Annotated in this window: 63 protein-coding genes, 2 tRNA genes and 7 pseudogenes (2 of these 72 only partly in view); 34 read left to right on the top strand and 38 right to left on the bottom strand. The window is 33.6% G+C overall.

Translation table 11 applies throughout. The features are described 5' to 3' along the window. Both AAGE00_RS07240 and AAGE00_RS07235 read left to right on the top strand, forming a co-directional pair. Positions 1-533 carry the end of a monovalent cation:proton antiporter-2 (CPA2) family protein gene (locus AAGE00_RS07240; RefSeq protein ID WP_007302300.1) on the top strand. It extends 1,186 nt beyond the left edge of the window, so the window shows 533 of its 1,719 coding nt (coding positions 1,187-1,719); its start codon lies beyond the left edge, outside the window; its stop codon occupies positions 531-533. Positions 534-622: 89 nt separating this feature from the next. Next, complete coding sequence (locus AAGE00_RS07235; protein ID WP_213863873.1) at positions 623-1,783, top strand: aspartate kinase; 1,161 nt, start codon at positions 623-625, stop codon at positions 1,781-1,783. Positions 1,784-1,798: 15 nt separating this feature from the next. Here the strand turns inward: AAGE00_RS07235 and recF are convergent, their stop codons facing one another. Then, the gene (gene recF / locus AAGE00_RS07230) at positions 1,799-2,878 is read right to left on the bottom strand and encodes a DNA replication/repair protein RecF (protein ID WP_007302298.1); all 1,080 of its coding nucleotides are present in this window, start codon (positions 2,876-2,878) and stop codon (positions 1,799-1,801) included. A gap of 8 nt (positions 2,879-2,886) precedes the next feature. Beyond that, a complete protein-coding gene (bcp, locus tag AAGE00_RS07225) occupies positions 2,887-3,354 on the bottom strand; it encodes a thioredoxin-dependent thiol peroxidase (RefSeq protein WP_010403789.1) in 468 nt (155 codons plus the stop codon). 63 nt (positions 3,355-3,417) lie between these two features. Here bcp and gshB point away from each other — a divergent pair, with 63 nt between their 5' ends. Beyond that, positions 3,418-4,344, top strand: a complete 927-nt coding sequence (gshB, locus tag AAGE00_RS07220) for a glutathione synthase (RefSeq protein WP_007302296.1) — start codon at positions 3,418-3,420, stop codon at positions 4,342-4,344. On the opposite strand, the gene AAGE00_RS07215 is transcribed toward gshB, so the two are convergent. Continuing rightward, positions 4,329-5,351, bottom strand: coding sequence for a UDP-N-acetylglucosamine--N-acetylmuramyl-(pentapeptide) pyrophosphoryl-undecaprenol N-acetylglucosamine transferase (locus AAGE00_RS07215; RefSeq protein ID WP_007302295.1), 1,023 nt, complete (start codon positions 5,349-5,351; stop codon positions 4,329-4,331). The genes gshB and AAGE00_RS07215 overlap by 16 nt on opposite strands. 73 nt (positions 5,352-5,424) lie before the next feature. Here AAGE00_RS07215 and AAGE00_RS07210 point away from each other — a divergent pair, with 73 nt between their 5' ends. Then, positions 5,425-5,784: a hypothetical protein gene (locus AAGE00_RS07210; RefSeq protein ID WP_213863874.1), complete on the top strand. Its 360-nt coding sequence runs from the start codon at positions 5,425-5,427 to the stop codon at positions 5,782-5,784. Position 5,785: 1 nt separating this feature from the next. Here AAGE00_RS07210 and lpdA read toward each other — a convergent pair whose 3' ends face one another. The 6 genes from lpdA to der form a co-directional block, all read right to left on the bottom strand. Next, positions 5,786-7,171, bottom strand: coding sequence for a dihydrolipoyl dehydrogenase (gene lpdA, locus AAGE00_RS07205; protein ID WP_213863875.1), 1,386 nt, complete (start codon positions 7,169-7,171; stop codon positions 5,786-5,788). A gap of 639 nt (positions 7,172-7,810) precedes the next feature. Further along, positions 7,811-8,689, bottom strand: coding sequence for an aminoglycoside phosphotransferase family protein (locus AAGE00_RS07200; RefSeq protein WP_019078632.1), 879 nt, complete (start codon positions 8,687-8,689; stop codon positions 7,811-7,813). Beyond that, complete coding sequence (locus AAGE00_RS07195) at positions 8,677-9,168, bottom strand: disulfide bond formation protein B (RefSeq protein WP_012481943.1); 492 nt, start codon at positions 9,166-9,168, stop codon at positions 8,677-8,679. Before AAGE00_RS07195 ends, AAGE00_RS07200 begins: the two co-directional genes overlap by 13 nt. Positions 9,169-9,266: 98 nt before the next feature. Next, positions 9,267-9,860 carry a hypothetical protein gene (locus AAGE00_RS07190; RefSeq protein WP_149168763.1) on the bottom strand — a complete coding sequence of 198 codons (594 nt, stop codon included), beginning with the start codon at positions 9,858-9,860 and terminating at the stop codon, positions 9,267-9,269. A gap of 5 nt (positions 9,861-9,865) precedes the next feature. Further along, positions 9,866-10,291, bottom strand: coding sequence for a hypothetical protein (locus AAGE00_RS07185; protein WP_246111615.1), 426 nt, complete (start codon positions 10,289-10,291; stop codon positions 9,866-9,868). 132 nt (positions 10,292-10,423) lie between these two features. After that, positions 10,424-11,749 (bottom strand): ribosome biogenesis GTPase Der, encoded by a 1,326-nt coding sequence (der, locus tag AAGE00_RS07180; protein ID WP_213863876.1) that lies wholly within the window; start codon positions 11,747-11,749, stop codon positions 10,424-10,426. Between the two features lie 135 nt (positions 11,750-11,884). Between der and AAGE00_RS07175 the strand changes: the two genes are divergently transcribed. The 7 genes from AAGE00_RS07175 to AAGE00_RS07145 all read left to right on the top strand — a co-directional run bounded on the left by AAGE00_RS07175 (position 11,885) and on the right by AAGE00_RS07145 (position 17,707). Then, positions 11,885-12,499 (top strand): hypothetical protein, encoded by a 615-nt coding sequence (locus tag AAGE00_RS07175; RefSeq protein ID WP_250147210.1) that lies wholly within the window; start codon positions 11,885-11,887, stop codon positions 12,497-12,499. A 48-nt stretch (positions 12,500-12,547) separates the two neighbouring features. Further along, positions 12,548-12,709 carry a hypothetical protein gene (locus tag AAGE00_RS07170; protein WP_007302286.1) on the top strand — a complete coding sequence of 54 codons (162 nt, stop codon included), beginning with the start codon at positions 12,548-12,550 and terminating at the stop codon, positions 12,707-12,709. 124 nt (positions 12,710-12,833) lie between these two features. Then, positions 12,834-14,360 carry an acyl-CoA carboxylase subunit beta gene (locus AAGE00_RS07165; protein ID WP_213863877.1) on the top strand — a complete coding sequence of 509 codons (1,527 nt, stop codon included), beginning with the start codon at positions 12,834-12,836 and terminating at the stop codon, positions 14,358-14,360. A 750-nt stretch (positions 14,361-15,110) separates the two neighbouring features. Further along, a complete protein-coding gene (locus AAGE00_RS07160) occupies positions 15,111-15,953 on the top strand; it encodes a hypothetical protein (RefSeq protein ID WP_341815236.1) in 843 nt (280 codons plus the stop codon). An 86-nt stretch (positions 15,954-16,039) separates the two neighbouring features. Then, positions 16,040-16,999, top strand: coding sequence for an IS5 family transposase (locus AAGE00_RS07155; RefSeq protein WP_341815149.1), 960 nt, complete (start codon positions 16,040-16,042; stop codon positions 16,997-16,999). 31 nt (positions 17,000-17,030) lie between these two features. Beyond that, positions 17,031-17,387 (top strand): hypothetical protein, encoded by a 357-nt coding sequence (locus AAGE00_RS07150; protein WP_341815235.1) that lies wholly within the window; start codon positions 17,031-17,033, stop codon positions 17,385-17,387. A 65-nt stretch (positions 17,388-17,452) separates the two neighbouring features. After that, entirely contained in the window at positions 17,453-17,707 is a 255-nt protein-coding gene (locus AAGE00_RS07145; protein ID WP_019236861.1) for a hypothetical protein, read from the top strand. 538 nt (positions 17,708-18,245) lie between these two features. On the opposite strand, the gene AAGE00_RS07140 is transcribed toward AAGE00_RS07145, so the two are convergent. After that, positions 18,246-18,318: transfer RNA gene (locus tag AAGE00_RS07140), tRNA-Thr, on the bottom strand. A 28-nt stretch (positions 18,319-18,346) separates the two neighbouring features. Between AAGE00_RS07140 and AAGE00_RS07135 the strand changes: the two genes are divergently transcribed. The 3 genes from AAGE00_RS07135 to pdxH are packed head-to-tail and all read left to right on the top strand — an operon-like array spanning position 18,347 to position 19,871. Then, positions 18,347-18,481 (top strand): hypothetical protein, encoded by a 135-nt coding sequence (locus tag AAGE00_RS07135; RefSeq protein WP_284143183.1) that lies wholly within the window; start codon positions 18,347-18,349, stop codon positions 18,479-18,481. Beyond that, positions 18,447-19,262 (top strand): bifunctional DNA-formamidopyrimidine glycosylase/DNA-(apurinic or apyrimidinic site) lyase, encoded by an 816-nt coding sequence (gene mutM / locus AAGE00_RS07130; RefSeq protein ID WP_019236864.1) that lies wholly within the window; start codon positions 18,447-18,449, stop codon positions 19,260-19,262. Before AAGE00_RS07135 ends, mutM begins: the two co-directional genes overlap by 35 nt. Before the next feature lie 15 nt (positions 19,263-19,277). Further along, positions 19,278-19,871 carry a pyridoxamine 5'-phosphate oxidase gene (gene pdxH / locus AAGE00_RS07125; RefSeq protein ID WP_006014087.1) on the top strand — a complete coding sequence of 198 codons (594 nt, stop codon included), beginning with the start codon at positions 19,278-19,280 and terminating at the stop codon, positions 19,869-19,871. Positions 19,872-19,977: 106 nt separating this feature from the next. Here the strand turns inward: pdxH and AAGE00_RS07120 are convergent, their stop codons facing one another. The 4 genes from AAGE00_RS07120 to trmD form a co-directional block, all read right to left on the bottom strand. Beyond that, positions 19,978-20,775, bottom strand: a complete 798-nt coding sequence (locus AAGE00_RS07120) for a phosphoribosylformylglycinamidine synthase subunit PurQ (RefSeq protein WP_019236865.1) — start codon at positions 20,773-20,775, stop codon at positions 19,978-19,980. Beyond that, the gene (locus AAGE00_RS07115; protein ID WP_007302279.1) at positions 20,772-22,025 is read right to left on the bottom strand and encodes a PstA family ABC transporter permease; all 1,254 of its coding nucleotides are present in this window, start codon (positions 22,023-22,025) and stop codon (positions 20,772-20,774) included. Before AAGE00_RS07115 ends, AAGE00_RS07120 begins: the two co-directional genes overlap by 4 nt. A 252-nt stretch (positions 22,026-22,277) precedes the next feature. Further along, a complete protein-coding gene (gene rplS, locus AAGE00_RS07110; protein ID WP_007302278.1) occupies positions 22,278-22,655 on the bottom strand; it encodes a 50S ribosomal protein L19 in 378 nt (125 codons plus the stop codon). Then, positions 22,652-23,350, bottom strand: coding sequence for a tRNA (guanosine(37)-N1)-methyltransferase TrmD (trmD, locus tag AAGE00_RS07105; RefSeq protein WP_213863878.1), 699 nt, complete (start codon positions 23,348-23,350; stop codon positions 22,652-22,654). The genes rplS and trmD overlap by 4 nt, the downstream gene beginning before the upstream one ends. 65 nt (positions 23,351-23,415) lie before the next feature. On the opposite strand from trmD, the gene purC reads away from it, so the two are divergent. Beyond that, on the top strand, positions 23,416-24,138 hold the full coding sequence (gene purC, locus AAGE00_RS07100) for a phosphoribosylaminoimidazolesuccinocarboxamide synthase (RefSeq protein ID WP_052264678.1): 723 nt from the start codon (positions 23,416-23,418) through the stop codon (positions 24,136-24,138). On the opposite strand, the gene purM is transcribed toward purC, so the two are convergent. Further along, entirely contained in the window at positions 24,135-25,172 is a 1,038-nt protein-coding gene (purM, locus tag AAGE00_RS07095; protein ID WP_019236866.1) for a phosphoribosylformylglycinamidine cyclo-ligase, read from the bottom strand. The two genes, purC and purM, sit on opposite strands and share 4 nt — an antisense overlap. 137 nt (positions 25,173-25,309) lie before the next feature. Between purM and AAGE00_RS07090 the strand changes: the two are divergent. From AAGE00_RS07090 to virB9, 4 genes and pseudogenes are all read left to right on the top strand, one after another. After that, positions 25,310-25,582, top strand: a pseudogene (locus tag AAGE00_RS07090) (hypothetical protein); the annotation flags it as partial. Beyond that, positions 25,556-25,936 (top strand): histidine phosphotransferase family protein, encoded by a 381-nt coding sequence (locus AAGE00_RS07085; RefSeq protein WP_319803182.1) that lies wholly within the window; start codon positions 25,556-25,558, stop codon positions 25,934-25,936. The pseudogene AAGE00_RS07090 and the gene AAGE00_RS07085, both read left to right, overlap by 27 nt. A gap of 272 nt (positions 25,937-26,208) precedes the next feature. Next, a pseudogene (gene tnpA, locus AAGE00_RS07080) lies at positions 26,209-26,627 on the top strand (IS200/IS605 family transposase). Positions 26,628-26,942: 315 nt separating this feature from the next. Further along, positions 26,943-27,728, top strand: a complete 786-nt coding sequence (gene virB9 / locus AAGE00_RS07075) for a P-type conjugative transfer protein VirB9 (RefSeq protein ID WP_007302273.1) — start codon at positions 26,943-26,945, stop codon at positions 27,726-27,728. 7 nt (positions 27,729-27,735) lie between these two features. On the opposite strand, the pseudogene AAGE00_RS07070 reads toward virB9, so the two are convergent. Continuing rightward, a pseudogene (locus AAGE00_RS07070) lies at positions 27,736-28,005 on the bottom strand (ribonuclease HII); the annotation flags it as partial. Positions 28,006-28,064: 59 nt separating this feature from the next. Here AAGE00_RS07070 and AAGE00_RS07065 point away from each other — a divergent pair. Further along, positions 28,065-28,400 carry an IS630 transposase-related protein gene (locus tag AAGE00_RS07065; protein WP_341813349.1) on the top strand — a complete coding sequence of 112 codons (336 nt, stop codon included), beginning with the start codon at positions 28,065-28,067 and terminating at the stop codon, positions 28,398-28,400. Positions 28,401-28,410: 10 nt separating this feature from the next. Next, positions 28,411-28,911 carry an IS630 family transposase gene (locus AAGE00_RS07060; RefSeq protein WP_213864029.1) on the top strand — a complete coding sequence of 167 codons (501 nt, stop codon included), beginning with the start codon at positions 28,411-28,413 and terminating at the stop codon, positions 28,909-28,911. A gap of 9 nt (positions 28,912-28,920) precedes the next feature. Here AAGE00_RS07060 and AAGE00_RS07055 read toward each other — a convergent pair. Then, a pseudogene (locus tag AAGE00_RS07055) lies at positions 28,921-29,250 on the bottom strand (ribonuclease HII); the annotation flags it as partial. Positions 29,251-29,255: 5 nt separating this feature from the next. Then, a complete protein-coding gene (gene mraY / locus AAGE00_RS07050) occupies positions 29,256-30,236 on the bottom strand; it encodes a phospho-N-acetylmuramoyl-pentapeptide-transferase (RefSeq protein ID WP_341815234.1) in 981 nt (326 codons plus the stop codon). A 157-nt stretch (positions 30,237-30,393) separates the two neighbouring features. Here mraY and AAGE00_RS07045 point away from each other — a divergent pair, with 157 nt between their 5' ends. The 4 genes and pseudogenes from AAGE00_RS07045 to AAGE00_RS07030 form a co-directional block, all read left to right on the top strand. Next, a complete protein-coding gene (locus AAGE00_RS07045) occupies positions 30,394-31,383 on the top strand; it encodes a hypothetical protein (RefSeq protein ID WP_213863881.1) in 990 nt (329 codons plus the stop codon). Positions 31,384-31,443: 60 nt separating this feature from the next. Further along, positions 31,444-31,929, top strand: a complete 486-nt coding sequence (locus AAGE00_RS07040) for a DNA-3-methyladenine glycosylase (protein WP_341815373.1) — start codon at positions 31,444-31,446, stop codon at positions 31,927-31,929. Positions 31,930-32,025: 96 nt separating this feature from the next. Continuing rightward, positions 32,026-32,985 carry an IS5 family transposase gene (locus AAGE00_RS07035; RefSeq protein WP_341815149.1) on the top strand — a complete coding sequence of 320 codons (960 nt, stop codon included), beginning with the start codon at positions 32,026-32,028 and terminating at the stop codon, positions 32,983-32,985. A 36-nt stretch (positions 32,986-33,021) separates the two neighbouring features. Then, a pseudogene (locus tag AAGE00_RS07030) lies at positions 33,022-33,123 on the top strand (3-methyladenine DNA glycosylase); the annotation flags it as partial. 213 nt (positions 33,124-33,336) lie between these two features. On the opposite strand, the pseudogene AAGE00_RS07025 reads toward AAGE00_RS07030, so the two are convergent. Both AAGE00_RS07025 and AAGE00_RS07020 read right to left on the bottom strand, forming a co-directional pair. Beyond that, positions 33,337-33,564: pseudogene (locus AAGE00_RS07025) on the bottom strand (IS5/IS1182 family transposase); the annotation flags it as partial. A gap of 148 nt (positions 33,565-33,712) precedes the next feature. Next, on the bottom strand, positions 33,713-34,732 hold the full coding sequence (locus AAGE00_RS07020) for an Mrp/NBP35 family ATP-binding protein (protein WP_019236868.1): 1,020 nt from the start codon (positions 34,730-34,732) through the stop codon (positions 33,713-33,715). A 389-nt stretch (positions 34,733-35,121) separates the two neighbouring features. Between AAGE00_RS07020 and AAGE00_RS07015 the strand changes: the two genes are divergently transcribed. Next, the gene (locus AAGE00_RS07015; RefSeq protein ID WP_052264676.1) at positions 35,122-35,673 is read left to right on the top strand and encodes a hypothetical protein; all 552 of its coding nucleotides are present in this window, start codon (positions 35,122-35,124) and stop codon (positions 35,671-35,673) included. A 79-nt stretch (positions 35,674-35,752) separates the two neighbouring features. On the opposite strand, the pseudogene AAGE00_RS07010 reads toward AAGE00_RS07015, so the two are convergent. Further along, positions 35,753-36,133 (bottom strand): annotated as a pseudogene (locus AAGE00_RS07010) (IS4 family transposase); the annotation flags it as partial. Between the two features lie 509 nt (positions 36,134-36,642). Between AAGE00_RS07010 and AAGE00_RS07005 the strand changes: the two are divergent. Continuing rightward, positions 36,643-37,395 carry an ankyrin repeat domain-containing protein gene (locus tag AAGE00_RS07005; protein WP_007302265.1) on the top strand — a complete coding sequence of 251 codons (753 nt, stop codon included), beginning with the start codon at positions 36,643-36,645 and terminating at the stop codon, positions 37,393-37,395. 102 nt (positions 37,396-37,497) lie between these two features. Here AAGE00_RS07005 and tyrS read toward each other — a convergent pair whose 3' ends face one another. Together tyrS and rsfS are read right to left on the bottom strand one after the other, a co-directional pair. Beyond that, positions 37,498-38,760, bottom strand: coding sequence for a tyrosine--tRNA ligase (gene tyrS, locus AAGE00_RS07000; protein WP_012481931.1), 1,263 nt, complete (start codon positions 38,758-38,760; stop codon positions 37,498-37,500). A gap of 228 nt (positions 38,761-38,988) precedes the next feature. After that, positions 38,989-39,306, bottom strand: a complete 318-nt coding sequence (gene rsfS, locus AAGE00_RS06995) for a ribosome silencing factor (RefSeq protein ID WP_007302263.1) — start codon at positions 39,304-39,306, stop codon at positions 38,989-38,991. A gap of 128 nt (positions 39,307-39,434) precedes the next feature. On the opposite strand from rsfS, the gene AAGE00_RS06990 reads away from it, so the two are divergent. From AAGE00_RS06990 to AAGE00_RS06980, 3 genes are read left to right on the top strand one after another with little or no spacing between them, the layout of a single operon-like run. After that, entirely contained in the window at positions 39,435-40,034 is a 600-nt protein-coding gene (locus AAGE00_RS06990) for an AAA family ATPase (RefSeq protein ID WP_052264674.1), read from the top strand. Next, entirely contained in the window at positions 40,027-40,515 is a 489-nt protein-coding gene (locus tag AAGE00_RS06985) for an RNA pyrophosphohydrolase (RefSeq protein WP_007302261.1), read from the top strand. The genes AAGE00_RS06990 and AAGE00_RS06985 overlap by 8 nt, the downstream gene beginning before the upstream one ends. Next, complete coding sequence (locus AAGE00_RS06980) at positions 40,505-41,293, top strand: TatD family hydrolase (protein WP_007302260.1); 789 nt, start codon at positions 40,505-40,507, stop codon at positions 41,291-41,293. Before AAGE00_RS06985 ends, AAGE00_RS06980 begins: the two co-directional genes overlap by 11 nt. Before the next feature lie 5 nt (positions 41,294-41,298). Here AAGE00_RS06980 and mdh read toward each other — a convergent pair whose 3' ends face one another. From mdh to AAGE00_RS06945, 7 genes are read right to left on the bottom strand one after another with little or no spacing between them, the layout of a single operon-like run. Next, positions 41,299-42,243, bottom strand: coding sequence for a malate dehydrogenase (mdh, locus tag AAGE00_RS06975; RefSeq protein WP_007302259.1), 945 nt, complete (start codon positions 42,241-42,243; stop codon positions 41,299-41,301). 3 nt (positions 42,244-42,246) lie between these two features. After that, complete coding sequence (locus AAGE00_RS06970; RefSeq protein WP_007302258.1) at positions 42,247-42,822, bottom strand: NADH-quinone oxidoreductase subunit C; 576 nt, start codon at positions 42,820-42,822, stop codon at positions 42,247-42,249. Position 42,823: 1 nt separating this feature from the next. After that, entirely contained in the window at positions 42,824-43,327 is a 504-nt protein-coding gene (locus AAGE00_RS06965; protein ID WP_007302257.1) for a NuoB/complex I 20 kDa subunit family protein, read from the bottom strand. Next, a complete protein-coding gene (gene ndhC, locus AAGE00_RS06960) occupies positions 43,318-43,671 on the bottom strand; it encodes an NADH-quinone oxidoreductase subunit A (RefSeq protein ID WP_213863882.1) in 354 nt (117 codons plus the stop codon). The genes AAGE00_RS06965 and ndhC overlap by 10 nt, the downstream gene beginning before the upstream one ends. 17 nt (positions 43,672-43,688) lie before the next feature. After that, positions 43,689-44,057, bottom strand: coding sequence for an HIT domain-containing protein (locus AAGE00_RS06955; RefSeq protein ID WP_006014413.1), 369 nt, complete (start codon positions 44,055-44,057; stop codon positions 43,689-43,691). A gap of 6 nt (positions 44,058-44,063) precedes the next feature. Next, on the bottom strand, positions 44,064-44,348 hold the full coding sequence (locus AAGE00_RS06950) for a hypothetical protein (protein WP_019236871.1): 285 nt from the start codon (positions 44,346-44,348) through the stop codon (positions 44,064-44,066). A 3-nt stretch (positions 44,349-44,351) separates the two neighbouring features. Then, positions 44,352-45,086: a hypothetical protein gene (locus AAGE00_RS06945; protein WP_007302253.1), complete on the bottom strand. Its 735-nt coding sequence runs from the start codon at positions 45,084-45,086 to the stop codon at positions 44,352-44,354. Positions 45,087-45,270: 184 nt separating this feature from the next. On the opposite strand from AAGE00_RS06945, the gene AAGE00_RS06940 reads away from it, so the two are divergent. Together AAGE00_RS06940 and AAGE00_RS06935 are read left to right on the top strand one after the other, a co-directional pair. Continuing rightward, on the top strand, positions 45,271-46,647 hold the full coding sequence (locus AAGE00_RS06940; protein ID WP_019078639.1) for a UDP-N-acetylmuramoyl-tripeptide--D-alanyl-D-alanine ligase: 1,377 nt from the start codon (positions 45,271-45,273) through the stop codon (positions 46,645-46,647). Between the two features lie 48 nt (positions 46,648-46,695). Then, positions 46,696-47,646 (top strand): complex I NDUFA9 subunit family protein, encoded by a 951-nt coding sequence (locus tag AAGE00_RS06935; protein ID WP_213863883.1) that lies wholly within the window; start codon positions 46,696-46,698, stop codon positions 47,644-47,646. 8 nt (positions 47,647-47,654) lie between these two features. Here the strand turns inward: AAGE00_RS06935 and AAGE00_RS06930 are convergent. From AAGE00_RS06930 to rpmF, 4 genes are all read right to left on the bottom strand, one after another. Then, positions 47,655-47,728, bottom strand: a tRNA-Arg gene (locus AAGE00_RS06930). A 142-nt stretch (positions 47,729-47,870) separates the two neighbouring features. Beyond that, a complete protein-coding gene (locus AAGE00_RS06925; RefSeq protein ID WP_213863884.1) occupies positions 47,871-48,827 on the bottom strand; it encodes a beta-ketoacyl-ACP synthase III in 957 nt (318 codons plus the stop codon). Next, positions 48,820-49,857: a phosphate acyltransferase PlsX gene (gene plsX, locus AAGE00_RS06920; RefSeq protein WP_006014431.1), complete on the bottom strand. Its 1,038-nt coding sequence runs from the start codon at positions 49,855-49,857 to the stop codon at positions 48,820-48,822. Before plsX ends, AAGE00_RS06925 begins: the two co-directional genes overlap by 8 nt. Positions 49,858-49,865: 8 nt before the next feature. Beyond that, positions 49,866-50,048: a 50S ribosomal protein L32 gene (gene rpmF, locus AAGE00_RS06915; protein ID WP_006014434.1), complete on the bottom strand. Its 183-nt coding sequence runs from the start codon at positions 50,046-50,048 to the stop codon at positions 49,866-49,868. Positions 50,049-50,279: 231 nt separating this feature from the next. Here rpmF and AAGE00_RS06910 point away from each other — a divergent pair, with 231 nt between their 5' ends. Both AAGE00_RS06910 and AAGE00_RS06905 read left to right on the top strand, forming a co-directional pair. Next, on the top strand, positions 50,280-51,062 hold the full coding sequence (locus tag AAGE00_RS06910; protein WP_341815233.1) for an ABC transporter permease: 783 nt from the start codon (positions 50,280-50,282) through the stop codon (positions 51,060-51,062). After that, entirely contained in the window at positions 51,055-51,756 is a 702-nt protein-coding gene (locus AAGE00_RS06905; RefSeq protein WP_012481975.1) for an ABC transporter ATP-binding protein, read from the top strand. Before AAGE00_RS06910 ends, AAGE00_RS06905 begins: the two co-directional genes overlap by 8 nt. Before the next feature lie 279 nt (positions 51,757-52,035). Here the strand turns inward: AAGE00_RS06905 and ffh are convergent, their stop codons facing one another. From ffh to AAGE00_RS06885, 4 genes are all read right to left on the bottom strand, one after another. Beyond that, on the bottom strand, positions 52,036-53,379 hold the full coding sequence (gene ffh / locus AAGE00_RS06900) for a signal recognition particle protein (RefSeq protein ID WP_007302411.1): 1,344 nt from the start codon (positions 53,377-53,379) through the stop codon (positions 52,036-52,038). After that, entirely contained in the window at positions 53,364-54,923 is a 1,560-nt protein-coding gene (locus tag AAGE00_RS06895; protein ID WP_213863886.1) for a proton-conducting transporter membrane subunit, read from the bottom strand. Before AAGE00_RS06895 ends, ffh begins: the two co-directional genes overlap by 16 nt. Before the next feature lie 609 nt (positions 54,924-55,532). Next, positions 55,533-55,913, bottom strand: a complete 381-nt coding sequence (locus tag AAGE00_RS06890) for a hypothetical protein (RefSeq protein WP_213863887.1) — start codon at positions 55,911-55,913, stop codon at positions 55,533-55,535. A 69-nt stretch (positions 55,914-55,982) separates the two neighbouring features. Next, positions 55,983-57,032: the 3' end of a WPE palindromic element domain-containing protein gene (locus AAGE00_RS06885; RefSeq protein ID WP_213863888.1), read on the bottom strand. Its footprint extends 2,016 nt past the window's final position; only the last 1,050 of its 3,066 coding nucleotides appear in the window; the start codon falls outside the window, past its right edge; the stop codon is at positions 55,983-55,985.

The following is a 57,032-nucleotide window of genomic DNA, read 5'->3' as shown; positions in this document are numbered from 1 at the left end:
ATGAAGCAATCGAAACAGACACACAAGATCTTTATAACCACGTAATAGTTGCCGGGTTTGGTAGAGTGGGATATATGGTAACGAAAATGCTTACTGCAGAGCATTTAAGTTATGTTGTTGTAGATATTCAATCAAAAATAGTGAAAGAAGGAAAAAATGACAGTTTCCCTATATATCTTGGAGATGCTACAAGATATGAAATTTTAAAATCAGTAGGAATAGAAAGAGCTCAAGCTCTTGTGGTTTCAATAAAGAACGAAGTCACTATAAAGAAAATAGTTTCTCTAGTTGCAACAAACTTCCCACATGTAAATATTATAATACGTTTACCAGATTTGAATAATGTGGAGGTTTATAAAGATCTAGGCGCTAGTAAAATTATTCCCGAGACGTCTGAGATTGGATTGCAGCTAGGTGGAGCAGCATTAAGCTTAAGTGGAATTAGCGAAAGCGGAGTTACATCTTTAAAAGGTAAATTTAGAAAAGGCAACTACAGTATGTTAAAAGACCTTGGTAGTGATAAAGATGAATAATCCTCTATCACTTTAATTAGTGATCAGAAAAACACATTTAATTAAGCAACTATACTCTCTAGAAAGGTGAAATTGACCTTATTGTAACTATGAACAAAATAATAATAAAAAAATTTGGTGGTACTTCGCTAACTGACTTAAATCGAGTTGCAAATCTAATAAAAAACGATATTGAAAAAGGTTATAATGTAATTGCTGTTGTATCTGCTGCTGCAGGATTCACTGACCAAATGGCTTTTCAAGCCAGGCAAATTTCAAATTTAAATTGTAGACAAGAGTTATCAGAGTATGATGTCCTGCTTTCAGCAGGAGAACAAATCTCTTGCGGGTTATTAGCTATCACTCTTCTGTCTGTTGGAGTTAATGCTAAATCATGGCTCGCCTGGCAGTTACCAATTGTAACGGATAATTTTTATTCTGAGTCTAAAATAAAAAAGATAAAAATTGACCATGTAAAAAGATCTTTTGCTGAGGGTTATACTGCTGCAATCATTGCTGGTTTTCAGGGTATACACGATGATAGAATCACTACTTTTGGTAGAGGAGGATCTGATATCTCAGCAATTGCCTTTGCTGTAGTCTTTGGTATTAGGGCTTGTGAAATTTTTACTGATATTGACGGAATATATACAGCAGACCCAAAAATTGTTCCAAGGGCACGCAAGCTTAAATCTATCTCTTACAATGAAATATTGGAGATGTCGTCATCTGGTGCTAAAATATTGCATAATCGTTCAGTACAACTTGCAATGAAGCATAATATTAAGGTGCAAGTGTTATCCACTTTTGAGGAAGTAGAAGGCACTACAGTACTACACGAAAAAGATGTACTGGAAAGATACTTAATTACTGGAATAACTTATAGCACTCACGAAGCTCTTGTAACTTTTACTAACTTTGCAAATACTCTGGATACTTTAAGAGATATAGCAGGAGCAAACGTTAAAGTTGACATGATACATGGGTCAAGCTTTTTGATTTCTAAATTTGATGTTGATTTAATGACAAAGTTATTGAACAAAAATGAAAATTATGTCGTAAACAATAATATAGCTAAAATTTCAATAATTGGTATTGGTGTTATGTCTAACACTGAAGTGATGTATCGCACACTCAAGGTTTTAAGCGAAAAAAAGATAGAAATACTTGCTGTCACAATGTCCGAAATCAAGATCAGTATAGTTGTTCAAAAAAAACACGCTGAGGCTTTAATTAGAGATTTACATACCGAATATGAGCTTGATGTATGACAGCACGCTTGAAATTTATTTACTTGATAATTCAAAAAACTTGAAAGAGCAAAGATAGTTATTGAAATTATCTTGATTTACATCGGTTATCCAAGTTTGACATTGAATGCTTAACACCTCCTCCATTAACACCTTTCTGTAATCTTTATCCAGATGCGACATTATATCGTCAAGCAGAAGAAGAGGTGCTTTATTGTAATGAATACACCTTGCTTTTACACTAGATAAGATGATAGAAAGCAGTAATAGCTTTTGCTCTCCAGTAGAACAAAGATTTATTGGCATGTCCCCTTTTTGGCAAAAAACCCAAAAATTATCATTATGTACAGAAAAGGTTACTCTACCAGTTAATGAGTCTTTTTCTCTGTTTTCCTTTAGACGATTCTGAAAATATTCTGCAGTATCGTTCAAAGTTAGCTGACTGCTAAATTTCAAACTTGCCTTTGGAAAAAACTCACAAGAATGGTTATCAATTGTGTCTTGTAATATCTTTAAAACAGATGATCGCATACGTAAAATATCAATTGCATTGGTAGCCATGACGTTTTCAAGACTAGAGAGCCAACTTTCGTCCAAAATATTCTCTCTAAGCAATTTACTTCGCTCATGCTTAGCTTTTCTATATTTCATGTAGCAATAGGTGTAATTTTCTTCAAATAGTGAAACTATACGGTCTAAAAATTTTAACCTGTCACTTGGAGAATTAAGAAGAATATAGTCCATTTGTGGAATTAGCCATATTACATTAGATATTCTATACAAAGATGAGTAGCTTGACTGCGTTTTCCCATCAATTTGTATTAATTTCTTATTAAGATTCTTTCCTATACCAATTGAGTTAAGCTCTGCTCCATTGAAAAAATCATAATACACTACCCAACTTTCATTACTGCGCCTATTTTGCATCTCATTGATTTTTGCTTTTTTCATTCCGTTGCTTTTAGCAAGCAATGAGATTGCTTCAAGTATATTAGTTTTTCCAATACCATTTTTGCCAGTTACTACAACTGGTCTATCATCTAAATCCAGTTCAAAGTTTGAATGACTACGAAAGTTATATAATTTCAGTTTTTTTATATAGCAATGGGTAGTCATTCTTTAATTTATATTCTCCTTACTTCTTCTAGAACCTCATCAACATGTCCACTAACTTTTACGTTTTTCCAGATCTTCACTACTTTACCTTTTTTATCGATTAAAAAAGTAGTGCGCTCTATTCCCATATACTTTTTGCCAAACATGCTTTTTTCTACCCAAACACCATATTTTTCCAACATTTCAGCATTTTCATCAGAAACTAAAGAAAATGGCAAAGAATATTTTGCTTTGAAGTTAGCGTGGCACTTAACGCTATCTTTTGATACACCAATTATCACTGTGTCAAGAGAAGAGAAATTTTCTATTTTGTCTCTAAAGCCTTTTGCCTCCATTGTACAGCCCGGAGTATCGTCTTTAGGATAAAAATAAAGGACTACATTTTTTTTATCAAAAAATTCACTCAGCGATAAAATTTCGCCAGAATCTGTTGGCAAACTAAAATCAGGTGCATTATTTCCTACTGTTAATTCCATACTTTGCTCCATTATTAACACTTTTATGGTACTATAGTATATTGTAATAGGAAGGGAGGATAAATGAAAGTAGCTTTTCAAATGGATGAAAATATAAATTTTGAAACTGATACTACATTTGCATTAATAAAAGAAGCGCAGAGGAGAAAGCACGAAATTTTTGTCTATGTTCCTAATAATCTAGCACTCAAGTTAAATCAGTCAATTGCTCTTGCTCAGAAAGTCAGCGTTGATGATTTTGGTTTTACTTCTAAAGAAGATGTAACTATAGATTTGAATGAAATGGATATCATACTTATCAGGCAGGACCCACCTTTTGATATGCGGTACATTACAACAACCTATATCTTAGAAAAGACTACTGCGTTAGTAATAAATAATCCAACAGAAATAAGAAACTGTCCTGAAAAATTAATTACTTCACTATTTCTAGAGCTAATTCCTCCAACTTTGATCACTGAAAATATATCGATGATTAGAAATTTTTGTCACGACTATCAAGATATCATCTTGAAACCACTATATAGCTATGGAGGAAATGACGTAATAAGAATACAAGACCAAAATAGCATTCAAGTGGTAGTCGATCTCATGATTGCAAAATATGAATGTCCTGTAATTGCACAAGCATTTTGTAAAAAGATAAATACAGATAAAAGAATACTGCTACTGGATGGAAAGCCAATAGGAGTAATGAAGCGAGTTCCAAAGTCTAGCGGAGAAATCAGAACAAATATGAGGCTTGGAGCAAGTTTTGAATCTATTGAAATGAATGATAGAGACACTGAAATATGTAATAAAATCGGTCCTGAGCTAAAGAAAAGAGGGCTAATATTTGTTGGTATTGATATTATAGATGACTTCCTTCTTGAAATTAACACAACTTCGCCTACGGGAGTAGTTTATATCAATAAGTTGTATAGTAAATCACTAGAAAAAGAACTATGGGATGCATTTGAAGAAAAAGCAATTCGTCAACTAAGTTCTTGAGCTATTGCCTTAATAAATTCAGTAACTCCATTCCTTATTCTTGTTTTCTTAGTATTATTAGCCATATCACGCAATTTTTGACAATTTTGCAATAAATCAACTAGCAACTCTCCTAGATTCTTTTTCGCGTTACTATTTTGCTCAACCATTACAGCTGCTCCCGAATCTTCAATATGTTTTGCATTATAAAATTGATGGTTATCTTTTGAGTGAGGATAAGGAATATATACAGCAGGACGCTCAGCAAGAGTAATCTCTGCTATTGAAGTTGCCCCCGCTCTGCTAATTACCAAATGAGCATTGGCCAGTTTATTTTCCATATCATCGAAAAACTCACTTAACTCACAATCAATTCCTTCACTTTTGTATAGACTCTTGACCTTGTTTATATTTTTCTTCGTACATTGCTGCGTTACTCTAATCCTCTCTTTTACTTCAACAGGTAGATCACAAATTACGCTGCTCACTACATCATCAAAAAAATTTGCACCCTGACTGCCTGCTATTATTAACACGTTTAAAACTGTTTCAGCTCTAGAATAGCCTTGTGCTTCTATATCGACAAAATTTCCTGTAAAAACGCATTTACTACCTTCTGCATACTTAGTCTCTGGAAAGCTAGTTGCAATTAATTTTGCACTCTTGAAAAAGAATCTATTTACTCTCCCTAAAACTGTGTTTTGTTCATGTAAAACTATAGGTATAGAAAGAATCTTTGCTGCAAGAAGAGTTGGAAAAGAAGCGTAGCTACCAAAACCAATGATTAGCTTTGGTTTTAATTTTCTCGTTTGATACAGTGCTAATACACAACTATACATTAACAAAAAGAGAAACTTCAATTTGTTGCCACTTGGCTTGCACAATGGTAAAATATAACTTTCTATATTGATGGTTTTTTGATCAGTGAATAATATACAATTGTGCCCTTGTACCTTTAGTGCTTTTGCTAAGGTTATAGCTGGAAAAACATGCCCACCTGTACCGCCTGTTGCTAGAATAATAGTCATCTGTAAGTAGTAATTTGATAATAGATTGTTAATTATTTTTTAATACTTTGCATGTAAAATTTTATCAAGCTTTATGATAGTTGAGTTAAAAATGCCTAAAAATAGTGACAGTAAAAAAGAATCTAACGTAAAAAATAAGCCTCAAGAGCAAAGCAGAAGCGGAGGTTTATTAAAAAACATAATAAAAGCTCTTTTTAACTCAGTTGTTGATCTACCTCAGCAAGAACAACTCAATAAAAATATTGATAGACAACAAGGTTTAGATAGTAAAAGAAAAAGCCCAGAGGATCTTAATCGGGAAAAAAAGCTTGAAGTGAAAGAAGCAGCTGAAGGGTTAAAAGAAAAGTTAGAAAAATCTGATATTGGTAATCAATCTATTAGAATTGAATCGCCTAATCAGGATACTTGTAGCTCCAAAACGATAGAACGTTAGTTCAACTATTCAGCGATTCACCATCTGCAGCAAGTACTGACTCATGTATCATCTCTGAAATGGTTGGATGAGGAAAAATCGTAGATTTTATGTCGAAGTCTGTTCCTTCTAGTTGCTTTGCAAGAGCAAAATTGCTAATTAACTCTGTTACTTCCGCACCTATCATGTGGCTACCCAGAAGTTCGCCTGTTTTTTTGTCTATAATTGTTTTCACTAAACCTTCAGTTTCACTTAGTGCAATAGATTTACCATTAAAGTTGGAGTGAAATTTTCCTACTTTTATATCGTATCCACTTTTTATTGCCTGTTCCTCAGTAAGGCCAACGCTTGCTACTTGCGGATGAGAGTAAGTGCAATTTGGTATGCACTCTTTTTTTAACTTATGAGCATTTTTACCGGCAATTTTCTCAACACAGATTACAGCTTCATGACTTGCTTTATGCGCTAAACATGGGGGACCAGCTACATCACCTATTGCATACACACTTGATTCACTTGTTTCATACCACTCATTCGTTTCAATGAAACCAGAAGAACTCAACTTAATTTTTGTATTTTCTAAACCTATATTTTCAGTGTTTGCTTGAACGCCAACTGCAACAATCACCCTATCAAATTCTTTGCTCTCACCACTACTTAGTAACACTTGAGCAAAGTCTTTATTTTTAGTCAAAGCTTTTACGCTACTGTTTGTATATATTTTTATCCTTTGTTTTGTGAATATTTCTTGTGCTAAATTTGAAATATCTTTATCTTCCAGCGGCAAAATAGTGTCTTTTACTTCTATAATTGTTACATCAACTCCCAAAGTACTATAAAAACTTGCAAACTCTATTCCTATCGCACCAGAACCTATGATTAGTAGAGATTTTGGTAACTTCTTTGGAGTCATAGCGTGCTGCGCATTCCATATTAAATCTCCATCTACTTCGATTCCAGGAAGATTTCTTGCCCTTACACCTGTTGCTAAAATGATATGCTTGGAAGAAATTTCCTCCTCCTTTTTGTCATTAAGAATTTTTATAGTACGATTACCTGCAAGTTTACCAAAGCCTTGATGAACTTTGATGTTATTTTTTTTCATCAAATACTCAACACCACTTGATAGCTTATCAACAACGTTCCTTGAATATTTCACTATTGATTGTATATCAAAACTTGTATCCTTTACTTTTATGCCAAATTCTTCTGATCTTCTTATTAATCTATAAACTTCAGACGCTCTAAGTAGCGATTTTGTTGGTATACATCCCCAATTTAAGCATATACCACCCAAATTTTCCTCCTTTTCAACAATTGCAGTTTTAAGTCCAAGCTGCGCCGCCCTAATTGCTGCTATATAACCACCAGGACCGCTGCCTATAACTGTAATATCATACTCATTCATCAGTTTTTTTCGTGTGCAAAAGACTATATATAACAGATGGAACCCGTATGATCAATGCTCAGGTGTATAGAAGCGACTTGACAAACCTTCCCACGTTCCTTATCTTATCAATAAGAGTATTTATCCTTGTTTTTAATCTCTGCAGATTTAACAACAAAATTCAGTAAAAAACTCAGATATTTATTGGCAAATTACAAAAAATTATAGCGGCTGCATGTCTTTTTTTATTTTTTCTACATTCAGCCAAAACGCGCTTTAAATAAGCGTTAGCACATTATTACAACGCCAATTTACATTATTATAGGGTCAAAACTCACTACTGGGGGATTCTTTTGCCTTTTTTCTATTTGGTAAATTTCTTAATATTTGTAGCTAAAATTTCAGGATGTCATTCCAGCACTTCTTATTACCTGTTCTGGATCCCAGTATCTGGGCACTGGGATGACAAAAACATAAGATGACACCGAAGGGGCTACTCGCATCTTTTTAGCCCAAATCACAATGTTCGTACAGCTGTGACTAGTATGACACCTTCCTTATACAAAAAATTTTTTGATAAAAAAACTGGATTTCAATACTGAGATTACATCCTTTCTAGTGGAGATTGCTCTCAAATCACAATGTTCATACAAATATACTTTATGAATTGCGTTTATAATCTCTAAACACTTCATTAATAGTGTGCCAAGCTTCGACAGCGTTCGTGTTTGTGGTAATATCAGCAAGAGCCTTCCATAAAGCCCAGGCACGGCCACGAGTCCAAGTGCTAGCATCCAACGGAAGCATTGCACGGAAGATTTTTCGGCTTTCTCCTCTAAGCAGCGTCCAAGCAATCATTAGATCGCAAGCGGGATCGCCGATCCCCAATCCTCCAAAATCAATGACGGCACTCAATTTTCCTTCTTGCACCAATAGGTTGCCAGCGCTAACGTCACCATGGACCCACACTGGCAAACCTTTCCAAGCGCTTGCTAGCGCTGCTTCCCAGAGCTCGATTGCAGCATTGGCATCTATTCTATCTTTTAGAACGGCAATTGCTTGCTTTGTCTCAGCATTATAGGTTGTTAGTACCCCTCCACGATAGAAATTATGTGGTCCGGGAAGAGGCCCATCTGTAGTATCTATGCGTTGTAAAGCAGCGAGAAATTGAGCAAGGCTGGTTGCAAAGTTATTCAGATCTGCTATGTGCACAGATGCAGCGGTGTTGCCATCAATCCATTGGTAAATAGACCATTGCCATGGGTAACCCTCACACGACTCTCCCATTGCCAAAGGCTTTGGAATTGAAAGTGGCAGTAAAGGTGCCAACCTGGGTAACCACTTTTGTTCCTTTTCCACCTGCATTGCATACTTTGCAGCGCTTGGCATACGCACAAGCATGTGATCACCCAGACGAAATGTTCTATTGTCCCATCCACCGGGCACGATTTGGCAGATAGACAGATCTTTAAATTGCGGAAACTGGGTGACAACTAAGCGGTGTACAAATGCAGCATCTACTCTTGCTACTTTTTGCACCAATTGTGCCTTAAATTTCTTTCTTTACAATATATCCTACCTGATACAAACAGGGCTACTATAAGATAAATAAGATTCCATGTTGCTAATGAAACACCAAAAATATAATGAGGCCTGTCACAAGACGGAGAGTAATTGGGGTTTAATAGATTATTTCTCAACTCTTCTATGCTAACGTTACCACTTGCTTGCTCTGTACAGCCTAAAACATCATGAAATAAGTGGAGTTCAAGACCTACATGATAAAAAGATATTATTGCACCAATGAGATAGCTGCAAAACATCGCATAGATTAGGATTTTGTTGTCTTTGAACATGTACGCAACTGCAAGTAGCCCTGTAACATAGTAAACTACTCGCTCGTATATGCATAACTTGCATGGTAGCATATTGAAGAAATACTCTAGCACATATGCAAAAATCAGAGCAGCGGCACTTGACAGCAAAAAGATTGTAGAACTGTTATTTATATCTGACATAATTAACGAATTACCACAACAACCGAAAAAGTCAACTTTTGTTTAATAATGTTCTATATAATTATAAAGCGACACATATCACTCTATAACTTTTTTATCTAGCCTCTATGCATGTATTCACAGCTAGATACTGATTTAGTTTGCATACTAGTTACAACCCTAGTATCACTATCTATTTTTGCAATTTCTTCTTTGGTATACAATTCATCCTTGTTTTTCGTCCAGCTATTGTCATATTGAATATCAACTTCTCCTCCATTGGTTTTAAACCCAAATGTTTCTTGCATAAGCAATCTTGCTTCTTCCAAACGTCTGTTGTAACGTTTGTTAGAATCTTGATAGCTAGATATAAGAAGAAGAACGTCATTAGAAAGAGTGAAATATACTATCTCTTCCATAATTTTGTAAATCTCATGTTCTGATAACTTAAACAAAGGATAATCTTTTTGAAACTTATTCTTTACTTCATTGTAAATTTCCATAATTTTTACTCTACCAGCATCGCTTAGAGCAATGATAGCATTTTCAATACTTGCTATACCATCATAGTCATAACCTTTTCTGTCATTTTCAGCAACCAAAAAGCCATGCACAGCCTGAATCTCACCAACTTTCTTATCTTCTTTAGGTAAGATATCAAAATCAAAATAGATCATAGGAGATTTCAATACCAACAACATAAATATACGCATACTGTCTATCTCAACACCAAAATTTTACTTTCTGGAATAGAGTATAGATCTTTGAAATATTGAGATACAGTGTATAAAGGACATTTAGATAGTTCTGTTTTCTTATCTGTTTGTAAGTGAAAGCTAAATTCATACTCTCCTAAATCCAGCTCATTAAAGTCTATAAGCTCTATGTTTTTGTTTGGGTTAAACTCTCTGTTTGATATTTTATTCTCCAACTCTTTACGTTGCGTAGGAGTAAAACCAGATCCATTTATTACTAATTTCACTACACGCGTATCTTCCCTTTTTGCCCAATTGCTCAATCTTTCCAAATATTTTTCTGGAATCGGGTATCCATATCTTTTTGGAAGCCACTGAAATACTAAAGGTGTATCAACCGTGAAAGTATGTGGAGATCCAGGCCTTAAATCTTGTCCTTTATAATTCATAGCAAAAGTACTAAACAAGTTAATACTTTACTATATAATATTAATTTATCAACTACTTATTTAAGTAATATTATTTACTTATTAATAATATTACTAAGATAAAAAAGTATATTATTAGTAAAACAAGATTATCTACTTTACATAGGGGTTTTTATTCTTTTTCAAAAGCAATCTAACTGGTACACCTTCAACAAAGAAGTTTTTTCTAAGACCATTAGTCAAATAACGTTTATAACTCTCATCAACACTTTCCGGGACGTTGCATACCAAAGAAAAAGCTGGAGGTTTGGTGCCAATTTGAGCAATATACTTCATTTTAATCTCTCTACCTTTTATAAGTGGGTGAGAATGTTTTTCCACAGCATCTATTAGCCAATTATTCAGTTTTGCAGTGCTGATCTTCTTGTTTAAGGATTCACTCACTTCAAGACACTTATCTATCACATCACCACAGCGCATACCTTTCAATGCAGAAATTGTTACAGTTGGCACTTCCAAAAATAACCGAGTCACTTCCTGTTGTTTGACAAATTTTATTAACTTACTTCTGTCATCCTTACCTATTAAATCCCACTTATTTAAAACAATGATAATTCCCTTCCCCCCTTTAATTGCAGCTTCAGCAATTGATAAATCCTGCTGCTCAATGCCAAGCAAGGAATCTAACATTAAAATCACTACATGAGAGCGCTTTATTGACTCTATACTTTTTTCAACAAATCTTGATTCTAAGTTATCAACAACATTTGCCTTTCTGCGGATTCCCGCAGTGTCGATGAGAGTGATTAATTTCCCATTATGGTCGTATGAAATATCCACAGAGTCACGCGTGGTACCGGGTTCTGAGCTTACTATTAGTCTATTTTCTGCAAGTAAACTGTTTAAAAAAGTTGATTTTCCAACGTTTGGGCGACCGATGATTGCAATCCTCAGTCTAATGGACTCACTTTCAGGCAGCTCAGTGCCTTCGCTAAGACCTTCAATAACACTAGCTAATGCATCATAAAGATCAATCATACCAAGATTATGTTCGGCTGAGATGTACACCGGACCTATGAAGTTGAAGAACTGCAAATAATCAACATTTTCCGATTTATGACTTTCGCATTTGTTTGCTATTAGTATTACAGGTTTGTTCGTTTTTCTCTTCAGCCACTTTGCAAACTCTTTGTTCTGCTCGTTTTGCACTTTTGCATCAACAAGAAAAAAAATTACATCTGCGCTTAATAAAGAAAACTCTATTTGTTCAATAACTTGTAGTGAAAAACTGGTTTGGTCATTCCATCCTCCTGTATCTATAACTTTAAACTCTAAATCACTAATTCTTCCAATTCCTTCACGCCTATCTCTCGTTACTCCTGGAATGTCACTAACTACCGCTGCTTTTCTTCTTACTAGCCTATTAAATAGAGTTGACTTGCCTGCATTTGGAAGGCCTATTATGACTATTTTCAGCATAGTTTAAGAGCGTATTTTATAAATAGTAAATTATAATCAAAATTTTTTAATTTAACTATTGACTTGATAGATTATATACCTATCCTAAAATTAGGATATTTTATCTTAAGTTTATTATGTAGAATTGGAGGCGCTATGCATAATGCAAATGAAACTTTAATAATGAATTTCGATCAAGTTGCTCAATTAACTCCTAAAATTTATAAATTAGGGACACCTTATAACAACAGGACACGTATATATAACTATATAACTTTAGCTAAAGCATTGGAGAATCTCAATGATCCATCCCGGTCACATGAAAATAAGGAGCTTTTTTTGAGTGACAATGATGAAGAAACTAAGAAATTTCTGAGTGTAATTCGAAAAGGAATTGCTGAATATACAGGTAATGATTCTATAGATGTGAGGTTGAGAGGAAAAGAAGATAAATCATTTACTGCATGGGTATCGTTAAAAGAAGGCAGAGGTGAGTTAAAATTTGATAACTCATTTCCTGGTAAAGCCTTAAAGGATAGTAATCCAAAAATTGGAGCTTTTACATTGGTATCTCCAGAAGATAAAAGGTTGGTGCGTGTTTCACAAAGTGATGATGGTGTAAGGCTTTATCAAATACTAAATGAGTCTTGTATAATTAAATTTAACTGGAAAGTGGGTGATAGAGATTGCAGTATTGCTTTAAATATTAGTGGAAATGGTAACGTATTTTGTACTGATTTAAGTGATAATATAAGTCCTGAGGACTTCTAGGAAAACAAAGCTGTAAAAATAAAAATTGGCTATTATGAGAATAAGAAGATGGATAAATATAATGACATGACTCTAGCAAAATTGGTCTCATTGGCTTCAAACTTACAAGGAATTGAAAGAGAAGTTATAACAATTAATCCATCAACAGGTGTAACAAGTGCAAGTGCACAGAATGTTAGTGAGTCTCAGCATTCTCAAAATATTAAATAGAAATTGCTAGCGCATTAATTATCGTACACATACACCGTTGCATGCAGTAACGGTGTATGTGTATAATCAATAGGATTTGTAAGCTCAATAAAGTTTACAACCCATTTGAAAGTTATTTTACTACATGCAAGACTCTGAAATACTAGAAACTCTAAAGATCAAAACATTAGAAGCCGAAAAAGGAGGAGGTCCTGATAGAGTTAATAAGCAACATGAAAAAGGAAAGCTAACCGCTAGAGAAAGGCTGAGTATATTGCTCGATGAAAATTCATTTCAAGAGTATGATAAGTTTGTGAAGCATCACGCAACTGATTTTGGCATGCAAAATGCTGATTTTTTAGGTGATGGAGTTGTAATTGGCCATGGTACTATTCATGGCAGAAAAGTTTTTGTTTATTCTCAGGATTTCACTGTCTTTGGTGGATCACTTGGTGCATCACATGCAAAAAAAATATGCAAAATTATGGATATGGCAATTAATGCCAGGATTCCAATTATCGGACTAAACGACTCTGGTGGAGCTAGAATTCAAGAGGGAGTAAATTCCCTTGCTGGTTACGGAGAAATTTTTCAAAGGAATGTAAATGCATCAGGCGTTATACCACAAATCTCTCTAATCATGGGCCCATGTGCTGGCGGTGCAGTTTACTCTCCAGCGCTAACCGATTTTATTTTCATGGTAAAAAATAGCTCATACATGTTTATAACCGGACCAGATGTAGTGAAAAAAGTTACCTATGAAGATGTAAGCCACGAAGATCTTGGTGGAGCAAAAATTCATACAAGCAAAACAGGAGTAGCAGATTTTGCGTTCAATAACGATGTTGAAATGCTGCTGAGAATCCGTGAATTCCTTACCTTTTTACCAGTAAATAATCAAGAGTCAACGAAATCTGTACCAATCTGCAACTTAATTGATGATGTTGATGAATCTTTGAACACTCTAGTTCCTAGTAATCCTAATACTCCTTATGATATGTATGAACTCATTGAAAAGGTGTGTGATGAAAGGAAATTTTTTGAACTAAAACCCGATTTTGCCCGTAACATCATAATTGGCTTTGGCAGAATTGGAGGAAATACTATTGGTGTTGTTGCAAATCAACCTATGCACCTTGCAGGATGCTTGGATATTGACTCTTCAAGAAAAGCTGCAAGGTTTGTAAGATTTTGTGACGCATTTAACATTCCCATCATCACACTTATTGATGTTCCAGGTTTCCTGCCAGGTACAAATCAAGAATACAATAATATAATACAACACGGAGCGAAACTGCTTTACGCTTATGCTGAAGCGACCGTGCCGAAAATTAGCCTTATCACTAGAAAAGCGTATGGTGGTGCATATATTGTTATGAACTCAAAGCATTTAAAAGGTGATATAAATTATGCTTGGCCAACTGCTGAAATAGCTGTAATGGGCCCTGAAAGTGCAGTTGAAATTATATTTAGGCATGAAAAAGACCAGCAAACGTTAATCAAAGAATATAAAGAGAAATTTGCTAATCCATTTTTTGCTGCATCACATGGATACATTGATGACATTATAGTGCCAAGTAAAACAAGGCATCACTTTCACAAAGCACTAGAGCTACTTAAAAACAAGAAAGTAGAAAGAATATGGAAGAAGCATGATAATCTTCCTTTGTAACTTTCCTCTCAGTCTTTATTGTAAGGTCTACAGTGCCGTTACACCAAGTTGGATTACCAATAACGCTAACTTTTGGGTTCCTTTTTTCTATAATATATTCTTATAGCTAAAAAATTACTTCCGCATGTTCTAAATCTGATTATAATGACAATTAGAGATACTTTTAGAGCTCAAAAATTTATCTTTGTCTGCAGACTTTTTTTTATTAAACAATCAAACTCATAAAAAAATGTAGCGTATCCTCTTCAGCGTATGTGGGTGCATACACACATACTTAATTTCTGTCGTATGTGCATTGCATTTTTTTCTAATCTTTTTTTTCAAAGGAGGATTTTATGTCCAGAATTCCAGATATTTGACGTTTACTTTAGCTAATAAAAACCAACTGGTACCTGCGGTTTTTATAGCCTCAAAATTTCAATCAAAATTCAACTATCATTCAAAGAAACTTATAGTTATTCTTAGTGTTATTACTGTAGTAACAGCGCTATGATGATAAGAATATACAATCCTTTGTAACTTTCTTCTCAGTCTTTATTATAAGGTGTTCAATAATATGGGAAGAGTAAAGTTTTAAAGAGATAATTAAAATTATCCTTATCACCTACTTAGCAATAAATTATATTTGCTTAATCGTAATTACTTACACTTCTTCAATGTCCTGTTTTATTTATGGCAAACATTAAGCTTAAAAATGTACACAGTCTATTAAATTATATTATTTGTTTTTTCCTTATATACATTCAGTATATGCATTCTGCTATTGCTTTAGATAACTCTTCATCACATTTAAAAAACTCACCTGATTTTTTACCTTTTAGAAAACCTTTTGATAATATAGAAAAAATTATTAGAACTGACAATTTTAGAAGTTTTGATCTTGATAAAAGAAATAAGCTTTATACCAATGCTCATAATAGTATCAGTCTTGTAAATATTATTAATAAAATTATCTTAGCTCAAGATAACTTATTCATACTAGAAAGTAAGCCGTATAATATAGTACTTGTTGATAATCCCAATCTTAGTAGAACTACAGGTGCTGCAGGAAAGGACTATGTAATTATTGAGGGAAGCTTAAAAAAAAATATCAAAGATTATACTAGAGTGATATCACATGAATTAATTCACAGATATATAGGACATATAATAGAGCAAGACAACGATAAGAAAAATGAAATAAAATATAAGTGGTTTTTTGAAGGATTTACGGAATTTTATGGAGTGAAAACCTTACTTGACACGAAACTTATTGATAAAGATGAGTACTTAAAAATAATTAATATTACTTTAAAAGAGTATTTTAATTCTTTAATACCTAATATTGATTTCGAAAAAACAAATCAAAAGCATTTACTTGATCAAAACATAAGCATGTTGAGTTATAACAAAGGTTTTATTCTTGCAATGATAATAGATGAGAAATTAAATGAGGTTAGTAATGGAAGGTATAACTTATTGACTACTATAAATAATATAATAAGTGAAATAACTTCAAAGAAAGTTAATTTTAATGTTGACTTATTTGCAAGTCATTTAAAACATTACTTATCAGAGTCCTTTAGGCTTTGTTGCATAGCTAGTGTTGGTTGAGGTTATTGTAAGAAGAAAAGCTTTTTAATATATGGCTACTAACGAATTTTGTTGTAAAATAGGCATTTTTCAAACAAGTACAACTTATGCCACAAAAAATGAGAGTAAGTAACCAAAGAGAATATAACGAGTTTCTCAAAAAAAGAGGAAATGTTTTTCATTTTGTTAATCAAGCCATAGAAAATTGGTATGAAAATAGTCCAAAAGTTGCAGGTGGCAATAACACTTATAGTGATAAAGTTGTAATTTTAATACACATAATAGTTCATCTTTTTAGAATTGGCTTGAGACAAGCTGTAGGTTTTGTAAAAGGTTATATGGTACAAATAGGCAAAAAACTTAAGATTATCAGCTATACACAAGCTTCCAGAAGATTTAAAAAGCTTAATTTGAAGATTGATGACCATAGAAGCAATAAAGATGATCTGGAAAATGTTGAAATTGCCGTAGATAGCACTAGAGTTAGTATCTACAATAATAACGGTGGGCATAGTAAGCTTAATATTCGAAAAAGAAAATACAGTGGTTATGGTCAAGTAAGAAAATTACATGTTGTTTTAAACATAAATGATAAGAAAGCAATAAGCATGAACTACACTAGTGGTGTTGCTGTAGACTATTTGCCGGTCTGCGATATGTTAGAAGAAGTCAGTGATAAATATAACATTTGTTCTATTCGAGCAGATGCGGCTTATGATATAAAAAGTGTGTATAAAGAATGCAGAAAATACAATATTGTGCCTATTATTCGCCCTAGGAAGGATACTAAAATTTGTTTAGCTGACTACTTATCAGAAAGAAACAAGTATATTAGTAGAATTAGGTCATATGAGAATTATGAAGATGGTATTAATGAATGGAAGAAAAAAGTTAAGTATGGAGCACGGTCTTATATTGAAGTCTTTTTCTATAGGTTGAAGCAAATATTTGGGTTTGGCTTGAAAAATAAATCAGAGGTAAATCGTGAAAAAGAGCTGTTAATTAAGTGCTACTTATTGAACAAATTTACTGATATAGGTATGGCTGAATTTAAATTAGCTGCGTAAATTCACTGTGATTTACATGCCTATCAGTGCTATGCAACAAAGCCAGTCCTTTATAAAAGATATCATAGCCTCTATAAGAGATTCTAGCATACTTCTCAGTTTGTTACCTAGTAGATTACTCAATAAAAATTTAACTTTCCAAGATACTGATAAGTATAGTGATATATGCTTTAACTTAACCAGAAGTCTAGAGCTACAAAAGATACGTGGGGTTAAATTAGGTAGTGATTGCCATAATATGGGACTCAAGGATGGTCAAGAACTAAAGTGTTATAGTATTGACTTTAATAGTGGTAATATTAAGTTAAAAGTCCTTGAAAACAAGATACCGAAAGTTATACATTTGAAAGCAAATAAAATGACGAGTAGCATTCCAATATATAAATAGCTCAGATAAATGCTTGACAAAAGCTATAGTAAACCTAGACTTTGCTATTTTAAGGCAAAATAATTATGGTAAACAATAAAGAAAAACAAGTGGATTTATTATTAGAGCTTCTTAGCGCTAATATCGGTCAAGTTAGTAGTAGTGTCATACTTAAAAGAATAGAAAAGCTTTCAGATAATTTTCATGGTAGAAATAATCACAATAGCCATTGTCAGTTTGATAGAGATGGTGGAGGGCATGGTAATATATGCTGGGCAGATAAGATAAAAGAAGACCTGACTGAGAACTATCATAAAAAGGATAGAGAAATTTCTATATAACTTTTCATTAGAGCTATTTTACGGTAATTATTCAAGAGTTGAAGGATTTGGCAAAAGAAGTCCTTTTGTATTACCGTTAATATGTGTTTCCAATAATGGTAATCTCGGCCCACTAGATGATTTGAGAACATGTGTCCCTCATAAGTTTGTTGAATATAACATAAGCAATACTAGTTGGGCTAAGTTCTCATCAGATAAATTTTTTAATAACTTTTTGAGTGATATGGAAAACAGGCCTGACGATTGTAAGCAGTGTTGTTATGAAAATATTTGTGGTGGGGGAAGTTATGGTAACAGGTTTAACCCTGCCAACGTAAGTTTTAATAATCCTTCAGTATATTGTGAGGGATTTTTGGCAAAGGATTATACAATTTCTTTTAATGCATGGATTTTCTAAAGAAAAATTACGGCAGGTATTATTGAATAGTAATACTGAAAAAGCAGCTTAATGGTAGTGTATAAAAGGTATTTACTAGACGTTTTTCTATAATCTAATTAGCATCTAGAGGATTGACTTTATGAATATCGTCCTCTAAACTGCCGTTACCAAGATTCGAACTTGGGACCTCGTCATTACCAATGACGTACTCTACCACCTGAGCTACAACGGCAAGTTCACGTATTATGATAATGAATAACATGAAAAAAAATAAGGAAAAAGAAGAAGAGAGAAAAAGATTGGCAAAAGCTTTAAAGCAAAATATTCTAAAAAGAAAAAAACAGCAACAGAGTAGACAAGATGCCAGAACTCCCAGAAGTGGAAGTCATCTCTAACTTCTTATTTGATAAAATCAAAAATAAGAAAATAAGTAATGTTACAGTCAATAATTGGAATTTGCGTGTACCAATAACGAAGAATATTGATGATTTGCTAAAGGGCAAAGTTATAAATGATATCAAGCGTAGAGGTAAATATATAATCTCGAATATAGATGCTAGTATGGCTGTAATCATACACCTCGGCATGAGCGGAAAGCTTATATATGCTGAAGACAATCAAGCACAGAACAAACATGATCATGTGATATTCTTATTTTCTGACAACACTTCACTAATCTTTAATGACCCAAGAAGGTTTGGATTAGTGATTGTTTTAAACAGAGAGCAAGAACTAAATTTTTTTAATAACCTAGGAATAGAACCCCTCACAGATGAATTTAATGGAAATTATTTACAGAAGTTGCTACAGAGCAGAAAAGCAAATATCAAATCAGTATTAATGAATAATAAGCTAATAGTTGGCGTAGGTAACATATATGCTTCTGAGAGCTTATTTAGAGCTCGCATATCACCACTTAGGCTAGCACAAGATTTAACATATATAGAGTGCGAAAAACTTGCTATCGAAATAAAAAATACTCTGAGTGATGCAATTGCTGCTGGTGGTTCAACACTGAAAGATTATGCACAGCCATCTGGATCTGCTGGATACTTTCAAAATAACTTTTACGTATATGGTAAAGTGCAAAAACCTTGCAGAATCTGCAACAATATCATAACACTTATACGACAAAATGGTCGTAGCACTTATTTTTGCAATGCATGTCAGAATTAAATTTTATTTTTGCATATGACACTCTTACCTGAAAAAGATCCTTTTGATTTGTTCTCAAAGTGGTATCAAGAAGTACTTAATTTTCCGTGTAAAGAGTCAACTGCAATGACGCTAGCAACGTGTAGCAAAGACTGCATTCCATCTGCAAGAGTGGTATTACTAAAGGAGTATAGTAAAGAAGGTTTTGTGTTCTTTACTAACGTAAACAGTAGAAAAGGAAAAGAATTGACTGAGAACCCCAAAGCTGCACTCGTATTTCATTGGACAGAATTTTCTAGACAAGTACGAATTGAAGGAGAAGTTAGGCTTCTAAGCGGCAAAAAGGCTGACGAATATTTCTCCTCTCGAGCACGCGATAGTCAAATTAGCGCGTGGTGCTCAAAACAATCAAGAGTTCTGAAAAATTGGCAAGATTTTGAGCAGGCTATAGAATTGAAAGAGAAAGAATTTCACAATACACAAGTTTCTCGTCCTGACTTTTGGGTGGGATTTTGCGTAATCCCAAAGGTAATTGAATTTTGGCAAGAAGGTGAATATAGGAGACACACTAGATTTAGATATACTCTTGTTGAGAAAAGCAATTGGAAAGTGGAACAATTATATCCCTAACGTTAGAGAAAGCTACTCTGCAGATCAAAAATAAAGATTTATTGTCATCCTGATCAAGTAACTTTTTATGGTTTAAAAACTTGTTGTATGTAATGTATTGTAATACTTACGCAAAATATTTTAGTGCATTCTCAAATATGAGCATTCCATCACCATATTTTGGCATAGCCACTCCTGAACGTTTACATTTTTCTTTTTCAAGAGGCCAGTTGTCCTGCTGAGTAAAAAATATTCCTCTCTCTGGGTGAGGCATTAAAGCTAAAACTCTACCACTTTTGTCTGACAAAGCTGCCAGGTCGTATATAGATCCGTTTGGATTGTAAGGAAATTGTAAATTTGCATAGTCACCATTTTCATCAACGTAACGCAGTGCAACGGAATTATTTTCAATCAATTGATTCAAAGTATCTTGATCCATAAAAAATTTGCCTTCCCCATGAGCAATAGGGAGATATAGTTCACTCAGGCCCCGTAGCCAAACAGAATTACTCTGCGGATTAACTCTCACTCTAATCCAACGACATTGGTAATTACCTATATCATTAGAGGTTAAAGCTAGATTAGAGAATTCTGGAACTAACTTTACTAATATCTGGCAACCATTACATATCCCTATAATAAGCTTATCCTGAGATAAGAAATTTTGAAATTCGTCTAACAAGTTGTTTTTTATACGCAAAGCAAACGCATTACCAGCACCAGTGTCATCACCATAGGAAAAACCTCCTGGAATTGCAAGTATATTGCTTAATTTCAGTTCACTTGGATTATCTATAATATCATTAATGTGAACGATTTTTACTTCAATATTATTAATACCAAGCTTTCTGCTACATTCCATAAATGCAAATGCAGTTTCTTTTTCGCAATTTAAGCCATAACCAGATAGGATTGTAATTTTCATGAATCAAAAAACTCGAACTTTCTTTTTACAAAATTTGCTATTAAATTCAAAGCAAATAGCATTAACAATAAAGCTATAATTGCAATGGCAGCAAGCTCAATAAATGCAATTTCAGGACTACTTGACCATATGTATATTTGTACAGGTAAAACAGTTGCCGGATCGAAGAAGGATGTAGGTGTATCAGCAATAAATGCTACCATGCCTATCATAAGTAAAGGGGAAGATTCGCCTAAAATCCTTGCAATTGCAAGCACTGCACCATGTATTATCCGTGGCAACGCAATCGGTAAAGAGTGATCCAATATCACCTTGATGTGAGGTGCACCTAGCGCAAACGCTGCATCTTTTATTGCAATAGGAACGTTTGTAAAGGCATTTTTTGTTGCAATAATAATATTAGGCAGCATCATAAATGAAAGAGTCATCCCGCCAACAAGCGGTGAAGAACGGGGTAAACCAAATATGCCCAAGTAGAGAGTCAGTCCTACCACACCAAATATTATCGAAGGCACTGCAGCAAGGTTATTCATGCTAATTTCTACAATACTGGTTATTAGCCTATTTCTAGGCATAAATTCATAAAGACAGATACCTGACATAATTCCTATTGGCAATGCCAACGCTAAGCATACTATAATTGTCATTAATGAACCGATAAATGCCCCTAAAATCCCTGCATTCTCAGGCTCACAAGAATCAGACTTAAGAAACAGAGACTTATTAAAAAATTTTCTTACTCTTCCCTTCTCTTTTAACCAATCAAGTAATTTAGCATAATGATCATTCAAATGTTTATATTTATTTATTGAATTAATTATACTTGACGCGGTAAACCAGATCTCATATTCACCACTATCTTTTACTTTCTTATGAAAAAATTTCTCTAGTTCTTTGTAAGAATTACGACTTAAAATTTCGTCACCGTCTTTAAAATCAGTTCCTTCAAACACCTTACGTAAAGAATTGTTGAGTAAGCCAATGGACTTATATCGTAAATCACCAGGATTATTAGTTAAAATAAGATCAGCATTTATTTCAACTGGTAATAAAATTTTCGTTACTGTTAAAGCACTGTAAGAGTTAACTAATATACTTAGTAATATACATATAGGACACCCAATTGAGACAATCAGTGCTGTAAAAGAGCAAAAGCATAAAATGTTGTTCTTTTTATTTTTTCTTTTTACACGAGCATGTACGCGCTTAGATTGAAGTAACTTAAGAAAGTTTTTCTTTATTATACCCATTTACTTTTCTTTACATGAGGATTTGAAAAGACTTTCCCCTTTTTCCAGTGCTTGAACTGAGATCTAACAGGCTTTGCCTGCAAATAATTTTTATATTTTCCATGAAAGCACAAACCAAAAGGAGAATCTGGATCCCAGTGTCAAACATTGGGATGACACCACAGCAGGAGGGAAAGTACAGTTGTGCGCCACACACTGGGATAATAAGAGAGAGTTTTGAGATGATACAATTGACATCACTCCCTATTGTATCTACTTAGATTTTTTTTTAACATAAGTAGTACGTTCTTTGATCCTTGCAGCTTTCCCAAATAGCTTGCACAGATAATATAATTTTGCTCTACGGACCTTTCCCTTTCTCATCACTTGTACTGAAATTAATGCAGGAGAGTAAACAAAAAATTGTGATACTATACTTTCTCCATGACTTACCTTTCTAACTGAAAAAGAAGAGTGTAATCCACGATTTCTTTTTGATATACATACGCCCTCAAATATCTGTATACGCTCACCCGTACTATCAACTACCTTAAAAGTGACCTTCAAATCATCGCCAGGACAAAAAGCTGGCATCTCTTTGGCTAACCTTTGTATTTGTTGTTCGTTAAATTTTTCAAGTAAGTTTGTCATTTATCATCTCCATTCAACAATTCAGGTCGACGTTCCTTTGTTCTAACATATGACTGTTCCCTTCTCCAATCACTTATTTTTCTGTGATTGCCAGACAACAGAACCTCAGGAACTTTGTACCTACTCCACTGCTCAGGTCTAGTATATTGAGGATATTCAAGTATACCACCACTATAACTAAAACTTTCTTCAGCAACGCTATCGAAATTATTTACTACACCTGGAAGAAGCCTAATACATGCATCAAGAACCACCATCGCAGCTGGCTCACCTCCCGAAAGTATATAATCTCCAATACTTAACTCATAAGGAGTATACACATCAATTACTCTTTGGTCAACACCTTCAAATCGACCACACAATATTGTTACATGAGGAATTTCTGTTAACTCCTTCGCAATTCTCTGATTAAATTTTGTACCAGATGGAGTCATATAAATAAATCTAGTATTTTTATGAGCAGAAAGCACATTATCAACTGCATTACCAATCACATCTGGGCGCATAACCATCCCTGCTCCACCTCCATATGGAACATCATCCACAGTTGAATGTTTATCTTTAGCAAAAGAACGAATATTTACTATTTCAAGATTCCATATTTTTTTTTCCAACGCTTTTCCGGCAAGAGAATAGTTCAAAAACCCGGGGAACATTTCTGGAAATATGGTTAACACTGTAACACTAAACGTCATTAGCAAATTTGTAGTAAACTAAGCAGCAATTTGATATTATCTTATAGTATACAGCTAAATTAATCATGTCACTGAATAAAACGATATACGAAGGTAAAGCCAAAGTCATTATTGAAACTGAAGACTCATCAACTGTTATACAGTACTTTAAAGATGATGTTACAGCATTCAATAAGGAAAAATATGAAATTATTGAGGGCAAAGGAATAATTAATAATCATGTTAGTGCTTTTATCATGGAAAAGCTTGAAGAAGCAGGAATTAGCACGCACTTTATAAAAGCTCTAAACGAAAGAGAACAGCTAGTCAAAAAGCTCAAGATAATACCTCTTGAGGTAGTGGTTAGAAATATTGCAGCTGGCAGCTTTTGCAAACGTTTTAATATCAAAGAAGGTGAGGCACTTACATCTCCTATAATCGAGTTTTTTTACAAAAATGATGACCTAGCTGACCCAATGGTGAATGAAAATCACATACTATATTTTGGTTGGTTATCCCATAAAGAAATGGAAGAAGTTAAAACTACAACTTTAAAGATCAACAAAATCTTAGTCGACCTATTTTCAAATGCAAATATATATTTAGTTGATCTCAAGTTAGAATTTGGCAAATTGATAAACAACAGCACTAAAATCATTTTAGCCGATGAAATCAGCCCTGATAATTGTAGGCTATGGGATAAAAATACTCATAAAAAGCTAGACAAAGATGTTTTCCGTTTAAATCTAGGAAACTTAAAGGAAGCATACTCAGAAGTTGCAAAAAGACTGTCGGTAAAGTTAGACTAACTAAATACTACTCTATCAAGTGGAGGCTGACATGCTTCATCAAGTTTTCCAATAATCTCAATTTTTTCTCCACGCTTTTGGAAATGGCTTTCCACATCCTTCATATTATCGGGATCTACAATCAGTACTATACCTATGCCGCAATTAAATGTTTTTAACATTTCTCTCTTTTCTATTTTACCTTCTTCTTTCAGCCATAAAAATATATCTGGCCATTTCCAAGAATTAATATTTATGTCTACAAATAAATTTCCTGAGAGAATTCTTGGAATATTGTCTATTAACCCGCCACCTGTTATATGCGCAATGCCTTTTACCTTTGGCATAATAGGCAACAAAGAATCAACATATATCTTTGTTGGCTTAAGTAATATTTCACCCCAAGATTTATTATTCCATGGAGATATATCATTATAATTTATACCTAAGCTTTTAAAAATATGGCGCACCAAAGAAAATCCATTTGAGTGAATTCCATTTGATTCTAAACCAACTACACAGTCACCTGCTTTCATTATACTACAATTTGGAAGAATTTGCTTTCGATCAACAACACCAACCACAAACCCTGCAAGGTCATAGTGATTGTTACCATACATTCCAGGCATTTCTGCAGTTTCTCCACCAACTAATGCTATTTTAGATTCCTTGCACCCTTCTGCAATGCCCTGGATTACAGACAATAAAACGTTTTTGTTTAAAACGCCTGTTGCAAAGTAATCAAGGAAAAATAAAGGTGTTGCTCCTTGTGCAAGTAAATCATTTACACACATTGCAACTAAGTCTATACCTATAGTATCATGCTTATTCACCTCTTGAGCTATTAATAGTTTTGTGCCCACTCCATCAGTTGAGGAAACAAGTACTGGATGGTCGTATTTCTTACTCAGCGAAGAAAAGTCAAACAATGCGGAAAATGATCCTACTTCACTAATTACTTCTTCTCCTTTAGTCTTTTCAATAATAGGTTTAACTTTTTTTATTAGTTCATTATATAGTTTAAGGTCTATTCCAGATTTAGCATAAGTATTCATAACGCCTTCACAAATCTTATAATTATTAATACTACATTAATGCTTTGACACAAAAAGCGCAACGAAACTTTCTCTTAAATTGACTACTACATGCCTACCAATATAGGGTTAACTTAAATCATTTATACTTTTATCCAATGAATAAAAACATAATGTTAATAACAGAGTGCCTATCAGGACGAATTCTTCATGATTTTGCTAGTTCTATGCAAGGAATAGTGGGTGGATTGGAAGAGCTTGAAGAAAACAACCCTAATATGCAAAACGAAGCATTGTCATTGCTTAAAGAAAGCTCCGATGATTTAATATATAAATATAAAGTTATGAAGCAAGCGTATTCTCATTCATCAGATAATTGCAGCTTTGTTAAGACTAAATCCAATATAGAAAATTATTTATTAAAAAAAAAAGTAAAGCTTCAGTGGAGAGTAAGTGAATGTCCTACAGAAAACTTAATTGAAAAAATAAATAAGATAATTTCCAATATGGTGATAACTATAATCAGTGCAGTGGCACAAATTGAATTAGTGTCTATTTTACTGACTAAAACAGAAGATAAAACACTACTCACTATAAAAGTAGTAAATGAACATAAATCAATAAGTACATTATTAGTGAGCAAATTAACAAAAAAAAATGATATTCGTTTGGATACAAAAGACATTATCATCTATATGACTTCTTTACTGTTAGAACAGTATAACACTAAAATCAATTGCACTTGTGAAAGTAATTCACTGAATATAGGCTTAACTATAACTTGAGATGGCTTCATATTTCATAAAAGGGAATCGATACTATAAATTTGAATCTTGGGTAAGGAAAGGAAAAATTTTGTGGAGTAACTTAGACATAAAATCTGTAGTTAATTTGCAGGAAGTATTAAATAAACCATACGCGTCAAGTTAAGGAAATATCGTGAAATATAGCAACATTTGAGATGGGCATTTTATTGTCCCAAATTTGGGAGAAAAACCCTGGACTTGAAGTCCATCCTTTTAAGAATATAATTTTAAGGTGAAAAATCTGAAAGAATGTGGAATATTATAGAAAAAGCAGTCACTCTGTATATATATCACATAGTGTGGATAACAAAATATCGATATCCAGTACTAGTTGGAGATATTGGACAGAAAGCTAAAGAAGTTGTACAAGAAGTATGTGCAAATAATCAAGTAGAAATTATCAGAGGTAGAGTTGCGTCAAGTCATGTACACGTATACGTTTCTGTACCCCCATACTTAAGTATTAGTAAGTTAGTGCAGTTAATAAAAGGAAAAAGTTCCAGAAAAATCCAGCAAAACTTTCCAGAGCTAAAAAAGAGATATTGGGTTGTGGGCAGTAGGCTAGTTTGTCAGGACTAGCGGAAATGTAACTGACGAAATGATAAAAAATTATATTGAAAATCACTCTAAAAAAGAAGATAAATTTGGTGACTTTCAAGTCGAAAGTTAGCATTCTATGCTCTCTCTCAATCTTTGGATTTTAATCCATAGTGGTTGAATTGTTACATTTATTTTTTTAGGGAGTTCTTATCTAGAAGAAGATAATTTTTTCAGAAGAATCTATAAATTAATAACTTTATTTAACACTCCCTAATTTACCTCACAACTCATTTTAACATATATGAAAATAATGTTTAAAGAATTTTTTCCTGCAGTAATGAATTATTATGAAGCTTGCATTTTCTGTCGCTTACTACTGGGATAGCTTGACAGTTGCAGTACATGTCTATCAATGATAAAATAAAGATCAGTTTATTTTGATACTATGATTAGGGTACTCTTTGTTGCACTATTATTTTTTTGTGGTGGTTATGCACTTGCAAAACAGGAACCAAGACCAATAGCTGGTGATAACCACATAAAGGTAATGAATTATAATCCACAGGCTATACATAAGTACACGGGCTTTTATGGTTATCAATCCAGCATATTGTTTGAGCCAGGGGAGGTAATAGAGAGTCTTTCAATGGGTGATGCAACCGGTTGGCAACTCCTTCCTCAAGGTAATAGATTATTTATTAAGCCTATAGATGATATTGCCGATACTAATGCAACTATAATTACCAATAAAAGAGTTTATTATTTCGAGTTTCATGCTGAAGAAGCAAACGGGCTAGATGATCCAAGGTTAGCATATGAAGTAAGGTTTCTTTATCCACTGTTCAACAGTGATGAAATTTATTCAACGAGTAACGGTGATATTCTAGAGCAAGCTAGTCATACCACTATCCCTGATATAAGTGATATTGAGGTTATAAAGAAAGGCTTGAATTTTAACTATTCCATCTCGCACGTTAAAGGCAGTCAATCAATAATACCAATTAAGGTTTTTGATGACGGAAAATTTACATATCTACAATTTAATAAAATAAACTCTGATTTCCCGGCAGTTTTTATGGTTGATTCTGCAGGATATGAATCCTTGATAAATTTTCGTACAGTTGATGACTACCTGATAATTGAAAGAGTAAGCTCGGTATTTACCTTAAGAAACGGATCAAGCACAGTCTGCCTGTTTAATGAAAACATACCTTTCAAAAAAGGTAAGTGATTAAAGGCTATAGTATTCTTATAGGTGCAAAATTCTTTCTATGGTGCTTCGTAATTCCATGAAGGCCAATAGCGCTGAGGTGTTCTTTTGTTCCATATCCCTTATTTTTATACCAATTATATTGAGGATGTTTATTATGCAATTCTTCCATAAGCCGATCTCTTGTAACTTTTGCAACGATTGAAGCAGCTGCGATTGATATACTTAAGCTATCACCATTCACTATAGATTTTACTTGCCATTTTACTTCAGGTGGTTGATTACCATCAACTATAGTATTTCCTAAAGTAAATGATAAAGGTATAATAAAGTATTTGAGTTATAATGGCATATAGTGTGGATTTAAGGGAAAAGGCAGTATTGATGATAGAAAAAGGTAAGACAAAGGTTGAGGTAGCAGAGCTTATGGAGATAGGAATAGCAACTCTGTACCGTTGGTTAAAAAAGAAAGCTGCTGGTGAAAGCCTCAAGCCATCTAAAAACGGTAGCTTTATTCGAAAAATAGACCCCAAAATACTCGAAGAATATGTTACAAAGAATCCAGATCATACTCTGGCAGAGATGAAACAAAATCTTGGATTTGGAATAAACTCAATTTGGTATAGACTAAAACAGCTAAAAATTACTTTAAAAAAAAGTCACACTATATCAAGAGCGCAATCAAGAAGATAGGGAGCAATTTATTGATAAAATCTCAAAAATAGACCATTCCAGCATCTTATATATAGATGAAGCAGGAGTTGATAATAAGTTATACCGAGAATATGGACGCGCTCCAAGAGGAAAGAAAATTTATGCAGATATTCCAGGGAGAACTCGAGAGAGAATCAGTATAGTAGCCGGGTGGATTGGAAAGAGATTTATTGCACCAATGACTTTCAAAGGTGGGTGTGACAAAGAGGTATTCAATACATGGTTGGAGAAGATGTTATTACCTACATTGCCACTTGGCACAACTATAGTTATGGATAATGCTACATTTCATAAGACCACTAAAACAAAATCATTAATAGAGTCTTTTGGCTGTCATTTGCTGTATCTTCCAACATATTCACCAGATTTGAATCCTATAGAATACTGTTGGCATACCATCAAAAGCCGCCTCAGACCTCTCATGTATAAATATACAGACTTACAGCTTTTGGTTGGTAATACCATAATGGAACTTTATCATCCATTTTAGAAAATACTATAGCACATAATCTAGTTCTAGATTCAAGTTTGCCAACGCACGTTTCATTGAAAGCTTTGTTGCTTGCAAAATATTGTATGAGTTTATTTCTTCTACGCTTGCCATTCCTATACCAAATTTTGCAACAGACGTTATTTTTTCGTATAGAACTTGCCTACACTTAGGGGTTAGCTTTTTTGAGTCGTTTATTCCATCAATAACCGTATCTCTATCAGTAAATATTACAGCTGCAGATATCACTGGACCGGCAAGCGGACCTCTTCCAACTTCATCTACTCCTGCTATAATTCCTGATAATGTATCTTCTAATGTGAAATCTGGATATTTCATAGTTCCTATAATAAGAAAGTTAAAGCAAAAATCGAACAAGCAATAGAAATTATCCAAAATTTTATAACTATTGTATTTTCTGACCACCCTTTCTTTTCAAAGTGATGATGTATTGGTGTCATAAGGAAAACTCTTCTTCCTGCTCCATATCTAAATTTTGTATATTTAAAATATGATACCTGAATAATCACAGATAAAGTCTCTATTACAAAGATTATTCCAATAACGGCAAAAAGCATTTCTTTTTTAATTAGAACACTAGTGAGTCCTAAAGCTGCACCGATTGATAGGCTTCCAACATCACCCATAAATATTTTTGCTGGATGTGTGTTAAACCACAAGAAACTTAAAATAGCTCCTATAAATGCAATGCAGAATAAAGTAATGTTTACATCTGTCTGAGTGATGCATGCAATTAGCCCCAAAAAAGCAAAGGAAGTAATGGCTTGAGTTGCAGCAAGGCCATCTAGGCCATCTGTAAGATTCACAGCATTAGAAGAGCCGACAATTACAAATGCAGCAAACGGAAGATATAGATAGCCAAGGTCGATTGCTACTTCTCTAAATAGAGAAATTTTTGTAAAACCTTCAGCAGATTGTAGCTTAAGTATAAACATACAGACCAGAGTAACGACAAACTGAATAAGTATTTTGGTTTTTGCACTTAAACCTCGGTGGTGATTTGTCTTCAATTTTAAATAGTCATCAATAAATCCAAGTAGAGCAAAAAATAGAGTTATAAATACCAGCAATGAAATTTCTGGTGTTAATTGAGTCCAAAGCAGGATTGGTAATAAAGCAGAAGTTAGTATTATTATTCCACCCATAGGTGGTATATTCTTTTTTGTTATTAAATGACTTTCTGGTCCATATGATCTGATTGGTTGTCCATCTTTACTTATCTTTTTTAGAAGTTTTATAAAATAGGGAAAGAGAATAAACCCAAAAATAAATGAGATAAAAAACGTCTTTGTAGATGAGATCACCTGCCTATTCAAAATTAACTAGATATTATACCAAAAGCTTTACCTAATCTCAATTTATACCTTTTTATCAGCTCATTTTATTTGGAGTAAATTTAGTTATTGATTAGCTATAGCAAAGTTTACATACTGATATTTAGTTAATGGTAAGAGGTAGCATATGTTAGATTATATTAAAAAGCTTTTGTGGGCTACTACAGTACCTGATAATGAGAGTAGAGTTAAAAGTTCTTACATGCATATAGTAGAGAAACCTTCTTTTGGTGATGCAGCTTCAAAGTTGAGTAAGGAAGAAAGGTCAGAAGAGCATCTTGTTCTTCTAAAAGGTAAAGGCAATAGCTCTGGTACAACTGTAACAGAAGGATCGTCTAGTATTCAGAATGCAGTATCAGGCAAGAACAAGCGTGAATATATTAAATTAGACAGTGATGAAGAATGGGATAAATTCTTTAAGTTACAGAATGATCCAGACACTAATACTACAAACAAAGAACCTTTTTCTCCGAAGAAAGGAGAATCTCACTATCATGGTAAAGAGATTGTAGGCAAGATTGCTGACCAAATTAAGGCAGAGATATCGAAGGTATATACCATAGAGTCCATAATGATAAAAGAAGGCAAAAGGGAAGGTAATATTGTTTACCCCACCGTGAGAGTTGTGCTACATGCCAATAAAGAAGGAGTAGATATAGCTAAACTTCTAGGCGGTAGTATATGTAAAGAGTATGGTGTAAGAACAATTACATTTTGTCATCCTAATCAAGAAAAAAAGAGAGGGGCATGTTGCTATATTAATAATGATAGTGATAATGAGGAAAGAGTTTATGAAATAATTAGTGGGTTATATGAAATGACTTTAAAGTGGTATGTTGATGGAAGAGAATGCAAAATTAAAGTTAACATTGATGGTAATAATGGTGTAACTCTCCTTGAAGGCAACGGTGTTACTGCAGAGCAGTTGCGTGCAAATAAAGAAGTCAAAATAGGTAAGAGACGTGAACCAAAATCTTTATATGAAGCGTTAGTACCGCAATTGCAACAAAAGAGCTCTGAATCAGTCAAGGTTTTACAGCAGCCTTCAACAGATGTAACAAATGTGACAACAACACCAACTTCTACTTCTCAGAGATGTAGGTATCCTCTTATCTAAATAAGGAAAAGCGAAAATAGTATGAGTTGCTTGCAAATGTAAGTAACTTGTACTTCTATGATGAATAACACAATATTACCAAGAAATTTCTATGAACGGCCAACTTTAACCGTAGCTGGGGAGCTGCTAGGCAAGATGCTGAAATTTTCTAATTTTAGTGGAATAATAACTGAAGTTGAAGCGTATATAGGAATGGATGACCCAGCTTGTCATGCAGCAAGAGGCTATACTAATCGAACCTCAGTAATGTTTGGTACGCCAGGGTTTTCGTACGTATATTTTATATATGGAATGTACTATTGTCTAAATATTGTAACAGAAGCAGAAGGATTCCCAGCAGCAGTGTTAATACGAGGATTAAAGCTCACTGAACCGCTTGAAGCAAATTTAGGCGGGCCAGGCATACTGTGCAAAAAATTAAACATTACAAAAGAACATAATAAACAAGACCTTACTATAAGTCATGAATTTTGTCTCTATGAATATCACCTCAAACCAGATTATGTGTGCACTCCAAGAATCGGAATGGCTTTGTTGCATAGCTAGTGTTGGTTGAGGTTATTGTAAGAAGAAAAGCTTTTTAATATATGGCTACTAACGAATTTTGTTGTAAAATAGGCATTTTTCAAACAAGTACAACTTATGCCACAAAAAATGAGAGTAAGTAACCAAAGAGAATATAACGAGTTTCTCAAAAAAAGAGGAAATGTTTTTCATTTTGTTAATCAAGCCATAGAAAATTGGTATGAAAATAGTCCAAAAGTTGCAGGTGGCAATAACACTTATAGTGATAAAGTTGTAATTTTAATACACATAATAGTTCATCTTTTTAGAATTGGCTTGAGACAAGCTGTAGGTTTTGTAAAAGGTTATATGGTACAAATAGGCAAAAAACTTAAGATTATCAGCTATACACAAGCTTCCAGAAGATTTAAAAAGCTTAATTTGAAGATTGATGACCATAGAAGCAATAAAGATGATCTGGAAAATGTTGAAATTGCCGTAGATAGCACTAGAGTTAGTATCTACAATAATAACGGTGGGCATAGTAAGCTTAATATTCGAAAAAGAAAATACAGTGGTTATGGTCAAGTAAGAAAATTACATGTTGTTTTAAACATAAATGATAAGAAAGCAATAAGCATGAACTACACTAGTGGTGTTGCTGTAGACTATTTGCCGGTCTGCGATATGTTAGAAGAAGTCAGTGATAAATATAACATTTGTTCTATTCGAGCAGATGCGGCTTATGATATAAAAAGTGTGTATAAAGAATGCAGAAAATACAATATTGTGCCTATTATTCGCCCTAGGAAGGATACTAAAATTTGTTTAGCTGACTACTTATCAGAAAGAAACAAGTATATTAGTAGAATTAGGTCATATGAGAATTATGAAGATGGTATTAATGAATGGAAGAAAAAAGTTAAGTATGGAGCACGGTCTTATATTGAAGTCTTTTTCTATAGGTTGAAGCAAATATTTGGGTTTGGCTTGAAAAATAAATCAGAGGTAAATCGTGAAAAAGAGCTGTTAATTAAGTGCTACTTATTGAACAAATTTACTGATATAGGTATGGCTGAATTTAAATTAGCTGCGTAAATTCACTGTGATTTACATGCCTATCAGTGCTATGCAACAAAGCCAATCGGAATTAGTAAAGGCAAGGAGAAATTTTGGCGATTTAAAAGTTGCGTTTTAGCAGACATGCCTAAAATCACACTCAACAATAAATATTAGACCTCCTGCATAAACTAGATAAAAAGGCAAATAGCCTTTTATGTTTACCAACAATAGACTTCTTGGATAACCTAAGGATATTTTTTGATCTTCTATGGGGGAGTTGAACATTCCCTTTTTATAAAACTTTTGCATACTCCTATTTAACTTTAATAGCTCTTTATCTTCCTGAAATCTGGATGTTTTATCAATGCATCTTCTATTCAGCCGTTAGCAAGAACTTTCACTTATTCCATAGCTTTGCACTATATGGAAATATGTACGGTATTTACACAAATATTCGAGTGCTATTAATAAATATATTTGGTTTTCCTCCTCTTGCCTTTTTCTTGGCCTCTTCCTCTATTAAAATTTCTATTATTTTTCCAATGTTTTTCTTTTTACTCCTCTTAGTCTTCGAAGCTTCTCTTCATCAAGTTTACTTATCTGCTCAAAATTTATACCTTCCCTAATATTGCTTCTACTACTTGTTTCTTAAGTTATCCAAGAAGTCTATTGTCTGTTCAGATACGAGGTAGCTGCTGCCATTTGAAATATTTTATTCACCTAAAATTACATTCTACCTATTTTAAAGTAGTTTAAAAAAACTTTATAGACTGCATACAAAAGACCTAACATCTTTAGCAATGCCTTCATAAATCCTTACTAAATCCTCACTTAGTATTGAAGGATTTCCACAATCAGAAGCACTACATATTTGCGGATCTAGAGGAACTCTGCTCAAGAGTTTGACTCCCAGCTCTTCAGACATTTTTTTTGCACCACCTTTTCCAAATATGTGTATTTTTGAATTATCTTGAACAAAATAGCTCATATTTTCCACAATGCCGATAATTGGCACGCTGAGCTTTGTGAACATATCATAAATTTTTTGTGCATCGATTAAAGCAAGCTCCTGTGGAGTTGAAACTATTATTGCTCCAGTTAAACTAAAATTCTCCATCAGACTTAAATGTACATCGCCAGTGCCAGGCGGTGTATCAATGATTAAATATTCTATATCAGACCACCTTGTTCCCATTAGCAAATTGTAAAGTGCTTTTGTGATCATAGGTCCACGCCATATTACTGCGCGGTCCTTATCAATAAAATAGCCAATTGAAATAGTATAGAGACCATGTTTCTCTATAGGCATTGCTTTACCACTCTGTATTTCTGGTTTTAATTTCTCAGTGCCCAACATTTTAGGAATCGAAGGACCATATATATCTGCATCAACTAGCGCAACTTTATGTTTTAATTCTGCTAACGAAAGAGCTAGATTTAGTGCAACTGTCGACTTACCCACACCTCCTTTACCAGAAGCAACGACAATTATATTTTTCACTCCTTCGATATGAAGTTTAGCTTTTTGTTGCCTAGCTTGTTTTTGACCAGTAGCAACTACAGTAACCTTTCCTACTCCCGGTATCGCCTTAACAGCTTGCTCACAATTTTTTCTTAATTCTTCATTTGGCTCAGTAACTTCAAGAGCAAAAGCAACATCTTTACCCTTAATAACAATTGAGGATACTACACCAACATTCTTACCACTTTTCTTCTCTATAACCTTTTTTAGGCTCTCTCTTACGATTTCCTCATTAACCTGTGTAAAATTTTTCCAGAACATATGATGAAATTTTTTCTATTGGTGTATACTAACATAGAATAATTAAACTGCACTGACTTTAAAACGAGGTTACAAGAATATGCTAAATCATCAAAATTTAACACGAAAACAAAAAGATTTGTATTTTTAGCTAAAAAGATCTATATGGAATGGAAGGAGCATCAGCGATATCTTGGAAGCAGTTTCAGGAAATGATTTACTAAAGTTCTTATCACTTGATATACTACACAATTTCCAAGAGGTGGGGAACGCACTTTAACACTACTTAGCCTAGCTATACATAGAGACAATAATGAATGTGTTAATTCTATTTAGAACAAGCTCAAAACAATGGTATACTACAAGATATTCTTACTGCTCCAAATATTATAAACTATCAAAATGGTTTGATGTACACCTTAACATCGCTTGGCTTTGCCATACATCATAATAAGGGAAGGTATATTAATGTTATTTTAACAACAGCCCAAGAAAATGGTATATTACAAGATATTCTTTCTTCTAGAAATATTGTACAGTATTTAAGTATTATAGCGTGTACTTTAACGCCACTTAACTTTGCTATATATAAAGGCAATAACGAATGTATCAATTCTATTTTAATACGAGTTCAAAACAGTGATACACTACGAAATATCTTTACTTCTAAAGATATTGTGCAGTTTCCAGGCGTGACGTATGTCATTAAACCATTTGCCTTTGCTATATATAAAGGTAATAATGAATGTGTCAATTCTACTTTAATACGAGCTAAAAATAGTAGCATGCTACAAGATGCATTTACTGAAGTAAGTACTGTACTGTTTCCATATGGTAGATATACTTTGAATGCTTGTGAGCTAGCTGTAGTTGTTAATGAGAACAATGCTAGTATTAGGACTGCATTAGATAATGTATCTATTTCTTCTAGGTATGTTAGAGAAAATAGCAAAGTTAATTAATTTCTTAAGTAACTCTTTCTTGCAAGTACTACTTTTTTATGTATCTGTTCAGGCAATGGCGTTAACTTAAGAGAATGAATTAGCAAGCTCTCCTAAAGACATTATGGCGTTTAGGCTTATCTACTTTATTGCGGCTATACAATCTTCACGTTAACTTTAGTGCGTATTTTAAAAAGGGCTTGAAAGTTTTTTGGTGCTAATAAGCACCTGATAAAGTTTCTGTCTCATTACACCAAATAAAACTGAAAAATTTAAACGATACTCAGCAATTTGATCTGGGTTCCAAGGCTCTTGTGCATTACACATATGAAGTATTGCACATGACCAAGTTTGCACAAAATTCTTGTTTCTAAATTTATCCCAGAAAAATTCTCTAATTCTGCTTCTACTTTGAGTCGTTTATAGCACTCCTCTATGTGACACTTAATAGATAAGCTTTACTGATATCTTCTTTATTGAAATAAAATAGAAACCAAAGGTCCTATTTTTTACAGTATTTTATTCCTTAACATCTTTTCTTAAGTTGACGCTATTGGGCTTTGTTGCATCGCTATCTACGATGAATAAAAGATAAAATGTAGAATATCAGTAGCTTATTATTCTAGCATTTATAGTAAGGACAATCAGTAAATATCTAAATTTAAGTAAAAGAAGTTTTACTATCATTCACTAATCTAGCTAGAATTCAAGAATTTCAATGCTTTAGCTATTTTAAGTAGAATTAAATTTACTAGTACAAACAATAAATTACTATTCTTAAATTTAATCAGATAGATTGCAAAAAATAAGATTTTCAATAAGCTGCTTGTATAGTTAGCCTTTCATAGATAGTGATGCAACAAAGCCCGCTGGAATCTAGTTCATATTATATATTTATCTGATAAGTTCCATGTATGTGTAATTTATTTAAATTGACTTCTTATCATATAATTAAATACATTATTGAAAATTAAAGGTAAGGTTATAGCAATGGAAATTTCAAATTGGCACGAATTATTGAGTTTAGTTAATGTTGACAAAGATTTAAGCAAAGATAACGTAATTGAAAAAATACAAAATGAGCTGAAAAGATATTCAAAGGAATATGAAGAGTGGGAAAAGTCTGGCTTTGATATAAATTATGTGTTTAAAGATGGTGAAAAAGCGACTCTTTTGCACTTGGTGGCTTCCTTTAACCTAGAAAATATAGCGAAGGCTCTCATGGAAAAAAGGGCAAATGTTAATGAAAAAGATGTAAAAGGAGATACTCCTTTACATAATACTACTTATCTTGATAGTATAAACATAGCAAACGCTCTCATAGAAAAAGGTGCAGATGTTAATGCAATAAATATATGGAGAAGGACTCCTTTACACTATGCTGCTTTATTTCGCAGTATGGCCATAATAGATGCTCTTGTAGAAAGAGGTGTCAATGTTAATGCAGTAGATATGTGGGGAGAGACTCCTTTATACTATCTTAATTGTCCAGCAATTAAGAAAGGGTGGATTGCCGGTGGAGTAACTGCATTATTAGGTACTGCTATATCTATAGCACTTTTTACAGCCGGAGCAATTACAGCTGAGTTAATACCTATAGTTATAGCAGTAGTTGCAATTACAGCAACAGCATTAATAGTTGGCAATGCTATATATAAATTGTCAAAGCCTGACACTCAAGTTGATAAACCAATCTCAGCAAATCGACAGCAAGAAACTGCTAGCGATAGTAGGGTTGCCTAGCGATTCTGCCACAGTGTCAGCTGCTTTAATGATATCCATTTGTTCCTATAATTGTCTTTTCTTGGCTACCTTATTTTGCTATTCTGCTGAACAGAGACAAATTTACTTTCTTACTTCACTCACTAAAATTTTAATATGTCGTTTCTTTCCTGCAGATAATTTTATAAATGGCTGACCTTTAAAGCTTTCAGAGTTTATTGTATAGTTAACATCGTTTATAGTATTATCATTAACTTTGCATCCATTGCCTTGTATTAAACGCTTTGCCGCACCTTTTGAAGGTTCAAAACCGGTGTCATACAGCAGGTCTATCAAGGGTATACCATTTGCAATTTGTTCTTTTGTAATAGTGTAACCAGAAAGCAATGAACTGTCTTCATTTTCAAAAGCAGAGATTGCAGCAGATCGTGCAAGTTCGGCTTCTTTGCAACCGTGACATATTTTCGTCACTTCTGTTGCCAAAACCTTTTTTGCTTCGTTTGTTTCTTGATCCTTCAAGGACTCTAGTTTTTTAATTTCATCAATTGGTAAATCAGTGAAAAGTCTCAAGAAACGACCAACATCTTGATCATCAACATTGCGAAAATATTGCCAGTAATCATAAGAATTTAGCATGCTGCCATCAAGCCATACTGCCCCACTTTCAGTTTTGCCCATCTTTTTTCCTTGTGCGTTTAATAAAAGAGGTGTGGTAAGACCAAACAGCTCAGGTAAATTTAACTTTTTGCTAAGTTCAATTCCGTTTACTATATTTCCCCATTGGTCTGACCCTCCAATCTGGAAACGACAGCCATACTTTTTATTCAACTCGACAAAATCATAGGCTTGTAACAACATGTAATTAAACTCGAGAAAGCTTAGATTTTGCTCCCTATCTAGCCTAATTTTCACACTATCAAAGCCTAACATGCGATTTACAGAAAAATGTGTCCCTATATCACGCAAAAAGTCTATATATTTTATGTTATCTAACCAATCTGCGTTGTTTACTATGATTGCACCAGTTTTTCCATAATCGAAAGATATCATCTTCTCGAGGGTTTTCTTTATACCAAGTATATTTTGATTGATATCTTCTATCGGCAAGACGCTTCTTGCTTTGTCTTTACCAGATGGGTCACCAATTTTTGTTGTGCCACCTCCAAGTAGAACTATTGGCTTATAACCGAATTTTTGTAGGTGACGGAGCATCATGATTTGAATGAGACTGCCAATATGCAAACTTGGTGCCGTACAATCAAACCCAATGTATGCAATTATATAATTATCTTGTGATAATAGCTGGTCTAACCTATCAATGTTTGTACATTGATATAGGTATCCTCTTTCTTGAATGAAGTTTAAAAACTCGGATTTATGTTTCATAATATGTTATTTTGTGTGTAAACGGTGTTGTTAACGATGGTGTCATTCCAGTGCTTGACGCTGGAATCCAGTTTATTATGAAATTTCATCAAAAATGTTGTATAGTGTGCTCGTTTATGATTAAGTTTTCTAGATTCCAGCGTCAAGCACTGGAATGACACCACCAACTTCATAAGGGTTGCCTTCAAAATTACAACATTTGAAAGTGTATACCAGCTACCTGGATAATCAATTCCATAACTCTTCTATCTTATAATATTCTCTTACTTCTGGCCTGAATAGGTGAACCATTATACCTTGAAAATTCACAATCACCCAGTTACCTTCATCCATACCTTCTACATCTATTTTATCATATTGCTTGAGATTTTTCATCACGTGCTCAGCTAATGCTTTTACATGGCGGCTCGAATCACCGGATGCAATGATCATATATTTTGCAATGACAGTTTTATTCTGTACATCAAAAGTAACTATATCTTGACCTTTGTTTTGATCTATTACATCTACAATTGTATTTTTTATTGATTCTGTATCACCATTCATTATTCTAAATTATATAATTTATCTGTAATGATACACTCAAAATTTCTGAATATGAACTATTTTTGATATGTTTCTAGTGTAACGTTTATAATACATATATTTGTAATATATGATAGTTTTCTGATGGTATGATCATTTACTTAATCGGATTTCCGGGTAGTGGCAAACTTACGATTGCAAAAGAGCTGTGTAATATTATTGATGGGGTGATAGTAGACAATAACCTGTTTAATAATATTATATTTGATATGATTGACTTCAGAAATGCTGAGGTTACAAGTGAAATATGGGAAAAAATTTTTGTGATTAGAGAGAATATGTTAGCAATATTGGAAAAATACCATATAGAATCAAAGCATTATATATTTACAAACGAATTGATAAAAGGTGATTCCTATGATCAAAAAGTATACAACTCAGTGGTGAATTTAAGTAAAAAAATGAACGTGGAGATTCTCCCTGTGGTGTTATATTGTAATAGTGGAGAACTAGTAAAGCGCGTTCAATTAAAGGAAAGAGAGCAGGAGAGAAAAATTACTGATTCAGATTTTGCTATGAGAAGAATTAAAGGAAAGAAACTATTTGTCCCTCAAGGTTCACTTGAAATTGATAGCTCAAACTTAAGCGCAAAAGAAGTTGCAAAAAAAATTGTTGAAAAAATGAATAGTAAAAAAGTAGTTGGAACTTCTATGATAGATAATTTAGCAACAGAGAGTATTTGTGATTAGTGAGGAGAAAGAGTATCGCCCTTGTGTTGGCATAATGTTATTTAACAAACAGGGAAATATTTTTATTGGAAAACGTTTTGATAGTGACTCTTATTGGCAGATGCCACAAGGAGGAGTTGATGAAGGTGAAGAGCTAGAGCAGGCAGCGCTACGTGAGCTATTGGAGGAAGTTGGTACTGATGAAGCAGAAGTTGTGGCTCAAAATAAAGAGTGGATATATTACAACTTACCCGAGGAAGTTATACCGATATGCTGGAATGGGAGATATTCTGGCCAAAAGCAAAGGTGGTTCTTAATGAAATTTTGTGGGAAGGATAAGGATATTAATATTAACTATACTGATCATCCAGAGTTCAAAGAGTGGCGTTGGCAAAATGTGGATGATTTGGTAGCCAGTGCTATACCGTTCAAAAAAGAAGTTTATAAAAAAGTGATAGAAGAGTTTTCTTCTATCATAAAAGGATCTATTTATGATAGTTGATTCTCATTGTCATCTAATTTATTTTTCTGATGATGAAATACCAAAGGTAATTTCAAGAGCAGAGCAAAATGGTGTGAGAATTTTGCATAACATATGTATAAGCATTAATGATATCCCTAAATTATTAAAAATCTCTTCATCCTATGATCAAGTCTACTGCTCCGTTGGTATACATCCGCTTGATACTACTGTGGAAAAAGGTGAGTGTATAAATGCTGATGAATTGATTGAATTTACTAAGGGCAAAAAGGTAATTAGTATCGGTGAAACCGGATTAGATTTTTATAAATCTGATAACAAAAGCAATCAAAAAAAAAGTTTTGCATCACACATAGAAGCGGCAAAAGTAACAGGATTACCTTTAGTTATTCACACTAGAAGTGCTGATAGTGAGATGATTGATATGTTAAATTCAGAAATGAAGAAGGACGCTTTTAGTGGAGTAATGCATTGCTTTGCTTCTTCTAAAGAGCTTGCTTATAAGGCTATGGACTTGGGATTATACATTTCATTTTCTGGAATTATTACTTTTAAAAATGCGAACTTACTAAGAGAAATTGCACAAAATGTGCCACGTGAGCGTGTTTTAGTTGAAACTGATGCACCTTACCTGTCACCTGAGCCTTACAGAGGAAAAAAAAATGAACCAGCAATGGTGAAATACGTTGTGAATTGTTTAGCGAAATTATGGAATGAATCGCCAGAAGAAGTAGCAAAAATAACTACAAATAATTTTTTTAGACTGTTTTCGAAGCTTGAGCTCAAAGAAATTCTATAGGGCAATTAATTTAGCTGACAGAGCTCTTTTACTGCACTTACAGATTTATAAAACATCTCTTGTTCACTATCGTTCATTTTAACTTCTAGAACTTTCTCAACTCCATTTTTGCCAATAATAGTAGGAACACCAATGAATAAGTCTTTCACACCATATTCACCATTAAGATAAGCAGCGCATGGTAATATACGCCTTTTATCTTTTAAGTATGATTCTAGCATGCTTATGGCTGAAGATGCAGGAGCATAGTATGCAGATCCAGATTTAAGTAGATCAACTATTTCTTTTCCACCATTACGAGTGCGCTCAACTATTTCATCAACTTTTCCTCGCGTAATCACACCCATCTCAATGATTTGGGTAAGTGGAATGCCAGCAATTGAAGCATAATTGATTAGTGGTACCATAGTGTCACCATGTCCTCCAAGCACAAAAGCAGATACATCTTCGACAGAAATATTTAACTCACTTGCAAGAAAATAACGAAAACGAGCAGAGTCAAGCACTCCTGCCATACCAACAATCATATTAGTTGGCAGGCTTGAAGATTTGTATACTACTGAAACCATAGCATCTAAAGGATTGGTAACCACTATTACAAATGCGTTTGGAGAATGTTTTTTAATATTTTCCCCAACCTCTTTCATTACTGCAGCATTAGTTTGCAGAAGGTCATCTCTGCTCATTCCAGGTTTTCTGGCAATGCCAGCAGTTATTATAATTGCGTCAGAGTTTTTTATATCTTCATACCTATTTGTACCAGTAATATTGACATTAGATCGATCAATAGGAGATGATTCTGTAATGTCAAGTGCTTTACCTTGTGGTATTCCATCGCTTACATCAAGCAAAATAACATCTCCTAGCTCTCTTAGTGCAATCATATGGGCAAGAGTCCCACCGATATTTCCTGCACCAATCAAAGATATTTTTTTTCTTTGTGCTGTCATTTTCTACTCCTTTATATTTACTTTTGTGGCTTTACTAACTTCCCAAGGGGATAAGCTGTCAAACATACGAAAATCTTGTGGTAAGTCTATAGGATTATATACAACCTTTTTTGCCTCTATATCGTATCTTACTTCCTCGTAGCCAGTGAGAGGAAAATCTTTTAACATTGGATGACCTTTGAATCCATAATCCGTTAAAATCCTACGTAAATCTGGGTGATCAGAAAACTCTATTCCATACATATCAAATACTTCACGCTCAAACCACGAAGCTGCGTTAAATATCTTTGCTACACTTAGAGGTATATCACCTTCACATAACTGAAGCTTTATGTGCACTCTGATATTGTGTACAACGCTGAGCAAATTGTATATTAGCTCGAAACGTTTTTCTCTATCTGGGTAATCAACTCCAAAAACGTCAACTAATAATTCAAGCCTACACTTTTCATCATCACGTAGAAAGAGTAAGTGATTTTCAATGTCATTCAAAGCTGAATATATTACAATAGTGCCATCATTTTTCTGAATACATTCACATTTAGTCTTTTTTTGTATGTATTTTGCAGTTTTATCCATGCTATATATTTTTAGTTCGTTTTATTTTATTTTGTAGACATAGCATTCCATATAGCAACGCCTCAGCAGTTGGAGGGCATCCAGGAACATACACATCAACTGGCACAATTCTATCGCAACCACGGACTACTGAGTAAGAATAATGATAATAGCCACCGCCATTTGCACAACTTCCCATAGAGACGACGTATTTGGGATCTGCCATTTGATCATAAACTTTACGCAATGCTGCTGCCATTTTATTAGTTAACGTGCCAGCAACAATCATAACATCTGCTTGCCTTGGGCTTGCACGAAAGATTATGCCATATCTATCAAGATCATAACGACTGGATGCAGTGTGCATCATCTCTACTGCGCAACATGCAAGACCAAATGTCATTGGCCACAATGAACCAGACCTTGCCCAGTTCATTATATAATCTATTAAATCGCCAAATTTAGTGATAAGAAAACCTTCTTTTTTGTAACGATTCCAGTCGCCATTAGATAAATTTATTCCCATTCCAACGCACCTTTACACCACTCATAAATAAAGCCTATAGTAAGTATTGCAAGGAATATCATCATAGACCAAAATCCGCAATAGCTTATTTTAGATAAAGAAACGGCCCAAGGGAAAAGAAAAGCAATTTCTAAATCGAATATTATGAACAATATTGCAACTAAGTAAAATTTTATGTCGAAACTTTTTCTGGCTCTTGATAAAGGATTAAAGCCACACTCATATGTAGAAAGCTTTTCACCATCTGGGTTACTGACTGCAAGAAACATAGGTAATACACCTAAAGTAAAGGATACTACAATTAATACACAGATAAAAATTAATATGGTTAAATATTCACTCATTTAAAAAACATATAACACTATGAATTTACATGCTTTCCTAATCTTTTACCACCTAAAATATGTATGTGAAAGTGCGGTATAACTTGCTCTCCATCTTTACCGTGATTAGTAACTAATCTATATCCTGTTTTTTCTAAGTTATATTTATGTGCTATTTCTCTAACAGTTTTAAAAAAACTTACTATTTCCTCTTCGGAAGCTTTCAGAACAAAATCATCGTATGAAACGTATTGAGCTTTTGGTATAACTAGAATATGAACTGGTGCATCAGGATACTTATCACGAAAAGCCAGCACATTTTCATTTTTATGTATTTCCTCATAAGACAACTCACCTCTTAATATCTTAGCAAAGATATTAGTGTCATCATAAGCTGTACTACCCATACTTTATTAAATTCCTGGTCCTCTTCTATTTTGCTTATGATTTGGTGTAGAAGGTGGGCTTATTGCTGCTTCGCTAGAAGCATCTTCAAGACTTGAAACGTCGTCTTTTAGCTGTATATCTTGTCCACGCAAAATTGACCCATAGTCCATTTGGTGTCTTTTTGAAAAAGTTTCTATTCTATTTGCCCTTCTTGCAGCAATAACTTCTGGTTGTAAATGATACATATCTCCAGGAACAGTTAGGCTATGATACCTTTCCTCTATTTGAACTTCTTTCATAACACTCTCCATAATTTATTTCCCCCTACCTCTTATGCTTTCGCAACTTTCAAAATCTTGTTTAATAGCTTTTTGCCAATTATTTAAAATTTTCTCTGATGACTTTTCTTTATCCATAGGCCTTACAACTTCCTGTGACTTCTGCTTTTTACTATCATATCCACTATACAACTTTTCTGCAATACCATACAGCAATTTCCGATCTGTGTGAACTTTAAACTCTCCACCAGTAATTTTTGCCAAATTTTTAAGATCACAATCAATCTTATTATAAATTCCTTCAAGAGCGTACTTTTTCATTACTTTTTCATCCATACCTAGATTTTTATCTTTTATTTCTTGGATAATTTTTTCAACATCAACTTCAATTACAATTTTGTTTTCTTCTCTAAAAATAGTTATATTGGGCAGATCTTCCCTTATTTCATCTAATTTCTCTGGACTCAAGTAAGGTATATCCCCCGTTAAAGTTCTTGACGCTAAAAAACTTACCTTACCTTTTTCTTGTTTTGTTATTTGTATGCCGAGGTACTTACTAGCTTCTGTGGTTTTTATAGGTGGGTCATATTTCTCTTCTTCTTTAGGCAAATCACTCACAGCATTTTTTAATGAAACTTTAGCATCATGCTTCATTTCATCAATTGAAGCAAACGGTTTCTTCATAGGATAAATAAGTGCTTTAGGCACAAGAAAAAACACGCCTTTTATCTTAGCCAAAATAGACTTTTTATTTGACTCATCTTTTGCCATACATACCTCCAAGTCACTTTCTACAATCAGATAGTAAAACACACTCAATTATAGACGAAAATATTTAAGCTTGTATATCTATTATAAGATGAAATTATAGAAATAGCAATCATTATTTGTACATTACCAAAGTATGTAGTATTTTTGCTGCTTTTCTTGTTCAAATTACCTTTAAAGATAAATTATGTTAAAATGGAACGCAAATAATATTATAGATGCTACTGGCGGAAGAGGGGAGGGTGTTTGTAATTCGGTGTATAGCTCAAATATTTCAACGGATACAAGAAGCATAAAAAAAGGTGATTTATTTATTGCTCTCAAGGGAAAGAAATTTGATGGGCATGATTTTCTACATGAAGCATTTTTAAAAGGAGCTGTTGCTGCGGTAGTAAGCGAAGATAAATATAGAAATTTTCCTCTAATTATTGTGCAAGATACTCTAAAAGCTTTGCATAATATGGCATCATATTACATTAGAAATATTCTTGTTAATGCTAAAGTTATCACAATTACAGGTAGTGTTGGGAAAACCACTACAAAAGATATGCTTAACACTGTTTTGTTGCATTATGGAGTATCTCATGTAAATGAAGGTAACTTGAATAATAATATAGGATTGCCTTTTACGATTCTAAAAGCGCCAGAAGACTGCCAGTATTTAATCCTTGAAATAGGAATGAGTAGAGCTGGTGAAATAAAAGAGTTATCGAAGATTAGCAATCCGGATATTGCAGTTATTACCAACATTGAACCTGCGCATGTTGAAAACTTTTCATCTCTACTTGATATTGCGCAAGCGAAATTAGAAATTCTACATGGTATGAAAAATAATGGTACTTTGGTTTTGAATAAGGATAATGAACATTATGATTATCTCTTATCAAATGCTAACAGAAATGTAGTAAGCTTTGGTAAGAATGAAAGTGCTACTGTTTGTTTGTTAGAACTAATAAGAGACGATAACGGTCTAAATTTAAAAATCAAACTGAACAGTGGTCAAATTATGAACTGTAATTTACCTGTAAAAGGCGAACATTTTGCATACTCTGCATTAGTTGTTACAGCAGTTTTGCAAAGTCTCGAACTTGATTTATCTAAATTACCACTAGCACTTGAGAATTTTACTGTAACAGAAGGTAGAGGTAATGTTCATCAAGCTAAATACAATGGAAAATTAGTACATTTGATTAACGACTCCTATAATGCTAACCCTACTTCAATGAAGGCTGCAATAAGAACTTTAGGTACATATTCTAATTTAAGAAAAGTGGCACTACTTGGCGATATGTTAGGACTTGGTAATGAAAGCATAGTATTTCATACAGAATTGCTTGACTCTATAGTAGAACAAAATGTGAATAAAGTTCATACAGTTGGTAAATTTATGTTAGAATTGAATAAACTTTTACCGGAGAATATAAAAGGCATGCATTTCGATGATTCTAACCAATTGAAAAGTAATTTAGCTAATATTGTTCAAGGTAATGATGTAATTTTAGTTAAAGGTTCTCATGGAATGAGAATGGACCTTATAGTGCAGGAATTCACAATAGAATATTAAATAAAACTATTGTATTAATTTAAAGTTAAGTTATTGGAAGTTTTAACTGTGATAAAACGTATAATTATTTTTGGTGGAACGGGATTTATAGGAAAACACATCGTAAGACGCTTGGCAGCGGCGGGGTATTTAATAAGAATATTTACTCGTGATCAGGAAAAAGCTGCTTGTCTGAAGTTATGTGGAAATTTAGGACAAATATCAATAATTGAAGGAGATTTTTTTAATGAAAGATCAATTTTAGAAAGTATGGAGGGGTGTGATGTTGTTATAAATTTAGTAGGAATATTATATGAAAAAAGAAAATACGATTTCTATGACGTTCATGTTAGAGTAGCTGAAAGAATAGCAAAAGCTGCGCAAATAAAAAGTGTATACATGATGATACATTTTTCTGCCATGGGAATAGAAAATAGTAAGCTGTCAAGATACGCCCACAGTAAATTAGAAGGTGAAAAAGCTGTAACTTCAGCATTTCAGGGAGCAATAATAATTAAGCCAAGTCTTGTATTCGGTAAAGAAGATAGTTTCTTCAATAAATTTGCAAGATTAGCAACAATTCTTCCTTTTTTGCCGTTAATCGGTAGTGGAATAACGAAGTTTCAGCCGATATGTGTAACAAACTTAGCTGAAGTGGTATACCGTATTATCAGCTTTAATAAGCAAGATAAAAAAATTTATAATATAGGTGGACCAAAAGTTTACTCTTTTAAAAGCTTATTAAAGTTTATTCTGAATGTGACTAACAGAAAGTGTCTACTGATCAATGTACCTTTTCCAATGGCAAGATTGATAGCCTTTTTCTTAGAAAGTAAAGTTGTTTCTGTACTGTTAAAACCTATAACCGGAGATGCAAGCCCTATACTTACTCGAGATCAGGTGAAAGTTATGATGAGTAGTTCAATCGAAAAGTCAGATGATCTCGGAACAATGAAAATTAGACCACTAGCAATTGAAAATGTGGTACCAGAATACTTGAAAATTTATAGAAAGCATTGATAGAAGAATGTGCCCGGTAGGATTCGAACCTACGACCCACAGCTTAGAAGGCTGTTGCTCTATCCAACTGAGCTACGGGCACACATCATATATAAAATGCTTCTTAGTACACGTGAAGTCAAGTATTTCTTGTGAATATAATGTTTGTGATAATATCTCAAAACTTTGTCAGTACAGCATGTAACGATAAAACTGAGAAAAAAGAAGCGTGGGTAATAGGAAGTCTAATAGCGCAGTAACACAGAACCCCAGGTCAGGCCTGCACCTATTGAAATCAGCAGTACCAGATTTCCTGATTTTATTTTTGATTCTTGTATTGCATAGTCTAAGGCCAGTGGAATTGATGCTGCTGAGGTGTTTGCATGCTTATCAACGGTATTAATCACTTTCTCTATAGGAAAATCTAATTTCTTTACTACTGCTTCAATAATACGAATGTTTGCTTGATGGGGAATTAACCAGTCAATATCAATGATTTTCAAATTATTGCATTTCAGAGTTTCCTCTACTGAGGCTGTTAACTTATCCACTGCATGTTTAAACACTTCTCTTCCATTCATAAGTATCTTTCCAGAATCACGAGTAGAGGATACCCCTCCGTTCGTACATAGTATGTCCACATTGCCATCAGAGTGTAAGTTTGTTGATATGATGCCGCTGCTACCCATTTCTGATTTTATTATCACTGCACCAGCACTATCACCAAAGAGTACACAAGTTGACCTATCTTCCCAGTCAACAATCCTAGACATTATTTCAGCACCAATAACGAGCGCATATTTTATTCTATTGTGAGATTTTATGAGCGAATCAGCAACTGTAACTGCATATATAAAACCAGAGCATGCTGCTTGTACATCAAAAGAAAATGCATTTTTACATTTTAACTTACTTTGTACAATCGTTGCACAGCTAGGCAAAGTTTTGTCAGGTGTTGTTGTTGCAACTATGATCAAACCAATTTCATCTATTGAAATTTTCGCTTTTTCTATAGCATTTTTTGCTGCATTAACAGCTAAATCTGACGTTAGTTCTCCTTCATCTGCTATATGTCTTTGAACTATTCCTGTTCTTTGCCGTATCCATTCATCGTTTGTTTCAACTATCAATGCAATTTCGTTATTACTCAAAATTTTTTTTGGTAGGTAAGAACCAGTGCTCAATATGAAACTTTTATTCAATATGACTTACCCCGTTAATTATCTTCTGGTTCAAATTTTCACTGATTGCATTTACTGCAAATTTTATAGCGTGAGCAAAAGAAATAGCATCAGAATTTCCGTGGCTCTTTATAATGATACCATTTAGCCCTAAAAACATAGCTCCACTTCTAATTTTAGGATTAAAACGCTCTAATGCTTTATTTAGCTTGGGTTTTAACAATATGCCGACAAGCATTTTTGTCATCCATGAATTAAATACTTCCTGTTTTATTAGACTGATAAAAGTACCAGCAGTTGCCTCAGCTGTCTTGAGCATTACATTACCAACAAAACCATCAGCAACAATTACGTCTATATTACCATCTAAAAATTCACTTGCCTCTATATATCCTTTGAAGTTAATACTTGGAGCATTTTTGAGTAACTCAAAAGCTCCTCTTACTGAGTCAGTACCTTTCACTTCCTCTGTACCAATGTTTAGCAAAGCGACTTCAGGATTTTCAACTTTTAATGCTATTTTTGCAAATATACTCCCCATTAATGCAAATTGAAATAATGAGTCAGTATTACAGTCAACATTTGCACCAAGATCAAGCAATGCAAAGCTTTTTGTCTTAGTTGGACAGACAGATGCAATAGCAGGACGATAGATATTGGGTAATGTTCCTAAAATAAATCTGGAGATAGCCATCAATGCTCCAGTGTTGCCTGAAGACACCATCCCAAAAGCTTTACCTTTTTTCACTGCTTCAACAGCTGCCTTCATACTTGAATCTTTGCGATGTCTAAGTGCAAAAGAGGGTTTATCATTTGGAAGAACATTATCAGAGCAATGGGTAAATTCGGAGTTATCGCTTACTTTTTTGTATTTTGAGAGCAAAGGAGATATTTCTTTCTGATCTCCATAAATATGAAAAAAAACTTCAACACCTGGGTCAACAAGATTATCCAAGAAAAAACTAGCACCTTGAATTACGGAAAGAGGTGCAAAATCCCCTCCCATAGCATCAAGTGCGATAACTATGTTGTTGTTGACCGTGGGTAACATATCATGAGTTACTCCGCCTTTTGTTTAATGAAAACACGTTTTCCTTTGTAACTATTGTCAACTGCTATGTTGTGAGGCAACATGAATTCTCCAGTTGTTGCACATACTACAATATTCTTAGGCTTAATAGCATGATGAGAACGATGCATATTACGCCTTGACTTTGACTTTTTTCTCTTCGGAACTGCCAAAACTTACTCCAATTCAATTATATAACACAATTTATTAGTAGCATGTTTTTTACAAGGAGTAAATAGCAAAATAAATAAGGTTTTCTTATACAATTCAGTCTTATAAACTTAAACTCAAGCATTTTGATCAAAGTATATTGAACTTAAGACATATCTTGACTATACTCTGGCGAAGTTAATAAAAATTTTAATAAAATCAGTAAAACTAATTTTAGCTAAGATAAATGTAAAGTGAGTTCCTTTAATATAGACAGCGTTAGAATAATCGGTAGATGCTTTATGAACTTTCTGTTGAGGATTGGTAACGCATTTGTATTTTTTATTCAATCTCTATACCACTGCTTTATTCCTCCATATTATTTTAGCAATGTGGCAAGACAAATTATAGAGATAGGCTTTTTCTCTTTGCCAATTGTTGGGCTCACTGGAGTTTTTATAGGAGCAGTGATAGTTTTACAGAGTAGCTTAAGTGGTATATTGATTAATCAAGAACAAGTAGTACCTAAACTTGTTACGATCACTATCATTAAAGAGTTAGGGCCAGTTTTGATCAGCTTAATAATGGTAGGAAAGGTTGGGTCCTCAATTGCAGCAGAAATTGGCACGATGCGCATCACTGAACAAATAGATGCACTTACAACTTTGGACATCAATCCTTTCAAATATTTAATTGTACCAAGAATTCTAGCGTCAGTTATAGTATTTCCAATACTTACAGTATGTGCAGATCTAATAGGAATATTTGGAGGGTATGTCACCGCAGTCTTTGAATTTAACCACAATTTAAATATATACATAAAATATACAGCTCAATTCTTTAATATGTACAATTTTATTGTTGGGCTAATGAAAGCGACTGCTTTTGGAGCCATAATTTCTGTTTCAAGTTGTTATTACGGTTACCATTGTAGGGAAGGTGCACGAGGAGTAGGTATTGCAACAACATCAACTGTTGTTATATCCTCTATATTGATAATTTTAGCAAATTACTTAATTACTTTAATACATGCATAGCCCCATAATATCAATATTGAATATAAGCTTATCCTTTGATGATAGAACGATATTAAACAACATAACTTTCAATATATCGAAAGGAGAATCATTAGTCATACTTGGCGGCTCAGGAAGTGGTAAATCTGTATTAACAAAAATAATTATTGGATTACTGACACCAGACTCAGGGTCTATTAAAATAAATAGTAAAAGCAAAAATAAATTTGGAGTCTTATTTCAAAATTCCGCTTTGTTTGACTACGTTACAGTGTGGGAAAATATATCTTTTAATTATAAAAAACGCTTTAATATCAGCATAAAGGAGGCAAAACGCCTAGCAATTGAGAAGTTAAATGATGTTGGGCTGGAAGAAAACATAGCAGAAATGTTTCCAGTAGAACTATCAGGTGGAATGAAGAAAAGAGTGGCACTTGCAAGAGCAATTGCACACAACCCAGAAATTATTGTATTGGATGAGCCAACTTCAGGATTAGACCCAATCATGTCAGATGTAGTAAATGAGATAATAATAAAATTATCTCAAGATCTTCGTCCTACAATTATCACGATTACACATGATATTCATAGTGCATTTAAAATAGCTGACAAAATAGCAGTATTATATGAAGGGGAGATCATTTCTCACGGAACTGTTCAGGAAATACAAAATACTAACAACGAATATATAAAAAAGTTCATTTATTGTATATAGCTACAGGTTTACAAACGATATTATGGATGCTGTAACTAGCCTAACTTGAGATATCGATAACCTTCGGTCTGTTACTAGTGTAGTGCTACGGTGGTATAGTGTGTTAGCTATAAAACAGCGCATTAAATATAGATAAAGTAACTTGTATCAATTTTGATTATCATGCCAATTCCAACTGAAGAAATTTATTGAATTTATTACTTCACGCTAAAATAATATACTTTACTATTCAACAGCAATTACAACTGATGATTTTATTTCATTCCACTACCTGCTGACTTACTTTCTGCTTAGCATATCCATCAAATCAGATTCTTTGAGTTTACTATGGTCAATTTTACTGAACTTATTCACCATAGAGCTCATTTGATTATACTGCTTAATTAGAAGATTAACGTCAGTTACACTTGTTCCGGACCCCTTAGAAATTCTAAGTCTTCTTTTGCCATTTAAAATATCTGGATTTTGCCTTTCTTTTTCGGTCATTGAGTTTATGATGGCTATATATTTTTTCACTTTATTGTCATCGGGCACACTGCTACTTAGCTTTTTTGTGAATGAACTAGGAATGAATTTCATTATGTTGCTAATGCCATCCATTTTACTCAGAGTCTTTAACATTCCCACTAGGTCGTTTAGGTCGAATTTACCCTTTTTTACTTTCTTTTGTAACTTATCAATTTCTTCCTGACCAACAATCTCAGCAGCTTTTTCAACCAATGATACAACATCACCCATGCTAAGTATCCTTTTTGCAATTCTATCGGGATAAAAATCATCGAGATCACTTAATTTTTCACCACAAGCAATAAATTTAATTGGACAATCGGTGATCATTTTCATAGAAAGAGCAGCACCACCACGTGCATCACCATCAACACGGGTGAGAATAATGCCGGTTACACCTATTATCTCATTGAATGATTTGGCAATATTGACCGAATCCTGGCCTATCATTGCGTCGGCTACTAAAATAACTTCTGCAGGTGAAGCTATTTCCTTTACGGCTTTCAACTCATTCATCATATTATTATCAATATGAAGCCTGCCTGCGGTGTCTAGTATTAATACATCATAATTTTCGTTCTTTGCTGCTGCCAGTGCCCTTTTTGTAATTGTAACGGGCTTCTCGTCTATTACTACAGGTAAAGTTTGCACATCTATTTGTTTACCTAGCACTTCAAGTTGTTTTTGGGCAGCCGGTCTATAAATGTCTAAAGAAGCGAGCATCACTTTTTTCTTTTGTTTTTTTAACTTTAAAGCAAGCTTCCCTGAGGTGGTTGTTTTACCCGCACCTTGTAGGCCCACCATCATAATCACAGCAGGGGGTTTAGCTGCTAGGTTTAAGTCGCTTTTCTCTGATCCGAGAACTGCAACTAAATTATCCTGCACAATTTTGATTATCATTTGCGATGGAGAAACGCTTTTTATGACTTTTTCCCCAATCACTTTATCTTTAATGTCATTGATGAATTTTTTCGCAACTTCAAGTGAAACGTCAGCTTCAATTAAAGCTATACGTATTTCACGCATGGCAAGGTTAAAATCATCTTCAGAAATGATTGACTTTCCTCTCAGTTTACTAAATACAGAATTTAAACTTTCGGTTAACGATTTAAACATAATAGCGCTAGTAGAATACTCATTAAAAATAGAGAAGAAGCTGAAACAAAACTCACTGAGTTATAACTCAGCACTTCTTTAAGTTTAGTAATATTATTAAAGTATAAACTAGCAAGTGAATTAGTCAAGTTTTGCAGTACGTTGGCAGACATTTCTCTCACTTTAAAGACCAGTTGATTGAACAGCAAGACAGTATAAGGTATGAAAGCTCTAAAAATCCAATCAACATCCATTTTAAAATTTATTCTTGGCAAAAATAACTTGCGTAAAGGAATAAACAATAAAGTGGTACATAGTAATAAATAAAACTGAGACCAAATGTTTTGTGTATTGTACACCAGATCAAAAATTGAAGGTTTATTGTAAATAGGTAAGTAAGGATTGCCAGCGATTACGCATATAAATGCTAAAATAATCATAGTCATTTTGCCTCCCCTCTCTGCTAAAGGTTTTGACTTACTTTTTGCAATAAATAAGTAATAAAGAAACTTTAGCCCAACGCTTAAATGAAGCAGCAAATTTAGAACCTTATATAAATTTTTGTACCCTTTTAAGGCAACAGTGTTCATTTCAATTTCAGCTGTGATATATGATTTACTGATAAATCCAACGGTTCCAGGAAATGCAGCCATTGTAAGTATTGCGATTATAGCACACATGCCTTCCACTGACATCAGTTTACCCACTCCATTAAAACTAATTGTTTTTGTTTGTAAAATAATCGAATTACTGACCACAAACAATAATGATTGATAAACAAGAGAGAAGATTATATGCAGTATCAAAATTGGTATTGCTTTTTCCGAAGGACTGAGCAAACTTCCTGCAATAATCAGCAAGCCCATTTGTCCTACAACGTTATAGCATAAAAATCTGCGAATATTTTGCTCAAGAGAAGCAAATATAATACTGTAAATTGCAGTGATGGCGCCTACAAGCGCTAATATTTCAGTACAATCTTGCCATAGGTTATAAGTGTGTAAAAGCATCACTAAAAAAGAGACTTTAGTGGTAAATAAAGAGAGATATGTGGTGCCATGTAGCGATGCAGCAGGATATGCATCAACAACCCAAAATGAAAAAGGAAAACAAGCGCAGTTTATCAACAAACCCCAAATTATCAGGTTAGTGCTTTGAAGTGCCAATCCTGCTATTAATATAACTCCAACGAAAAAGTGTACACAAGCGTACCTTATTGCAGGTCCACTATCTCTACAGCCAGCTGCGATAGTAAAAAATGCACTGACGGTCATTAATTCACAGAATATTATAACCAATATCATCTGCTTGGATAAAATTGCACAGAGTGAACAGGTAGTGTAAGCAGCAAAAGATAGCATCTCTGAAAAAGTCAAATTTTGTGTTGGTAGAACAGCTAAAAATGCAACTGACAAAAAAGATATTAGTACGATACGAAAAGATAAATCAAAATCTAGAATTGGGAGAGACCAATTTACTGCAATGCTCAAATTTTCAGGTAATTTTAGAACTATAGCTATTAATGCAGTCAGTAGAAGTAGCAGTGACGATTTATAAAGTTGCACAATAATTTAAACCAATATGGTTTATGCTATCTTAATATATGAATAAAATCAATTTGCATATTAACCACTAATTAAACTAATTACCATATAATTATATCAGGGTTTAGAGGGTTGTAGAGAAACCGGTCAGATTAGGTTTTTAATCTAATCTGACCGATAGCTTTAATAGTGAGGTAAGCTTTAATATAGCACTCCTAATTCATAGTGCTACACTCGTGCATAATTTATTTTTAATTTGTGCACGAGCGTTAGTAAATTATTTACTTTTTGAAATAAAGTTTGGCGTCACTTTAATACCAAGAACTTCAGTAACTCCACCAATTGAAAGTTATTTACTCGCTTTCTCTTAATTATCTGTACAAATCTAATGTAGCTAGTAGTTTTCAATTCACTCATTCAACTTTTATGACCTTTGCAATAGTTGATCCTATTAAAGAATTATTTGTTAATTTAGTTTTTTATGTTTTTTGGATAATGGTATAGATAGGTTCCACTAACAAGTAGCGGAATATTAGATTGTTTTCAGTCTATAGTCAAGTGCTGTAATTACGCATTTGAGCAGCAGATACTGGAACTCAGAAAGCTCTTGAGTAGCTATATAGTGAAAAATTAGATTATAAAATCCTCTAACAGTACATTCTGTGTTGTACCATCATCCACAACTGTGTAATCAATATCACACTTATTGAGCCCACTTAATATCCTATTGTGGAAGTATTTTTCACCATAATCTTCCATAATAACAGTGATATAGTCAACACTGTCAATATCAGGGAGCTTATTACATATTTTTGGATCTTTGACTGCATAGTGTTGCGTAAACTTACACTCATTAACGTCATCTTTACAAAAAGAAATTTTTCCTTTTTGTTTATCATCTGTAGTCATGATAAATCTGTTGCCTTCTTTATCTCTTGCTATAAATTCATAGCTGTTCTTGTCTATAGAGTATTTTTCCTTTGGAAATGACAGTGTTAAGTTGTATGTCATAATGCTACCTTAATAAAAATTATTATTGTAGTATAGATTTATTAATAAATAATATATATTATGATATAATTAGTGCGAAGTGGGTTTACCAGTTGGACCCATAAAGATTATTTCCTCTCCTTCTCTTAAGCCTCTGCACAAATTAGTGGAGCCGCCAGTTTCAAGCACAATAGTGGAAATAATTCCTTTTTTTTTGTCTACTTCAGTGCCGGTTACAGCTATACCTTCCATAGCAAGGGTTGTATTATTGACTTTTCTGCTATTGATTGCAAAATTTTGCAACCTAAAGAATTGTCCGGGTTTAAAATTTTTTGCCGCAAGTGGTGCTTTGATCACTATTTCCACAACTTTGTCAGTTAAATATTGAATTTTTATAATCTTTGCGGTGAATTGCTCTTTGATTCTATTAAAAAATTTTTCGTTAGCCAGGTGTTCTGATATTATTCCAGCGCGTGACGCTTTAGTGTACAAATGCTGCAATTTGTAGGTAATTCGCATAGTAGGTGGTGTTATGCAAGTAGCTGACACTGTAATCCAGTTCTGACTATACAACCATCTGATGTACTCATTCAAAATTAAGTTTTCTGGATCCCAGTGTCTGGGCACTGGAATGACATCTTTTTTGGTGAAAGTTACTCTTACATTACAACATTCATACAAGTGTGCATATGACTCCGAGATTCTAGCTGGAGTGGGAGAAATGAAGCTAACTCTATTCAAAAGCTGAGAAATGATAGGGTAGCCGTTCTTAGCACTTGCCATAGCTTTCACGACGCTGCCGCTATACGAAGGGTGAAGATCACCAAAAAAGCTAATTGTTTTATTGTCTTGCTTATATACCAATATCCTGTCTTTATCCTGCATCTTAGGAGAAAATACTGGATCTATTTCTTTTCCTAATGAGTTTAAATGAATAAAATATCCATTACTTAGTTGAAAATGCTTTTTATCTTCTGTTGCAATAGCCGTGTTTGGTTCAGTGCCTGCTGCTATGAGAATAGAGCGTGCTTTGATACATTTAATTTCGTGGGATTTTGTATCAATCAGTTTTATCAACTCAGCATGATTATATTTGTCTGTAACAATTTCAATAGGCTCTAAGTTTTCAATGAAGTAGAT

This window comes from Wolbachia endosymbiont (group B) of Aricia artaxerxes (assembly GCF_964026975.1).
GTDB lineage: Bacteria > Pseudomonadota > Alphaproteobacteria > Rickettsiales > Anaplasmataceae > Wolbachia.
This window is presented reverse-complemented; position numbering and strand designations above follow the sequence as displayed.

Bases quoted from the DNA above. Each gene is read 5' to 3' on its own strand.
- AAGE00_RS07235 (WP_213863873.1), top strand. From the start codon at position 623: ATGAACAAAATAATAATAAAAAAATTTGGTGGTACTTCGCTAACTGAC.
- recF (WP_007302298.1), bottom strand. From the start codon at position 2,878: ATGACTACCCATTGCTATATAAAAAAACTGAAATTATATAACTTTCGT.
- bcp (WP_010403789.1), bottom strand. From the start codon at position 3,354: ATGGAATTAACAGTAGGAAATAATGCACCTGATTTTAGTTTGCCAACA.
- gshB (WP_007302296.1), top strand. From the start codon at position 3,418: ATGAAAGTAGCTTTTCAAATGGATGAAAATATAAATTTTGAAACTGAT.
- AAGE00_RS07215 (WP_007302295.1), bottom strand. From the start codon at position 5,351: ATGACTATTATTCTAGCAACAGGCGGTACAGGTGGGCATGTTTTTCCA.
- AAGE00_RS07210 (WP_213863874.1), top strand. From the start codon at position 5,425: ATGATAGTTGAGTTAAAAATGCCTAAAAATAGTGACAGTAAAAAAGAA.
- lpdA (WP_213863875.1), bottom strand. From the start codon at position 7,171: ATGAATGAGTATGATATTACAGTTATAGGCAGCGGTCCTGGTGGTTAT.
- AAGE00_RS07195 (WP_012481943.1), bottom strand. From the start codon at position 9,168: ATGTCAGATATAAATAACAGTTCTACAATCTTTTTGCTGTCAAGTGCC.
- AAGE00_RS07190 (WP_149168763.1), bottom strand. From the start codon at position 9,860: ATGCGTATATTTATGTTGTTGGTATTGAAATCTCCTATGATCTATTTT.
- AAGE00_RS07185 (WP_246111615.1), bottom strand. From the start codon at position 10,291: ATGAATTATAAAGGACAAGATTTAAGGCCTGGATCTCCACATACTTTC.
- der (WP_213863876.1), bottom strand. From the start codon at position 11,749: ATGCTGAAAATAGTCATAATAGGCCTTCCAAATGCAGGCAAGTCAACT.
- AAGE00_RS07175 (WP_250147210.1), top strand. From the start codon at position 11,885: ATGCATAATGCAAATGAAACTTTAATAATGAATTTCGATCAAGTTGCT.
- AAGE00_RS07170 (WP_007302286.1), top strand. From the start codon at position 12,548: ATGGATAAATATAATGACATGACTCTAGCAAAATTGGTCTCATTGGCT.
- AAGE00_RS07165 (WP_213863877.1), top strand. From the start codon at position 12,834: ATGCAAGACTCTGAAATACTAGAAACTCTAAAGATCAAAACATTAGAA.
- AAGE00_RS07160 (WP_341815236.1), top strand. From the start codon at position 15,111: ATGCATTCTGCTATTGCTTTAGATAACTCTTCATCACATTTAAAAAAC.
- AAGE00_RS07155 (WP_341815149.1), top strand. From the start codon at position 16,040: ATGCCACAAAAAATGAGAGTAAGTAACCAAAGAGAATATAACGAGTTT.
- AAGE00_RS07150 (WP_341815235.1), top strand. From the start codon at position 17,031: ATGCAACAAAGCCAGTCCTTTATAAAAGATATCATAGCCTCTATAAGA.
- AAGE00_RS07145 (WP_019236861.1), top strand. From the start codon at position 17,453: ATGGTAAACAATAAAGAAAAACAAGTGGATTTATTATTAGAGCTTCTT.
- AAGE00_RS07135 (WP_284143183.1), top strand. From the start codon at position 18,347: ATGAAAAAAAATAAGGAAAAAGAAGAAGAGAGAAAAAGATTGGCAAAA.
- mutM (WP_019236864.1), top strand. From the start codon at position 18,447: ATGCCAGAACTCCCAGAAGTGGAAGTCATCTCTAACTTCTTATTTGAT.
- pdxH (WP_006014087.1), top strand. From the start codon at position 19,278: ATGACACTCTTACCTGAAAAAGATCCTTTTGATTTGTTCTCAAAGTGG.
- AAGE00_RS07120 (WP_019236865.1), bottom strand. From the start codon at position 20,775: ATGAAAATTACAATCCTATCTGGTTATGGCTTAAATTGCGAAAAAGAA.
- AAGE00_RS07115 (WP_007302279.1), bottom strand. From the start codon at position 22,025: ATGGGTATAATAAAGAAAAACTTTCTTAAGTTACTTCAATCTAAGCGC.
- rplS (WP_007302278.1), bottom strand. From the start codon at position 22,655: ATGACAAACTTACTTGAAAAATTTAACGAACAACAAATACAAAGGTTA.
- trmD (WP_213863878.1), bottom strand. From the start codon at position 23,350: ATGACGTTTAGTGTTACAGTGTTAACCATATTTCCAGAAATGTTCCCC.
- purC (WP_052264678.1), top strand. From the start codon at position 23,416: ATGTCACTGAATAAAACGATATACGAAGGTAAAGCCAAAGTCATTATT.
- purM (WP_019236866.1), bottom strand. From the start codon at position 25,172: ATGAATACTTATGCTAAATCTGGAATAGACCTTAAACTATATAATGAA.
- virB9 (WP_007302273.1), top strand. From the start codon at position 26,943: ATGATTAGGGTACTCTTTGTTGCACTATTATTTTTTTGTGGTGGTTAT.
- AAGE00_RS07045 (WP_213863881.1), top strand. From the start codon at position 30,394: ATGTTAGATTATATTAAAAAGCTTTTGTGGGCTACTACAGTACCTGAT.
- AAGE00_RS07040 (WP_341815373.1), top strand. From the start codon at position 31,444: ATGAATAACACAATATTACCAAGAAATTTCTATGAACGGCCAACTTTA.
- AAGE00_RS07035 (WP_341815149.1), top strand. From the start codon at position 32,026: ATGCCACAAAAAATGAGAGTAAGTAACCAAAGAGAATATAACGAGTTT.
- AAGE00_RS07020 (WP_019236868.1), bottom strand. From the start codon at position 34,732: ATGTTCTGGAAAAATTTTACACAGGTTAATGAGGAAATCGTAAGAGAG.
- AAGE00_RS07015 (WP_052264676.1), top strand. From the start codon at position 35,122: ATGTACACCTTAACATCGCTTGGCTTTGCCATACATCATAATAAGGGA.
- AAGE00_RS07005 (WP_007302265.1), top strand. From the start codon at position 36,643: ATGGAAATTTCAAATTGGCACGAATTATTGAGTTTAGTTAATGTTGAC.
- tyrS (WP_012481931.1), bottom strand. From the start codon at position 38,760: ATGAAACATAAATCCGAGTTTTTAAACTTCATTCAAGAAAGAGGATAC.
- rsfS (WP_007302263.1), bottom strand. From the start codon at position 39,306: ATGAATGGTGATACAGAATCAATAAAAAATACAATTGTAGATGTAATA.
- AAGE00_RS06990 (WP_052264674.1), top strand. From the start codon at position 39,435: ATGATCATTTACTTAATCGGATTTCCGGGTAGTGGCAAACTTACGATT.
- AAGE00_RS06980 (WP_007302260.1), top strand. From the start codon at position 40,505: ATGATAGTTGATTCTCATTGTCATCTAATTTATTTTTCTGATGATGAA.
- mdh (WP_007302259.1), bottom strand. From the start codon at position 42,243: ATGACAGCACAAAGAAAAAAAATATCTTTGATTGGTGCAGGAAATATC.
- AAGE00_RS06970 (WP_007302258.1), bottom strand. From the start codon at position 42,822: ATGGATAAAACTGCAAAATACATACAAAAAAAGACTAAATGTGAATGT.
- AAGE00_RS06965 (WP_007302257.1), bottom strand. From the start codon at position 43,327: ATGGGAATAAATTTATCTAATGGCGACTGGAATCGTTACAAAAAAGAA.
- ndhC (WP_213863882.1), bottom strand. From the start codon at position 43,671: ATGAGTGAATATTTAACCATATTAATTTTTATCTGTGTATTAATTGTA.
- AAGE00_RS06955 (WP_006014413.1), bottom strand. From the start codon at position 44,057: ATGGGTAGTACAGCTTATGATGACACTAATATCTTTGCTAAGATATTA.
- AAGE00_RS06950 (WP_019236871.1), bottom strand. From the start codon at position 44,348: ATGGAGAGTGTTATGAAAGAAGTTCAAATAGAGGAAAGGTATCATAGC.
- AAGE00_RS06945 (WP_007302253.1), bottom strand. From the start codon at position 45,086: ATGGCAAAAGATGAGTCAAATAAAAAGTCTATTTTGGCTAAGATAAAA.
- AAGE00_RS06940 (WP_019078639.1), top strand. From the start codon at position 45,271: ATGTTAAAATGGAACGCAAATAATATTATAGATGCTACTGGCGGAAGA.
- plsX (WP_006014431.1), bottom strand. From the start codon at position 49,857: ATGTTACCCACGGTCAACAACAACATAGTTATCGCACTTGATGCTATG.
- AAGE00_RS06905 (WP_012481975.1), top strand. From the start codon at position 51,055: ATGCATAGCCCCATAATATCAATATTGAATATAAGCTTATCCTTTGAT.
- ffh (WP_007302411.1), bottom strand. From the start codon at position 53,379: ATGTTTAAATCGTTAACCGAAAGTTTAAATTCTGTATTTAGTAAACTG.
- AAGE00_RS06890 (WP_213863887.1), bottom strand. From the start codon at position 55,913: ATGACATACAACTTAACACTGTCATTTCCAAAGGAAAAATACTCTATA.